50 protein-coding genes, 1 other RNA gene and 3 pseudogenes (2 of these 54 cut by a window edge) are annotated in these 57,671 nt (G+C 56.9%); 32 read left to right on the top strand and 22 right to left on the bottom strand.

Going from position 1 to position 57,671, the window contains the following annotated elements; translation table 11 throughout:
• Positions 1 to 6: the final stretch of a YhbY family RNA-binding protein gene (locus tag ACIPY9_RS14490; RefSeq protein ID WP_400702248.1), read on the top strand. The gene continues 303 nt to the left of window position 1, outside the view; only the last 6 of its 309 coding nucleotides appear in the window; the start codon falls outside the window, past its left edge; the stop codon is at positions 4 to 6.
• 23 nt (positions 7 to 29) lie between these two features.
• On the opposite strand, the gene ACIPY9_RS14495 is transcribed toward ACIPY9_RS14490, so the two are convergent.
• The 8 genes from ACIPY9_RS14495 to grpE form a co-directional block, all read right to left on the bottom strand.
• A complete protein-coding gene (locus ACIPY9_RS14495) occupies positions 30 to 446 on the bottom strand; it encodes an MFS transporter (RefSeq protein WP_400702251.1) in 417 nt (138 codons plus the stop codon).
• Between the two features lie 4 nt (positions 447 to 450).
• A complete protein-coding gene (gene greA / locus ACIPY9_RS14500; protein WP_400702254.1) occupies positions 451 to 927 on the bottom strand; it encodes a transcription elongation factor GreA in 477 nt (158 codons plus the stop codon).
• On the bottom strand, positions 924 to 4,145 hold the full coding sequence (gene carB / locus ACIPY9_RS14505) for a carbamoyl-phosphate synthase large subunit (protein WP_400702257.1): 3,222 nt from the start codon (positions 4,143 to 4,145) through the stop codon (positions 924 to 926). The genes greA and carB overlap by 4 nt, the downstream gene beginning before the upstream one ends.
• 136 nt (positions 4,146 to 4,281) lie before the next feature.
• On the bottom strand, positions 4,282 to 5,418 hold the full coding sequence (gene carA / locus ACIPY9_RS14510; protein ID WP_400702260.1) for a glutamine-hydrolyzing carbamoyl-phosphate synthase small subunit: 1,137 nt from the start codon (positions 5,416 to 5,418) through the stop codon (positions 4,282 to 4,284).
• A gap of 273 nt (positions 5,419 to 5,691) precedes the next feature.
• A complete protein-coding gene (gene dapB / locus ACIPY9_RS14515; RefSeq protein ID WP_400702263.1) occupies positions 5,692 to 6,495 on the bottom strand; it encodes a 4-hydroxy-tetrahydrodipicolinate reductase in 804 nt (267 codons plus the stop codon).
• 21 nt (positions 6,496 to 6,516) lie between these two features.
• A complete protein-coding gene (gene dnaJ, locus ACIPY9_RS14520; protein ID WP_400702266.1) occupies positions 6,517 to 7,650 on the bottom strand; it encodes a molecular chaperone DnaJ in 1,134 nt (377 codons plus the stop codon).
• A 322-nt stretch (positions 7,651 to 7,972) separates the two neighbouring features.
• Positions 7,973 to 9,889: a molecular chaperone DnaK gene (dnaK, locus tag ACIPY9_RS14525; protein ID WP_400702269.1), complete on the bottom strand. Its 1,917-nt coding sequence runs from the start codon at positions 9,887 to 9,889 to the stop codon at positions 7,973 to 7,975.
• A 102-nt stretch (positions 9,890 to 9,991) separates the two neighbouring features.
• Positions 9,992 to 10,555: a nucleotide exchange factor GrpE gene (gene grpE, locus ACIPY9_RS14530; RefSeq protein ID WP_400702272.1), complete on the bottom strand. Its 564-nt coding sequence runs from the start codon at positions 10,553 to 10,555 to the stop codon at positions 9,992 to 9,994.
• A gap of 249 nt (positions 10,556 to 10,804) precedes the next feature.
• Here grpE and recN point away from each other — a divergent pair, with 249 nt between their 5' ends.
• Positions 10,805 to 12,478: a DNA repair protein RecN gene (recN, locus tag ACIPY9_RS14535; protein ID WP_400702275.1), complete on the top strand. Its 1,674-nt coding sequence runs from the start codon at positions 10,805 to 10,807 to the stop codon at positions 12,476 to 12,478.
• 51 nt (positions 12,479 to 12,529) lie between these two features.
• On the opposite strand, the gene fur is transcribed toward recN, so the two are convergent.
• A complete protein-coding gene (gene fur / locus ACIPY9_RS14540; RefSeq protein WP_025258484.1) occupies positions 12,530 to 12,937 on the bottom strand; it encodes a ferric iron uptake transcriptional regulator in 408 nt (135 codons plus the stop codon).
• Between the two features lie 98 nt (positions 12,938 to 13,035).
• Between fur and ACIPY9_RS14545 the strand changes: the two genes are divergently transcribed.
• Complete coding sequence (locus ACIPY9_RS14545) at positions 13,036 to 13,557, top strand: outer membrane protein assembly factor BamE (RefSeq protein ID WP_400702278.1); 522 nt, start codon at positions 13,036 to 13,038, stop codon at positions 13,555 to 13,557.
• 62 nt (positions 13,558 to 13,619) lie between these two features.
• Here ACIPY9_RS14545 and ACIPY9_RS14550 read toward each other — a convergent pair whose 3' ends face one another.
• Positions 13,620 to 13,934: an RnfH family protein gene (locus ACIPY9_RS14550; RefSeq protein WP_400702281.1), complete on the bottom strand. Its 315-nt coding sequence runs from the start codon at positions 13,932 to 13,934 to the stop codon at positions 13,620 to 13,622.
• The gene (locus ACIPY9_RS14555) at positions 13,927 to 14,361 is read right to left on the bottom strand and encodes a type II toxin-antitoxin system RatA family toxin (protein ID WP_400702284.1); all 435 of its coding nucleotides are present in this window, start codon (positions 14,359 to 14,361) and stop codon (positions 13,927 to 13,929) included. Before ACIPY9_RS14555 ends, ACIPY9_RS14550 begins: the two co-directional genes overlap by 8 nt.
• A 170-nt stretch (positions 14,362 to 14,531) precedes the next feature.
• Here ACIPY9_RS14555 and smpB point away from each other — a divergent pair, with 170 nt between their 5' ends.
• Positions 14,532 to 15,014, top strand: coding sequence for an SsrA-binding protein SmpB (gene smpB, locus ACIPY9_RS14560; RefSeq protein WP_400702287.1), 483 nt, complete (start codon positions 14,532 to 14,534; stop codon positions 15,012 to 15,014).
• Positions 15,015 to 15,080: 66 nt separating this feature from the next.
• Here smpB and ACIPY9_RS14565 read toward each other — a convergent pair whose 3' ends face one another.
• Positions 15,081 to 15,848 (bottom strand): FCD domain-containing protein, encoded by a 768-nt coding sequence (locus ACIPY9_RS14565; protein WP_400702290.1) that lies wholly within the window; start codon positions 15,846 to 15,848, stop codon positions 15,081 to 15,083.
• 396 nt (positions 15,849 to 16,244) lie between these two features.
• On the opposite strand from ACIPY9_RS14565, the gene ACIPY9_RS14570 reads away from it, so the two are divergent.
• From ACIPY9_RS14570 to ACIPY9_RS14635, 14 genes and pseudogenes are all read left to right on the top strand, one after another.
• Complete coding sequence (locus tag ACIPY9_RS14570; RefSeq protein WP_400702293.1) at positions 16,245 to 17,936, top strand: lactate permease LctP family transporter; 1,692 nt, start codon at positions 16,245 to 16,247, stop codon at positions 17,934 to 17,936.
• A 107-nt stretch (positions 17,937 to 18,043) separates the two neighbouring features.
• Entirely contained in the window at positions 18,044 to 18,868 is an 825-nt protein-coding gene (locus tag ACIPY9_RS14575; RefSeq protein ID WP_400702296.1) for a (Fe-S)-binding protein, read from the top strand.
• Positions 18,865 to 20,322: a LutB/LldF family L-lactate oxidation iron-sulfur protein gene (locus ACIPY9_RS14580; protein ID WP_400702299.1), complete on the top strand. Its 1,458-nt coding sequence runs from the start codon at positions 18,865 to 18,867 to the stop codon at positions 20,320 to 20,322. Before ACIPY9_RS14575 ends, ACIPY9_RS14580 begins: the two co-directional genes overlap by 4 nt.
• Complete coding sequence (locus ACIPY9_RS14585; protein ID WP_400702302.1) at positions 20,322 to 20,993, top strand: lactate utilization protein C; 672 nt, start codon at positions 20,322 to 20,324, stop codon at positions 20,991 to 20,993. The genes ACIPY9_RS14580 and ACIPY9_RS14585 overlap by 1 nt, the downstream gene beginning before the upstream one ends.
• Entirely contained in the window at positions 20,990 to 23,806 is a 2,817-nt protein-coding gene (locus tag ACIPY9_RS14590) for an FAD-binding and (Fe-S)-binding domain-containing protein (protein ID WP_400702305.1), read from the top strand. The genes ACIPY9_RS14585 and ACIPY9_RS14590 overlap by 4 nt, the downstream gene beginning before the upstream one ends.
• Before the next feature lie 265 nt (positions 23,807 to 24,071).
• Positions 24,072 to 24,359, top strand: a complete 288-nt coding sequence (locus ACIPY9_RS14595; RefSeq protein WP_400702308.1) for a hypothetical protein — start codon at positions 24,072 to 24,074, stop codon at positions 24,357 to 24,359.
• 113 nt (positions 24,360 to 24,472) lie between these two features.
• Positions 24,473 to 24,864: a transfer-messenger RNA gene (gene ssrA, locus ACIPY9_RS14600) on the top strand.
• A 170-nt stretch (positions 24,865 to 25,034) separates the two neighbouring features.
• Positions 25,035 to 26,309: pseudogene (locus ACIPY9_RS14605) on the top strand (integrase domain-containing protein).
• A gap of 958 nt (positions 26,310 to 27,267) precedes the next feature.
• Positions 27,268 to 28,248: an integrase domain-containing protein gene (locus tag ACIPY9_RS14610; RefSeq protein WP_400702311.1), complete on the top strand. Its 981-nt coding sequence runs from the start codon at positions 27,268 to 27,270 to the stop codon at positions 28,246 to 28,248.
• Positions 28,245 to 28,517, top strand: coding sequence for a hypothetical protein (locus tag ACIPY9_RS14615; RefSeq protein WP_400702314.1), 273 nt, complete (start codon positions 28,245 to 28,247; stop codon positions 28,515 to 28,517). Before ACIPY9_RS14610 ends, ACIPY9_RS14615 begins: the two co-directional genes overlap by 4 nt.
• A 447-nt stretch (positions 28,518 to 28,964) precedes the next feature.
• Positions 28,965 to 30,179: an ImmA/IrrE family metallo-endopeptidase gene (locus ACIPY9_RS14620; protein WP_400702317.1), complete on the top strand. Its 1,215-nt coding sequence runs from the start codon at positions 28,965 to 28,967 to the stop codon at positions 30,177 to 30,179.
• Position 30,180: 1 nt separating this feature from the next.
• Positions 30,181 to 31,317 (top strand): beta family protein, encoded by a 1,137-nt coding sequence (locus ACIPY9_RS14625; RefSeq protein ID WP_400702320.1) that lies wholly within the window; start codon positions 30,181 to 30,183, stop codon positions 31,315 to 31,317.
• A gap of 239 nt (positions 31,318 to 31,556) precedes the next feature.
• Positions 31,557 to 32,390, top strand: a complete 834-nt coding sequence (locus ACIPY9_RS14630) for a hypothetical protein (protein WP_400702323.1) — start codon at positions 31,557 to 31,559, stop codon at positions 32,388 to 32,390.
• A gap of 130 nt (positions 32,391 to 32,520) precedes the next feature.
• Positions 32,521 to 32,772 carry a hypothetical protein gene (locus ACIPY9_RS14635; RefSeq protein WP_400702326.1) on the top strand — a complete coding sequence of 84 codons (252 nt, stop codon included), beginning with the start codon at positions 32,521 to 32,523 and terminating at the stop codon, positions 32,770 to 32,772.
• Positions 32,773 to 32,827: 55 nt separating this feature from the next.
• Here ACIPY9_RS14635 and ACIPY9_RS14640 read toward each other — a convergent pair whose 3' ends face one another.
• A complete protein-coding gene (locus ACIPY9_RS14640; protein ID WP_400702329.1) occupies positions 32,828 to 34,084 on the bottom strand; it encodes a hypothetical protein in 1,257 nt (418 codons plus the stop codon).
• 555 nt (positions 34,085 to 34,639) lie between these two features.
• Between ACIPY9_RS14640 and ACIPY9_RS14645 the strand changes: the two genes are divergently transcribed.
• The 3 genes from ACIPY9_RS14645 to ACIPY9_RS14655 all read left to right on the top strand — a co-directional run bounded on the left by ACIPY9_RS14645 (position 34,640) and on the right by ACIPY9_RS14655 (position 38,698).
• Positions 34,640 to 35,023, top strand: a complete 384-nt coding sequence (locus ACIPY9_RS14645) for a nucleotide pyrophosphohydrolase (protein ID WP_400702332.1) — start codon at positions 34,640 to 34,642, stop codon at positions 35,021 to 35,023.
• A gap of 24 nt (positions 35,024 to 35,047) precedes the next feature.
• Positions 35,048 to 36,916 (top strand): DUF2075 domain-containing protein, encoded by a 1,869-nt coding sequence (locus tag ACIPY9_RS14650; RefSeq protein WP_257118489.1) that lies wholly within the window; start codon positions 35,048 to 35,050, stop codon positions 36,914 to 36,916.
• Between the two features lie 420 nt (positions 36,917 to 37,336).
• A complete protein-coding gene (locus ACIPY9_RS14655; RefSeq protein ID WP_400702336.1) occupies positions 37,337 to 38,698 on the top strand; it encodes a Fic family protein in 1,362 nt (453 codons plus the stop codon).
• Positions 38,699 to 38,747: 49 nt separating this feature from the next.
• Here the strand turns inward: ACIPY9_RS14655 and ACIPY9_RS14660 are convergent.
• The 6 genes and pseudogenes from ACIPY9_RS14660 to ACIPY9_RS14685 all read right to left on the bottom strand — a co-directional run.
• Positions 38,748 to 38,858 (bottom strand): annotated as a pseudogene (locus tag ACIPY9_RS14660) (DUF1016 domain-containing protein); the annotation flags it as partial.
• A 212-nt stretch (positions 38,859 to 39,070) separates the two neighbouring features.
• Positions 39,071 to 39,283, bottom strand: a complete 213-nt coding sequence (locus ACIPY9_RS14665; protein ID WP_400702339.1) for a DUF6124 family protein — start codon at positions 39,281 to 39,283, stop codon at positions 39,071 to 39,073.
• Positions 39,284 to 40,116: 833 nt separating this feature from the next.
• Entirely contained in the window at positions 40,117 to 42,534 is a 2,418-nt protein-coding gene (locus ACIPY9_RS14670; protein WP_400702342.1) for a TonB-dependent siderophore receptor, read from the bottom strand.
• 74 nt (positions 42,535 to 42,608) lie between these two features.
• Entirely contained in the window at positions 42,609 to 43,547 is a 939-nt protein-coding gene (locus tag ACIPY9_RS14675; protein ID WP_400702345.1) for a FecR domain-containing protein, read from the bottom strand.
• Positions 43,547 to 44,053: a sigma-70 family RNA polymerase sigma factor gene (locus ACIPY9_RS14680; protein WP_400702348.1), complete on the bottom strand. Its 507-nt coding sequence runs from the start codon at positions 44,051 to 44,053 to the stop codon at positions 43,547 to 43,549. Before ACIPY9_RS14680 ends, ACIPY9_RS14675 begins: the two co-directional genes overlap by 1 nt.
• 316 nt (positions 44,054 to 44,369) lie before the next feature.
• A complete protein-coding gene (locus ACIPY9_RS14685) occupies positions 44,370 to 44,729 on the bottom strand; it encodes an I78 family peptidase inhibitor (RefSeq protein ID WP_400702351.1) in 360 nt (119 codons plus the stop codon).
• A gap of 321 nt (positions 44,730 to 45,050) precedes the next feature.
• On the opposite strand from ACIPY9_RS14685, the gene ACIPY9_RS14690 reads away from it, so the two are divergent.
• From ACIPY9_RS14690 to ACIPY9_RS14715, 6 genes are all read left to right on the top strand, one after another.
• A complete protein-coding gene (locus tag ACIPY9_RS14690) occupies positions 45,051 to 45,662 on the top strand; it encodes a hypothetical protein (protein WP_400702354.1) in 612 nt (203 codons plus the stop codon).
• Between the two features lie 242 nt (positions 45,663 to 45,904).
• Positions 45,905 to 46,366: a hypothetical protein gene (locus tag ACIPY9_RS14695; protein WP_400702357.1), complete on the top strand. Its 462-nt coding sequence runs from the start codon at positions 45,905 to 45,907 to the stop codon at positions 46,364 to 46,366.
• 201 nt (positions 46,367 to 46,567) lie between these two features.
• Positions 46,568 to 47,620: a diguanylate cyclase gene (locus tag ACIPY9_RS14700; RefSeq protein ID WP_400702360.1), complete on the top strand. Its 1,053-nt coding sequence runs from the start codon at positions 46,568 to 46,570 to the stop codon at positions 47,618 to 47,620.
• Positions 47,621 to 47,739: 119 nt separating this feature from the next.
• Positions 47,740 to 48,246 (top strand): GAF domain-containing protein, encoded by a 507-nt coding sequence (locus ACIPY9_RS14705; protein WP_400702363.1) that lies wholly within the window; start codon positions 47,740 to 47,742, stop codon positions 48,244 to 48,246.
• A gap of 109 nt (positions 48,247 to 48,355) precedes the next feature.
• The gene (locus ACIPY9_RS14710) at positions 48,356 to 48,991 is read left to right on the top strand and encodes a hypothetical protein (protein WP_400702366.1); all 636 of its coding nucleotides are present in this window, start codon (positions 48,356 to 48,358) and stop codon (positions 48,989 to 48,991) included.
• Positions 48,992 to 49,053: 62 nt separating this feature from the next.
• Positions 49,054 to 49,596 carry an RBBP9/YdeN family alpha/beta hydrolase gene (locus ACIPY9_RS14715; RefSeq protein ID WP_400702369.1) on the top strand — a complete coding sequence of 181 codons (543 nt, stop codon included), beginning with the start codon at positions 49,054 to 49,056 and terminating at the stop codon, positions 49,594 to 49,596.
• Positions 49,597 to 49,780: 184 nt separating this feature from the next.
• On the opposite strand, the pseudogene ACIPY9_RS14720 reads toward ACIPY9_RS14715, so the two are convergent.
• Positions 49,781 to 49,942: pseudogene (locus tag ACIPY9_RS14720) on the bottom strand (general stress protein); the annotation flags it as partial.
• A gap of 202 nt (positions 49,943 to 50,144) precedes the next feature.
• Complete coding sequence (locus ACIPY9_RS14725) at positions 50,145 to 51,836, bottom strand: methyl-accepting chemotaxis protein (protein WP_400702372.1); 1,692 nt, start codon at positions 51,834 to 51,836, stop codon at positions 50,145 to 50,147.
• 301 nt (positions 51,837 to 52,137) lie between these two features.
• On the opposite strand from ACIPY9_RS14725, the gene ACIPY9_RS14730 reads away from it, so the two are divergent.
• The 3 genes from ACIPY9_RS14730 (at position 52,138) to ACIPY9_RS14740 (ending at position 55,212) form a co-directional block, all read left to right on the top strand.
• Complete coding sequence (locus ACIPY9_RS14730) at positions 52,138 to 53,967, top strand: putative bifunctional diguanylate cyclase/phosphodiesterase (RefSeq protein WP_400702375.1); 1,830 nt, start codon at positions 52,138 to 52,140, stop codon at positions 53,965 to 53,967.
• Between the two features lie 91 nt (positions 53,968 to 54,058).
• On the top strand, positions 54,059 to 54,844 hold the full coding sequence (locus ACIPY9_RS14735) for a sulfite exporter TauE/SafE family protein (protein ID WP_400702378.1): 786 nt from the start codon (positions 54,059 to 54,061) through the stop codon (positions 54,842 to 54,844).
• 170 nt (positions 54,845 to 55,014) lie between these two features.
• Positions 55,015 to 55,212, top strand: a complete 198-nt coding sequence (locus ACIPY9_RS14740; RefSeq protein ID WP_400702381.1) for a hypothetical protein — start codon at positions 55,015 to 55,017, stop codon at positions 55,210 to 55,212.
• A gap of 260 nt (positions 55,213 to 55,472) precedes the next feature.
• Here ACIPY9_RS14740 and ACIPY9_RS14745 read toward each other — a convergent pair whose 3' ends face one another.
• The gene (locus ACIPY9_RS14745; RefSeq protein WP_400702384.1) at positions 55,473 to 55,682 is read right to left on the bottom strand and encodes a hypothetical protein; all 210 of its coding nucleotides are present in this window, start codon (positions 55,680 to 55,682) and stop codon (positions 55,473 to 55,475) included.
• A gap of 199 nt (positions 55,683 to 55,881) precedes the next feature.
• Here ACIPY9_RS14745 and ACIPY9_RS14750 point away from each other — a divergent pair, with 199 nt between their 5' ends.
• The gene (locus ACIPY9_RS14750; RefSeq protein ID WP_400702387.1) at positions 55,882 to 57,006 is read left to right on the top strand and encodes a DUF3182 family protein; all 1,125 of its coding nucleotides are present in this window, start codon (positions 55,882 to 55,884) and stop codon (positions 57,004 to 57,006) included.
• Positions 56,990 to 57,671, top strand: partial view of an alpha/beta hydrolase family protein gene (locus ACIPY9_RS14755; RefSeq protein WP_400702390.1) — the 5' portion only. The gene runs 89 nt beyond the window's last position; the window shows 682 of its 771 coding nt (coding positions 1-682); it begins with the start codon at positions 56,990 to 56,992; its stop codon lies off the right edge, out of view. The genes ACIPY9_RS14750 and ACIPY9_RS14755 overlap by 17 nt, the downstream gene beginning before the upstream one ends.

Consider the following 57,671-nt stretch of genomic DNA (forward strand, 5'->3'; position numbering starts at 1 on the left):
AGCTGATAAAACAGACATCCAGGGCGCCTTCAGCGCGCCCTGCGACCTCTTCCCGGCACCGGCTGCAAGACCAGCAACAAGCCGCTCAACGCCAATACCAGATAACTCAACAACTGCCAGTGCAACGCCTCGGCAAACCAGTGCCGCAGCACATAGTAGACCGCCGACGACAGCAATGCGGTTGAAAGCAGTTGGCCGCGCAGGTCCAGCCAGAGGCTCGACACTCGCTCGGCCCTGACCAGCACAACCAGTTGAAGCACCGCGCAGGCTGCCGCAAACCCCACCAGCAAGGCACTGGCACGATTGGCGAACTGATCGATGAACAATGGCGCCAGGCCTGTCTGATCAAGCACAGCCAATGTCGCCAGATGAAGCAGGACCAGGCCGCCCACCCATAAGGTCTGAGCCAGCTGCCAGATAATTGCGCCCGCTGGAAGCGGGCGCAAGGTATCAAACGTGGCGGACTTCAATGATCTCGTACTCGATGAGGCCACTTGGCGTTTTCACCGCCACCACATCGCCCTCTTCCTTGGCAATCAAGGCACGAGCGATAGGTGAGCCGACCGAAATCTTGCCCAGCTTGATGTCTGCCTCATCTTCACCAACGATCTGGTAGCTCACCGTTTCGTCAGTTTCAACGTTGGCGATCTGAACGGTCGTACCGAAAATCACCTTCCCGGTATGAGGAATGGTGGTGACGTCGATGATGACCGCATTCTGCATGCGGCCTTCGATATCACGGATACGCGCCTCGACCATGCCTTGCTGCTCACGAGCGGCGTGATATTCGGCGTTTTCCTTCAGGTCACCCAGCTCACGCGCAGTACCGATGTCCTGGCTGAGCTTCGGACGGACGACCTTGGTCAGATGCGTCAGTTCTTCCTCCAGGGCGCGAGCGCCCTGGACTGTCATTGGGTATTTGATCATCCCTTCAACCCTGCATGTAGATCCTGCAAGCGGCGTACGGTTTTTTCAGGACCGAACTTGAGCGCTTCACAGATCGCTTCGCCCGCAGCAATAGTAGTGGTGCAGTAAATCTTGTGCTGCAAGGCGTTACGACGAATGGAGTAAGAATCCGCGATCGACTGACGACCTTCGGTCGTGTTGATGATCAGAGTGACTTCGTCGTTCTTGATCATGTCGACCACGTGCGGACGCCCCTCGGTCACCTTGTTGACGCGACGGACCTTCAGACCGGCCGCCTCGATCAGTTTCGCGGTGCCTGCGGTGGCAACGATCTCGAAACCAAGGTTGATCAGGTCGCGAGCGACACCGGCCACCAGTGGCTTGTCGTCATTGCGCACGCTGATGAACGCCGTGCCGCCTGTCGGCAGGATCTCGCTAGCACCCATCTGGGCCTTGGCAAACGCCTCACCGAAGGTATCGCCCACGCCCATGACTTCACCGGTGGACTTCATTTCCGGGCCGAGGATCGGGTCAACACCCGGGAACTTGGCGAACGGGAAGACCGCTTCTTTCACGCTGTAGAAGTTCGGGATGATTTCCTTGGTGAAACCCAGCTCTTTCAGGGTTTTGCCAGCCATGACGCGGGCCGCGATCATGGCCAGGGAAACACCGATGCACTTGGACACGAACGGAACGGTACGCGATGCACGCGGGTTCACTTCGATGACGTAGATGTCTTCGCCCTGCAGTGCCAGCTGAACGTTCATCAGACCGACAACGCCCAGTTCCAGCGCCATCTTCTTGACCTGCTCGCGCATCTCGTCCTGGATGTGCGCCGGCAGCGAGTACGGAGGCAGGGAGCACGCGGAGTCACCGGAGTGAACGCCCGCCTGTTCGATGTGCTGCATGATCGCGCCGATCACGACATCAGTACCGTCACAGACAGCATCGACGTCCATTTCGATTGCGCAGTTCAGGAAGTGGTCCAGCAGCACAGGGCTGTCATTGGAGACTTGAACCGCTTCACGCAGGTAGCGCTTGAGTTCTTCTTCCTGATAGACGATTTCCATCGCACGGCCACCCAGTACGTAGGATGGGCGCACAACCAGCGGGTAACCGATCTTGGCGGCAGCACGAATCGCTTCGTCTTCGCTGCGCACGGTAGCGTTTGGCGGCTGACGCAGGTTCAGGCGCTCGACCATCTGCTGGAAGCGCTCACGGTCTTCTGCACGGTCGATGGCATCAGGGCTGGTACCGATGATCGGCACGCCAGCGGCTTCAAGGGCACGAGCCAGCTTCAGAGGAGTCTGGCCGCCGTACTGGACGATCACGCCTTTAGGCTTCTCGACGCGCACGATTTCCAGCACGTCTTCCAGTGTCACTGGCTCGAAGTACAGGCGATCAGAGGTGTCGTAGTCCGTGGAAACGGTTTCCGGGTTGCAGTTGACCATGATGGTCTCGTACCCGTCATCGCGCAGCGCCAGGGCCGCATGCACGCAGCAGTAGTCGAACTCGATACCCTGACCGATACGGTTAGGACCGCCACCCAGGATCATGATCTTGTCGCGGGTCGAAGGCTGGGCCTCGCACTCTTCTTCGTACGTGGAGTACAGGTAAGCAGTGTCGGTGGCGAACTCGGCCGCGCAGGTGTCGACGCGCTTGTAGACCGGGAACACTTCCAGCTTCTGACGGTGGGTACGCAGATTCTTCTCGGTAACGCCCAACAGCTTGGCCAGACGCGCATCGGAAAAGCCCTTGCGCTTGAGGCGGAACATCAGGTCACGGTCGATGGCCGACAGACCCAGTGTCTTGACCTTCTCTTCTTCCTTGATCAGGTCTTCGATCTGAACCAGGAACCAAGGGTCGATCATGTTCATGTCGAAGATTTCTTCGACTGTCATGCCCGCACGGAACGCATCGGCGACGTACCAGATACGCTCGGCACCCGGAACGGTCAGCTCGCGCTTGAGGGTGCTCATGCTTTCCGGATGGCTCAGGTCCAGTTTCGGATCAAGACCGCAAACGCCGACTTCCAGGCCACGCAGCGCTTTCTGCAGGGACTCCTGGAAGGTACGGCCGATAGCCATGACTTCACCGACCGACTTCATTTGAGTGGTCAGGCGAGCATCGGCCTTGGAGAACTTCTCGAAAGCGAAACGAGGCAGTTTGGTAACCACGTAGTCGATGGACGGCTCGAAGGACGCTGGAGTCTTGCCGCCAGTGATGTCGTTCTGCAGCTCATCAAGGGTGTAACCCACAGCCAGCTTGGCAGCGACCTTGGCGATCGGGAAGCCGGTGGCCTTGGAAGCCAGTGCCGAGGAACGCGAAACACGCGGGTTCATCTCGATCACGACCATGCGGCCAGTGTTCGGGCAAATACCGAACTGGACGTTGGAACCGCCCGTTTCGACGCCGATCTCGCGCAATACCGCCAGGGAGGCGTTACGCAGGATCTGGTATTCCTTGTCCGTCAGGGTCTGTGCCGGAGCAACGGTGATCGAGTCACCGGTGTGCACGCCCATCGGGTCAAAGTTTTCGATGGAGCAGACGATGATGCAGTTGTCCTTCTTGTCGCGGACAACTTCCATTTCATATTCTTTCCAGCCGATCAGCGATTCGTCGATCAGCAGTTCCTTGGTCGGAGAAAGGTCCAGACCACGGACGCAGATTTCCTCGAACTCTTCACGGTTGTAGGCAATACCGCCACCGGTGCCGCCCATGGTGAAGGACGGACGGATGATGCAAGGGAAGCCCAGCTTCTCCAGGACGGCATTGGCCTCTTCCATGGAGTGAGCGATGCCGGAACGTGGGCATTCCAGGCCAATGGCCTTCATGGCCTTGTCGAAACGCGAACGGTCTTCGGCCTTGTCGATGGTGTCAGCGTTGGCACCGATCATTTCAACGCCGAACTTCTCCAGAACGCCTTCACGCTCCAGGTCCAGGGCGCAGTTCAGTGCAGTCTGGCCGCCCATGGTAGGCAGTACCGCGTCCGGACGCTCCTTTTCGATGATCTTGGCAACGGTCTGCCATTTGATCGGCTCGATGTAGGTGGCGTCGGCCATGGCCGGGTCGGTCATGATGGTGGCCGGGTTGGAGTTCACCAGGATGACGCGGTAACCCTCTTCGCGCAGCGCCTTGCAGGCCTGAGCGCCGGAGTAGTCGAATTCACAGGCCTGACCGATCACGATGGGGCCGGCGCCGAGAATCAGGATGCTTTTAATATCTGTACGTTTTGGCATGGGTTGTCACTCAAATCCGTAGGTCAGTCGGCAAGCCGTCTTGAACATTTCTTTGAGGTGACCGGGGTGGCAACAACCGGACTCGCTGTCCGGGGCCACACCGGGCACCTGCTTACTACATTCTCAAGGCAGCCGGTCAGCGACGCTTGGCCATGGCTTCGATAAAGCGGTCAAACAGAGGGGCCACGTCGTTCGGGCCCGGGCTGGCTTCAGGGTGGCCCTGGAAGCTGAACGCGCTCTTGTCGGTGCGTTCGATACCTTGCAGGGTGCCGTCGAACAGCGACTTGTGAATGGCGCGGACGTTGCCCGGCAGCGTCGCTTCATCAACCGCAAAACCGTGGTTCTGGCTGGTGATCATCACGACACCGGTATCCAGATCCTGGACCGGGTGGTTGGCACCGTGGTGGCCGTGGCCCATTTTCACGGTCTTGGCACCGGAAGCCAGGGCCAGCAACTGGTGCCCCAGGCAGATACCGAAAACCGGAATCTCGGTTTCCAGCACTTCCTTGATAGCCTTGATGGCGTAGTCGCATGGCTCGGGATCGCCAGGGCCGTTGGACAGGAAGACACCATCCGGGTTGTAGGCAAGCACATCGCTGACAGGTGTTTGCGCCGGAACGACGGTCACGCGGCAACCGCGCTCGACCAACATGCGCAGGATGTTCACCTTGACGCCGTAATCGTAGGCAACCACATGGTAAGGCAGCTCGGTAGCCGCGATTTCAGGGTGGCTGTCGGTTTTCAGGCTCCAGACACTGGAACGCCACTCGTAGCTTTCCTTGGTGCTGACCACTTTGGCCAGGTCCATGCCCTTGAGGCCCGGGAAGCCGCGAGCCGCTGCGATTGCAGCCTCTTCGGAAATGTTGTCGCCGGCCATGATGCAGCCGTTCTGCGCGCCTTTCTCACGCAGGATGCGGGTCAGGCGGCGGGTATCGATGCCAGCGATGGCAACGACGTTGTTGGCTTTCAGGTACTCGTCCAGTGGCTGCTTGTTACGCCAGTTGCTCGATACCAGAGGCAGGTCACGGATAACCAGGCCGGCCGACCATACGCGATTCGACTCGGCGTCTTCAGGTGTAGTACCTGTGTTGCCGATGTGCGGGTAGGTCAATGTCACGATTTGCTGGGCATAGGAAGGATCGGTAAGGATTTCCTGATAGCCGGTCATTGCGGTGTTGAACACCACCTCTCCAACGGTCTGACCGTCGGCTCCAATGGCTTCGCCGCGAAAAATGCTGCCATCAGCAAGGGCGAGTATGGCTGGCTTAGTCAAGAAGACCTCCCGTAAATAAAGCCTGAAAGGGCGTTCGCAGGTTGCAAAAAAGCGGAATGACGTAGATACGTCACCCCGCTTTCTTATCGAATCATCTGCGCGCTTTTAGTGGACACACTAAAGCTGTAGCTTACAGAAAAGGCTCATTTGGGTCTACCACCAATGAGCCTGAAAGACTGAGGAATGCGACAGAAGCTGTTTTTGACGCCTTTGCAAAAAGGGCGACACCCATGAATACACGGAGCATCGCCCTTTGATGCGCGTCTCAAACGATCAACGCAGCTCCAGCACGTCCTGCATGTCGTAGAGCCCTGGCGCCTTGCCATCGAGCCACATGGCAGCACGTACGGCTCCCTTGGCAAAGGTCATGCGGCTCGAGGCCTTGTGCGTGATTTCCACTCGCTCGCCATCGGCAGCGAACAGCACCGTGTGATCACCCACGACATCCCCGGCCCTGATGGTGGCAAAACCGATCGTCTCACGCTCACGCGCACCGGTCTGACCTTCACGACCATAGACCGCAACCTTCTCCAGATCACGCCCCAGCGCATTGGCAACCACTTCACCCATGCGCAGCGCCGTTCCGGAAGGTGCATCGACCTTGTGACGGTGATGAGCCTCGGTGATTTCGATATCGACATCGTCACCCAGCACGCGAGCCGCCGTATCCAGCAGCTTCAGGCAGAGGTTTACCCCTACGCTGAAGTTGGCGGCGAAAACGATCGGGATATCCCTTGCCGCGTCAGCCAGCTGCTGCTTCTCTTCAGCACTGAAACCTGTCGTCCCGATAATCATGGCTTTGCCAGCCTTGCGGCAGAACGCCAGGTTCTTGAGCGTTACCGAAGGGTGCGTAAAGTCGATCAGCACATCGAACTCATCGGCAACCCGTGCAACATCACCCGACAAGGGCACACCGATGCGCCCCAGCGCAGCCAGCTCACCGGCATCGGCGCCCACCAGCGTGCTATCGGGACGGTCGATGGCAGCCGTCAGCCCGGCACCCGGCGCCGACAGAACCGCCTCGATCAAGGTTTTACCCATGCGCCCGGCGGCGCCTACCACAGCAATACGTCGCATACCTAACTCCCGCTGTTGTGCTTACAGATCACCGAAGAAACGCTTCACACCCTCGAACCAGCCGCTGGCCTTGGGAGAGTGGGATTCGTCGCCTTCGAGCGAGGTACGGAACTCTTCAAGCAGCTCGCGCTGACGCTTGCCGAGATTGACCGGCGTTTCGACCGCTACGCGACACATCAGGTCGCCCGCGCCACCGCCACGTACCGGCGCAACACCCTTGCCGCGCAGACGGAACTGCTTGCCGGTCTGGGTGCCTTCAGGGATCTTCAACTTGACCCGACCATCCAGCGTCGGCACTTCAAGCTCGCCACCCAGGGCCGCATCAGTGAAGCTGATCGGCACTTCGCAATACAGGTGCTTGCCGTCGCGCTGGAAAATGGCGTGTTCACGCACATTGATCACAACGTACAGATCGCCGGTCGGCCCACCTTGAGTACCCGCCTCACCTTCGCCGGAAAGACGAATGCGATCACCGGTATCAACCCCTGGCGGCACTTTGACAGACAGCGTCTTGAACTCTTCGACACGCCCTTCGCCATGGCACGACTCGCAAGGATCGGAAATGATCTTGCCGTTGCCATGACAACGCGGACAGGTCTGCTGCACAGAGAAGAAGCCCTGCTGCATGCGCACCTGACCAATACCGCCACAGGTAGGACAGGTGACCGGCGAAGAGCCCTTCTTCGCGCCACTGCCATCGCAAGGCTTGCAATTGACCAGCGTAGGTACGCGAATGCTCACGGTCGTACCGCGAACAGCTTCTTCAAGATTCAGTTCAAGGGTGTAACGCAGGTCGCTGCCACGCTGGGCACCGCCACGACCGCCGCCACCGCGACCGCCGCCGAAGAAATCGCTGAACACATCCCCGAAAATATCGGAGAAGTTCGCGCCACCGGCACCGCCGCCGAAACCACCGCCACCCATGCTCGGGTCTACGCCGGCATGACCATACTGATCATAGGCCGCACGCTTGCTGGCATCGGACAGGACTTCATAAGCTTCGTTGGCCTCTTTGAACAGCTCTTCCGAGGCCTTGTCGTCAGGGTTGCGATCCGGGTGATGCTTCATCGCAAGACGGCGATAAGCCTTCTTCAGCTCAGCCTCGCTGGCACCCCGCTCCACCCCCAACACTTCGTAATAATCACGCTTTGCCATAATTCTTCCGCACTCTTGAGGACGTTCGGCAAAACCCTCCTGAGTCTTGCCAAACTCGTTGAGCCCCATACAGGCCCGGACCCAACTCACGTCATTTCAACGATCCTGGTCTTCGTCAACAGTCAGATGCCTGACCGAGAAAGCGGCAGAACAAGTCGCTACGCAGGAGCATTGCGACCTTGCCACATGGCGTGCGGGCATCACCCGCACGCTGAAATTTTGCCTGTTCCAGACACGCCAACGCGGGAGCAAGCTCCCGCGCGGCGACATCCTACCAGTCACCGCTCGGAACGGGTCAACTGGCTTTCAAGCAAGCCTGCGCTTACTTGTGGTCTTTCACTTCTTCGAACTCAGCGTCGACAACGTCGTCAGCCTTGGCCTTTTCTTCAGCAGGCTTGGCAGCTGCTTCAGGGTTTTCGGCCTGCTCAGCGTACATTTTCTGAGCGATTGGCGCGGAAACCTTGGACAGTTCCTCAACCTTGGCGTCGATGGCAGCCTTGTCGTCGCCCTTGACGGCCGCTTCCAGAGCAACCAGCGCAGCTTCAACAGCGGTTTTCTCTTCCGCAGTGACTTTATCGCCAGCGTCGGTGAGCATCTTGCGAGTCGAGTGAACCAGCGCGTCGCCCTGGTTGCGAGCCGAAGCCAGCTCCTCGAACTTGCGGTCTTCTTCGCTGTTGGCTTCAGCGTCGCGGATCATCTGCTGGATTTCTTCGTCCGACAGACCCGAGTTGGCCTTGATCACGATCGACTGCTGCTTGCCGGTCGCCTTGTCTTTCGCGCCGACGTGCAGAATGCCGTTGGCGTCGATGTCGAAGGTAACTTCGATCTGTGGAACACCACGTGGAGCCGGTGGAATCTCGGCCAGATCGAACTTGCCCAGGGACTTGTTCTGACCGGCTTGCTTACGCTCACCTTGCAGGACATGGATGGTCACAGCGCTCTGGTTATCATCGGCTGTCGAGAAAACCTGCGATTTCTTGGTAGGAATCGTGGTGTTCTTCTCGATCAGGGCAGTCATCACGCCACCCATGGTTTCGATACCCAGGGTCAGCGGGCTGACGTCCAGCAGCAGAACGTCTTTAACGTCACCGGCCAGTACCGCGCCTTGAATGGCAGCACCCATTGCAACGGCTTCGTCCGGGTTGACGTCCTTGCGAGCTTCCTTGCCGAAGAACTCGGTCACCAGCTTCTGGACCAGCGGCATACGAGTCTGACCTCCGACCAGAATCACGTCGTTGATCGAACCGATGTCGATACCGGCATCTTTCAGAGCAGTGCGGCAAGGCTCGATGGTGCGCTGAACCAGGTCTTCAACCAGCGATTCCAGCTTGGAGCGCGAGATTTTCACGTTCAAGTGCTTTGGACCGGTCGCGTCTGCCGTGATGTACGGCAGGTTGACGTCGGTCTGCATGCTGGAAGACAGCTCGATCTTGGCTTTTTCGGCAGCTTCTTTCAGACGCTGCATCGCCAGCGGGTCACCCTTGAGGTTCATGCCGCTTTCTTTCTTGAATTCGTCGACGAGGTAGTCGATCAGGCGAATGTCGAAGTCCTCACCACCCAGGAAGGTGTCGCCGTTGGTTGCCAGCACTTCGAACTGGTGCTCGCCATCCACTTCAGCGATTTCGATGACCGACACGTCGAAAGTACCGCCACCCAGGTCATAAACGATGACAGTGTGGTCGCCCTTCGCCTTGTCCATACCGTAAGCCAGAGCGGCTGCGGTAGGTTCGTTGATGATACGTTTTACATCCAGCCCCGCGATGCGACCGGCATCCTTGGTAGCCTGACGCTGGCTGTCGTTGAAGTAGGCCGGAACGGTGATGACCGCTTCGGTGACCGCTTCGCCGAGGTAGTCTTCGGCGGTCTTCTTCATCTTCTTCAGGATTTCGGCAGAAATCTGAGGAGGCGCCATTTTCTGGCCATTGACTTCAACCCATGCGTCGCCGTTGTCAGCCTTGGCGATCTTGTACGGGACCATCTGGATGTCTTTCTGGACGACTTCTTCCTCGAAGCGACGACCGATCAGACGCTTTACTGCGTACAGGGTGTTGTGCGGGTTGGTCACAGCCTGGCGCTTGGCAGACTGACCGACCAGGATTTCGCCGTCGTTGGCGTAAGCAATGATCGAAGGGGTGGTACGAGCGCCTTCGGCGTTCTCGATAACCTTGACGTTGCCGTTTTCCAGAATAGAGACGCAGGAGTTGGTAGTCCCCAGGTCAATACCGATAATCTTGCCCATCTTTGACTCTCCCGAAACTTTGATTTGGTTGCCGCAACTGCGTTTACAAATTGCGGTAGCTCTTAAACGCTTGGCCTATAAATGGGGGCCAGACAGCTGATTTCAAGCCTGCTCATCAATTGATGGCGAAACAGGCGACGGTGCCTTGCTGACCACGACCATGGCCGGGCGCAGCAGGCGACCGTTAAGCTGATAACCCTTCTGGAACACTTTCAGAACGCTGTTCGGCTCGACATCGGCGCTTTCCTGCATGGCCATTGCCTGATGATGCTCGGCATTGAATGGCTGGCCATGTGGGTCGATGGCTTCAAGCTGATAGCGCTTGAGGGTGTCGTTGAACATTTTCAGTGTCAGCTCGATGCCTTCGCGCATCGGACGGATGCTTTCGTCATCCGGGCTGGACAGGTCCAGGCCACGCTCGAGGCTGTCGACGATAGGCAGCAGATCGCCTGCAAACTTCTCAAGCGCAAACTTGTGAGCCTTTTCCACATCCTGTTCTGCACGACGACGTACGTTCTGCAGATCTGCAGCGACTCGCAGGGACTGGTCTTGCGCCGCAGCCAGTTGCTCCTCGAGCACTTGCACACGAGTTGCCAGATCATCACCCGAAGCGGTTTCGCCTGCCGGGTCCTGGGTCTGCGCATCCAGATTCTGTTCGTCAGCCATAGTGTTCTCCTCTCAAAAACGTCCGCGAACCCATCTCGCGCTTCTGCCCCCCTATATGGGAACGGATTTTCAGGCTTCAAGGGCCAGGTACGAGGTATCTGCGTATTGGCTGAAAAAATTTCTACAGCATCGATTACCGCAAGAACTAAAAAACCTCGCCAACCGATCAAATCGAGCTAAGTTCAAGCATTGTCAGCACTGAACAAAACACTGTATAAATAACCAGACAAATCGCTTGGGAGCCACTCCATGCTGGTGCACCTTTCCGTACATAACTACGCCATCGTTGAACACCTCGATCTGGAGCTGGATCGGGGCATGAGCGTAATCACTGGCGAAACCGGTGCCGGCAAGTCGATCATGCTGGACGCCCTGGGCCTGACACTCGGGGACCGCGCCGACAGCGGCGTCGTCCGTCCGGGAGCCGAAAAGGCCGACATCCTGGCCACCTTCGATCTGTCGGATATTCCCGAAGCGCAGAGCTGGCTGAAGGAACGCGACCTGGACAACGACGGCCCCTGCATATTGCGTCGGGTCATCACGGCCGAAGGGCGCTCCCGCGCCTACATCAATGGCACACCCTGCCCGCAAGGCGACCTGAAAGCCCTTGGCGAACTCCTGATCGATATTCACAGCCAGCATGAACATCAGTCGCTGCTGAAAACCGACACCCATCGCCGCCTGCTGGACGAATACGCCGGCGCGACAGACCTGGCCCGTCAGGTCCAGTTGGCCGCCCAGCGCTGGCGCCAGACCCGCCAGGAGCTTGAACGGCTTTCCAACTCCGGCGACGAACAGCGCGCCCGGCATCAACTGCTCAGCTATCAGCTTGAAGAGCTTGAAAGTCTGAGCCTGGGTGAAAACGAGCTGGAACAGCTGGAACAGGAACACAAGCACCTGACCAACGCGGAAAGCCTGCTGAGCATCTGCCGTCAGGTCGTGGAGCAATGCAGCGAGAGCGATTCGGGCAATGTCCTGAACGCCCTGACCGCCAGCCTGAACCGGCTGGGCAGCATCAATAACTCGCCTACCGCCCTGAGCGAAGCCACCGACCTGCTGTCCAGCGCACAGATCCAGATCGAAGAAGCCGTGGGCGAGCTCAACCGTTTCCTGGACCATTTCGACGCAGACCCCGCAAGACTTCAGCAGATCGAGGAGCGCCTGGACACCATCTACACTCTGGCTCGCAAGCACCGCATCCAGCCAACGGAAGTCATCAGCCTCCAACAGAAACTGCTGGATGAAATCGAAACGCTCAACGCCAACGACGAGTCCATCGAGCGCCTTGAATGTGAACTGGCCTCCTTCGCCCGCCACTATCAGGAAAAGGCCAGGGAACTGAGCGACCTGCGTCAGCGCGCATCAGGCGAGCTGGCTCACGCCGTCGAACAGGAAATCCAGCGCCTGGGCATGCCGGGCGGGCGTTTTACCATCGAGCTGAAACCGAATTCAGGCAACGACCTGCTGCCCCACGGCCTTGAACAGGTCGAACTGCTGGTCAGCGCCAACCCCGGGCAACCGCTCAAGGCTCTGGCCAAGGTCGCGTCGGGCGGCGAGCTGTCACGCATCAGCCTGGCCATCCAGGTCATCACCGCACAAACATCGCGAGTGCCGACCCTGGTATTCGACGAAGTGGATGTGGGGATCGGCGGCCCGACAGCAGAAATTGTCGGCCAGTTGTTACGTCGCCTGGGGGAGCGCGGGCAAGTCATGACCGTCACCCACCTTCCGCAAGTTGCAGCACAGGGCCATCAACATCTGTTCGTCCACAAGGTACGAGGCCAGGATGCAACCCGCACCGCCGTCTCAAAACTGAACAAGAATGAACGTATAGAAGAAGTGGCGCGCATGCTTGGCGGTATAGACCTGACCAAAGAGTCTCTGGCTCACGCGAAGAAAATGGTCGTGACCGCCAAAAACTGACCCGCCAAAAAGCACAAAGGCGACCCTGAGGTCGCCTTTGTCGTCGCAGGCTTACGCCTTTTTGTTACGCACGTAGAGCACAAGATTGTGATCTACCAGATCGTAACCGTGTCTCTCGACGATCGCTTTTTGAAGCTTCTCGATTTCCTCATCGAAGAACTCGATCACTTCGCCGGACTCCACATTGACCATATGGTCATGGTGGCCGCCATCGGCCAGTTCAAACACAGCATGACCGCCGTCGAAATTGTGGCGAACCACCAATCCAGCGGCTTCAAACTGAGTCAGAACACGGTAGACCGTGGCCAGGCCGACATCTTCGCTGGCCTCCATCAGAGCCTTGTAGACATCCTCGGCACTCATGTGGCGCTGCTCGGCAGAATCGAGCATTTGAAGGATTTTGACCCGCGGTAAGGTCACCTTGAGTCCTGCTTTACGTAGTTCGCTATTTTCAACCATGGTCAGCTTTCTCGCAGACGCTGCTTCGCAGCTTCTCTTAATGCAGGTATGATCCGGGTTTACGTTGTCCCAGCCAAGATAGTGGAAGTCGCCCACCGATGCAAAACACCAAGCTCTTGCTAACCAGTTTCACCCTTGTGGGACTGCTCGCACTCGCCGGTTGTTCATTCCCCGGGGTTTACAAAATCGACATCCAACAGGGAAATGTCGTCACGCAGGACATGATAGACCAGTTACGCCCCGGAATGACCCGGCGGCAAGTACGGTTTATCATGGGTAACCCCCTGCTGACCGATACATTTCATACCGATCGCTGGGACTACCTGTACAGTCTGCAGCCCGGAGGCGGTGAACGCCAGCAGGAACGCATCAGCCTTATATTCAATGGCAATGACCAGCTCGTCAGCCTGTCCGGTGACTTCATGCCCGGCGTAAGCCGCGACGAAGCCATTCTGGGTAACAGCAGTAACAAGGTGGTTCCGGCTGACAATCAGCCACAGCAAGCGCCAGAAGCGCCTGCCAAGCCTGGTTCGCTGCTCGATCAGATTCAAAAGGATGTCGACAGCGTCGAAACCGTTCCAGTACCGGTACAAGAACCTCTGGAAACGTCGCCGCAGTAATGTGCGCCACCCAACAAAAAGCCCGGCTCGCCGGGCTTTTTGCTATCTGCCAATCGGCGCGGTCAGCGCCCGTCATTCCTGTTCAAGCGTGCCTTGGCAGCTCGCAGACGCCGCACTTCCATGGGGTCGGCAAGCAGCGGACGATAGATCTCGATACGATCCCCGGCCTCAAGCACCCGCACTGACGGATCCTTCACCGCCTTGCCAAAGATCCCCACCGGGCATTGCTGCAGGTCCAGTTCCGGAAAATGATTCTGAATCCCCGAGGCGGCAAGCGCCTGTTGCACGGACGAGCCTGTCGGCACATCAATGGCAAGCAACAGCTGTCGATCAGCGGCGGCATACACCACCTCGACCCGGATCAAGACGTCAGACATGCAGCTCTTTGGCCCGCTGACAAAAGGCATCCACCAGCGTATTGGCGGCCTGATTGAACAGCGGCCCCAGGGTCGCACGCACAATCGAACCCGCATAATCGAAGGTCAGGTCCAGGCTGATCTTGCAGGCCTTTTCACCCAGCGGCTTGAATGTCCAGACGCCATGCAACTGATTGAAAGGCCCTTCCACCAGGTCCATCACGATGGACTCTCCGGGAACAAGGACATTGCGCGTTACAAATTTCTGGCTCAGGCCGCCTTTGGCCACCTCAAGGCTTGCCCGCATGTGCGTTTCGCTTTCCTCAAGCACCACCGCCGAAGAGCACCAGGGCAGGAACTCGGAATAACGGGCCACATCATTGACCAGGTCGTACAGAAACCGGGCCGGATACGGCAAGAGCGCCGAGCGCTGTATTTGCGTAGTCATGTGAGCGTCATTTCCAAAGCTGAGCGGCAAACATCACTGGAATGCCGAGCGGCGCCACAGAGCGCCTCAAAAGGAATATCGAGCGTGCATTGTCCGGGATTCAATCATCGTGCTCAAGCACACGCTTTCCCGTAGCCGACATTGAAGCAACTCCCTATAATGCGCCCCCTATGGCTAAGCTCAAGAAACATCCCACAGGGACCATCGCGCAAAATAAAAAGGCGCGTCACGATTACTTCATCGAACACAAGTTCGAGGCCGGTCTGGTCCTGGCCGGTTGGGAAGTAAAAAGCCTGCGTGCCAACAAGGTACAGCTGGTCGACAGTTATGTGCTGCTCAAGGATGGCGAAGCCTGGCTGATGGGCAGCCATATCACGCCGCTCAAGACCGCCAGCACGCACGTCATCGCTGACCCGACACGCACCCGCAAACTGCTGCTGAACCAGCGTGAGCTTGAAAGGCTCAACTCGTCCGTCCAGCAGAAAGGCTATACCTGCGTGGCCCTCTCCCTTTACTGGAAGCAGCACTTGATCAAGTGTGAAATCGCTCTGGGCAAAGGCAAGAAGGAATACGACAAGCGCCATACCGAGCGTGAGCGCGACTCCGATCGCGAGCTGCAACGTGCCGTGCGCTGCAAGGGCAAGGACGATTAAGCCCCCCCGTGGGAGCGAATTCATTCGCGAAGACCATTTTCGCGAATGAATTCGCTCCTACACGGTTCACATCTTGTTCCGACGCTCTGCCCTCGCCGTACGCTGAACCTCTTGCCGCACCTCTTCCAGCACCTCCTGCACATACAACAGGTGACGGCTGGAAATCTCGCGCGCATCCTCGCCACGCCCTTCGATGATCGCCCTATACAGATCACGGTGCTGCTTGATGAGCATGTCGCGGGTTTCGGTCCGCTGCTTGTACATCCCGCCGATATTGATCACCACATTGCGCTTGAGCAGGTCGAACAGGCCACGAATGGTATGCAGCAGAACGGTGTTGTGACTGGCCTCGGCAATCGCCAGATGGAAGCTGGCATCCGCCGCGCCCTCTTCGGCCCGACTCACTTCATCGGTACGCGCATAGCAATCCTGCAACGCATCGAACGCCACGCGCAGCCGCTCACGGTCCACATCCGTCGCCCGAATGGCCGCGTAATAGGCGCAGGAGCCTTCCAGGGTGCGACGAAACTCCAGCAGATCCCGCTGGGCATCGGGGTTACTTTCCAGAAGATGCAGCAAGGGATCACTGAAGGTCGAGCCCAGGTTCTCGACCACATAATTACCACCCCCCTGGCGGCTGACCAGTAACCCCTTGGCGGTCAGCTTCTGAATCGCTTCACGCAAGGAAGGGCGCGAAACGCCAAATTTTTCGGCCAACGCACGCTCGGCGGGTAAACGCCCGCCCGACTTGAGGGTGCCCTCCAGAATCATGCGTTCCAGCTGCTCGACAATATCGTCAGACAAACGGCGCTGACGCACCTGATCAAACCCCATAACCCCTCACTCCACATCCCCCGACTCGTTACCGGGAACGCACATTCTGGCCGATTGCCGCCTTTCAGGCACCTGCCAGATACAGCCGATGCACGCCTGATTTCCGAAGCGCCAGACGAAAGTCTTAGCGGGACAAATTGACACATCAGCTGTAAGGCTTCTAACCTAGCGACCAGACATTGTAAATTGGTATTACCAATTATCCAATGCCAGCGTTTGATGGCTGACCTCCATCGCGCTGCAAGACCTTTCGATCAGGAAGGCTTGAGCTGGTGAACTGTGCGATCCGTTCATCCACATCGACCAGGCGCTCACCCACCGTGATGCCGAACCGAAGCCATGCACGCAAGACACAGCACACCGGGCCTTACCAAAAACAATTAGGGGCCACCTACAATGCAGACCTGGCAACAACTCTATACACCTCTGGGCAGCCTGGGCCTTTCCGCCGCCGCTGCGCTCATCCCCATCGTTTTCTTCTTTCTGGCGCTGGCCGTGTTCCGGCTCAAAGGCCATATCGCAGGAAGCATCACACTGGCACTGTCGATTCTGGTCGCGATTTTCGCGTTCCAGATGCCTACAGACATGGCCCTGGCCGCTGCGGGTTACGGGTTCGCCTATGGCTTGTGGCCGATTGCCTGGATCATCGTCGCGGCGGTCTTTCTCTACAAACTGACCGTCAAGAGCGGCCAGTTCGAGATCATCCGCAGTTCGGTCATGTCGATTACCGACGACCAACGCCTGCAAGTGCTGCTGATCGGCTTCTGTTTCGGTGCGTTCCTGGAAGGTGCTGCCGGCTTCGGCGCACCCGTGGCGATTACCGCCGCTCTTCTGGTCGGGCTGGGGCTCAATCCGCTGTACGCAGCCGGTCTGTGTCTGATCGCCAACACCGCACCGGTTGCCTTTGGTGCGCTGGGCATTCCGATCATCGTGGCCGGTCAGGTTTCAGGGATCGAAGCCTTCAAGATCGGCGCCATGGCGGGCCGCCAGTTGCCGCTGCTGTCGGTGTTCGTGCCTTTCTGGCTGATGTTCATGATGGACGGCGTACGCGGCGTCAAAGAGACATGGCCTGCCGCCCTGGTGGCTGGCTTCAGCTTTGCGGTCACCCAATACTTCACGTCCAACTTCATTGGCCCTGAACTGCCGGACATCACCTCGGCACTGGTCAGCATCGTCTCACTGACGCTGTTCCTGAAAGTCTGGCAACCGCAACGCGCTTCGGACACGATCGTCGCCAGCGGCGGTTCGGCAGCGATCATGGGTGGCCCTGGCGGCTTCGGGCAGCCGCGCACCAGCGTGAAGTCGCCTTACAGCCTGGGCCAGATCATCAAGGCCTGGTCGCCGTTCCTGATCCTGACCGCCATGGTCACGGTCTGGACGCTCAAGCCGTTCAAGGCGCTGTTCGCCGCAGGCGGTCCTCTTCAAGCCTGGACCCTCAACATCGCCGTCCCGTACCTGGATCAACTGGTGATCAAGGGCGCACCGATTGTGGCCAAAGCCACCGCCATGCCAGCGGTCTACAAGTTCGACCTGATTGCCGCCTCGGGCACTGCGATTCTGTTCTCGGCCATCCTGGCCATGATCGTGTTGCGAATCAGCCTCAAGATTGGTCTGACCACTTTTAAAGAAACGCTGATCGAGCTGCGCTGGGCCATCGTCTCCATCGGCATGGTGCTGGCCTTCGCCTTCGTCATGAACTACTCGGGCATGTCTTCGACACTGGCCCTGGTTCTGGCCGGTACGGGTGCGGCGTTCCCGTTCTTCTCGCCGTTCCTTGGCTGGCTGGGCGTGTTCCTGACCGGCTCCGACACCTCGGCGAACGCGCTGTTCGGCTCCCTGCAAGCCACCACGGCTCACCAGATCGGCGTCAGCGATGTGTTGATGGTCGCCGCCAACTCCAGCGGCGGCGTGACCGGCAAGATGATCTCGCCGCAATCCATCGCCGTGGCCTGTGCCGCGACCGGGCTGGTCGGCAAGGAGTCGGACCTGTTCCGTTTCACCCTCAAGCACAGCCTGTTTTTCGCCACCATCGTGGGTTGCATCACCTACGCCCAGGCGTACTGGTTCACCGGCATGCTGGTTCATTAATCACTGACGACCTGCAGTCCTGACGCCGGTCCGACCACCCGGCGTCAGCCATTCATAACCCGATCGGCCACCGAACGGATAACCGGGTCCACCCGGAGAAACACCTGATGAGCGAGCTTTTCTACAACGCCTCACCCAATGCCACCCGTGTCGCGCCGCCCCGGCATGCGCCACGGCAATACCCCACTGAAAAGCCGAAACAGGTTTACCTGTTCGGCACTTGCGTGGTGGACCTGTTCTTTCCCGAAGCGGGTATGGACGCGATTCACCTGCTGGAACGTGAAGGCATTCAGGTTCATTACCCTCAGGAACAGAGCTGCTGCGGGCAACCGGCCTACACCAGTGGCTACACCGAACAGGCCCGTGAGGTCGCTCGCGCCCAACTGGCGCTGTTCGCTGGCGATTACCCCGTGATCGTGCCGTCCGGTTCCTGTGCCGGGATGTTTCGCGAGCACTATCCCGATCTGTTCAAGGACGAGCCGCATACCCTTGAACAGGTTCGCGCCCTGGCCGCTCGCACCTATGAGCTGACCGAATTCCTGCTGTTCGTCTGCAAGGCCCGGCTGAACGACCAGGGCCAGCCGATCAAGATTGCCCTGCACACCTCCTGCTCGGCACGACGCGAAATGAACACCCACCTGCATGCCCGCGAGCTGCTGTCGCAACTGGGCAACGTGGAACGTGTCGATCATGACCATGAAAGCGAATGCTGCGGCTTCGGGGGGACATTCAGCGTGCGCATGCCGGATATTTCCGGAGCGATGGTCGCCGACAAGACCCGCGCTCTGAAGGAATCCGGCGCGGACCAGATCCTCACCGCCGATTGCGGCTGCCTGATGAACATCAACGGCTCGCTGGAAAAACAGCAAGCGTCGATTCGCGGCCTGCATCTGGCCAGCTTTCTGTGGCAGCGGACCGGAGGTCAGCCATGAACACGCACAGCCGCATCCCAGCCGTCGAAATCGAGACAGACTTCCGCACACGCGCCCACCAAGCCCTTGGCGACCCGCAACTGCGCGGCAATTTCAGGCGCGCCATGGACTCGCTGATGACCAAGCGCGCCGCCGCCTTCAGTAACCCCGAAGAACGAGAAGACCTGCGCGAACTAGGGAATATCATCCGCGCCCGGGCCTTGTCCAAACTGCCGGACCTGTTGGAGCAACTAGAACGCAACCTGATCCGTAACGGCGTCAAGGTGCATTGGGCCGAAACCGTCGAGCAAGCCAATGACATCGTGCTGTCCATCGTCAACGCCCACGAAGCCCGGCAGGTGATCAAAGGCAAGTCGATGGTCAGCGAAGAAATGGAGATGAACGATTTTCTGGGCGAGCGCGGCGTCGAGTGCCTGGAAGCGGACATGGGCGAATACATCGTGCAGATGGACCACGAAAAGCCGTCGCACATCATCATGCCCGCCATTCACAAGAATGCCCGTCAGGTCGGCACACTGTTCCATGAAAAACTGGGGGTGGAATACACCACCGACGTCGATCAGTTGATCCAGATCGGCCGCCGCGTGTTGCGGCAGAAATTCTTTGAAGCAGATATCGGTGTCTCCGGCGTCAACTTCGCCATTGCTGAAACCGGCACCCTGTTGCTGGTGGAAAACGAAGGCAACGGGCGCATGGTCACCAGCGTGCCTCCTGTACATATCGCCGTGACCGGTATCGAGAAAGTCGTCGAAAACCTGCGCGACACCATACCGCTATTGTCGCTGTTGACCCGCTCGGCGTTGGGCATTCCGATCACCACCTACGTCAACATGATCTCCGGGCCGCGCAAGGCCCATGAGCTGGACGGCCCGCAGGAAGTCCATCTGGTGCTGCTGGATAACGGCCGTTCCCAGGCCTTTGCCGACAGCGAACTGCGCCAGACCCTGAACTGCATCCGCTGTGGTGCCTGCATGAACCATTGCCCGGTCTACACCCGCGTCGGTGGCCACACCTACGGCGAGGTCTACCCCGGCCCCATCGGCAAGATCATCACCCCGCACATGGCGGGCCTGTCCAAAGTGCCGGATCACCCCAGCGCCTCCTCGCTGTGCGGTGCCTGCGGCGAAGTCTGCCCGGTCAAGATCCCGATCCCGGCCTTGCTGCGCCGCCTGCGCGAAGAAAACGTCAAAGCCCCGGACGCCCCCAGCAGAGTCATGCGCGATCAGGGTCGCAAGTATTCGCGCAAGGAGCGCCTGATCTGGAACACCTGGGCCAGACTCAATACCTCGCCCGCTCTTTATAAGGCCTTCGCGTTCATGGCCACCCGCCTGCGCAACCTGACGCCCGGCAATGTCGGCCCCTGGACCCAAAACCATAGCGCCCCGAAACCCGCTGCCCGTTCTCTGCATGAAATGGCCCGCGAACACCTGAACAAGCAGCCCGGAGAACTCTGATGAGCGCCAAGCAAAATATCCTCGCCAAGCTTCGACAGAGCCTCACAGGGACAACGCCGATTGCTGACAACTTCAATGAAGCGCTGGTGACAGAACCATGGACCTATGCCCCACAAGACAAGGTCGCTCAACTGCGCAAACTGATGGAAGCCGTACACACCGAAATCCACCTGTGCACGGAGTCGAACTGGCCGCAAAAACTGGGCGAGCTGGTCCGCGCTCGCCAACTGCCCAGCCTGCTGATCGCGCCCGGTACGGAGCATGGTCAGCGGGTCAGCACGCATTGGGCCGCACACCCTGAACTGCCCTTGCTGAAAACCTATGACCGCCCCATTGAACAGTGGAAAAAAGAACTGTTCGACGACACCCCGGCCAGCTTCACCTCTACCGTCGGCGCAATTGCCGCGACGGGCAGCCTGATCATTTGGCCCACCCGTGAAGAACCGCGCCTGATGAGTCTTGTCCCGCCCGTGCATTTCGCCCTGCTCAAGGCCAGCGAGATCTACAACAACCTCTGCGAAGCCCAGAAGAAACAGGACTGGGCAGGCGGCATGCCGACCAACGCCTTGCTGGTGTCTGGCCCGTCGAAGACCGCCGACATCGAGCAAGTGCTGGCCTATGGCGCCCACGGCCCCAAAGATCTGGTGGTCCTGATCGTGGAGGACGCATGAGCCTGCCCGACGCCTTTCTGCACGAAGCCCGCCGCCTGATCCCTGAACAACGGCGCTTCGACGACCCGCTTTCCACACTGGCCTTTGGCACCGACGCCAGTTTCTATCGGCTGATCCCCAAGCTGGTGATCCGCGTCGAATCCGAAGACGAAGTGGTAGCCCTGCTCAAACTGGCCCAGGCTGAAAAAGTCCCGGTGACCTTTCGTGCCGCGGGCACCAGCCTGTCCGGCCAGGCCATCAGCGACTCGGTCTTGCTGGTACTGGGCGATCACTGGAGCGCTCGCGAGATCCGCGAACAAGGTGCGCAGATTCGCCTGCAACCCGGCGTGATCGGCGCACAGGCCAATGCCTGGCTGGCACCGTTCGGCCGCAAGATCGGCCCGGACCCGGCCTCGATCAACGCCTGCAAGATCGGCGGCATCGTCGCCAACAACGCCAGCGGCATGTGCTGCGGCACCGCACAAAACACCTATCACACCCTGGCTGGCATTCGTCTGGTACTGGCCGACGGCACTCGCCTGGACACCGAAGACCCGGCCAGCGTAGAAGCCTTTCGCAACAGCCATGCCGACCTGCTGGAACAGCTCGCCCAGCTGGGCCGCAGTACCCGCGCCAACACCGAACTGGCCGCCCGGATTCGCCACAAATACCGTCTGAAAAATACCACCGGCCTGTCACTCAACGCCCTGGTGGACTTCGACAAACCGCTGGATATCCTCAGTCACCTGCTGGTCGGTTCCGAAGGCACGCTGGGCTTTATCAGCGCCGTGACCTACAACACCGTGCCCGACCATCCGCACAAGGCTTCGGCGCTGATCGTCTTCCCGGACGTGGAAACCTGCTGCAACGCCGTCACCGTGCTCAAGAGCCAGCCGGTCGCCGCCGTCGAACTGCTGGACCGGCGCAGCATGCGTTCGGTGCAGGACAAGCCCGGCATGCCCGCCTTTGTCCGTGAACTCTCGGCCAACGCCTGCGCCCTGCTGATCGAAGCCCGGGCCGCGTCCAGTGCCTTGCTGCATGAACAACTGGCACAGATCATGGCGTCACTGGCGTCTTTCCCGGTCGAGAAGCAGGTGGACTTCACCGAAGACCCAGTGGAAAACGCCCGGCTCTGGGCCATCCGCAAAGACACCTTTCCTGCTGTCGGGGCCGTGCGCCAGACCGGCACCACGGTCATCATCGAAGACGTCACCTTTCCGGTCGAACAACTGGCCATCGGCGTGCGTCGCCTGATCGAACTGTTCGACAAACACCGTTACGACGAAGCCATCCTGTTCGGCCATGCGCTTGAGGGCAATCTGCACTTCGTCTTCACCCAGGGTTTCAACAGCCCGGCAGAAGTCATCCGCTATCAGGCGTTCATGGACGACGTGGCGGAGCTGGTGGCCGTGGAGTTTGGCGGCTCGCTGAAGGCCGAACACGGCACCGGGCGCAACATGGCGCCGTTCGTTGAGAAGGAATGGGGCAGCGACGCCTACCAACTGATGTGGCAACTCAAACGCCTGCTCGACCCCAACGGCATTCTCAACCCGGACGTGGTGCTCAGCCACGATCCGCAGATCCACTTGAAGCACCTCAAACCGCTGCCCGCCGCCGACGAGATCGTCGACAAATGCATCGAATGCGGTTTCTGTGAGCCGGTCTGCCCGTCCAAGGGGCTGACCCTCAGCCCACGGCAACGCATCGTTATCTGGCGCGACATTCAGGCGAAAAAACGCGCTGGAGACGACACACAAAAACTGGAGCACGATTACCACTACCAAGGCATCGACACTTGCGCCGCGACAGGCCTGTGCGCCCAACGCTGCCCGGTGGGCATCAACACCGGCGAGTTGGTCAAGAAGCTGCGCCATCAACAAGCCACTCATGGCAAAACGGCCAACTGGCTAGCGCACCATTTCAAGACCGCCCTGCAAGGCGCACGTTTCACCCTGCATGCCGCCAACGGCGCACGGATGCTGCTCGGTGCGCCGCGACTGACGAAACTGTCGGCCAGCCTGAGCAAGGTGTCCGCCGGACGCATCCCGCAGTGGACACCGGCCATGCCACAGCCGGAGCAGACCATTCGCATCACACCGCCCATAGAGGATCAACGCCCGAGAGTCGTCTACCTCGCGGCCTGCGTCTCCCGCGTGATGGGGCCTGCCGCCACTGACCGCGAACAAAGCTCGCTGATGGACAAGACACGCCACCTGCTGGAAAAGGCCGGCTATCAAGTGGTGTTCCCCTACAACACGGACAGCCTGTGTTGCGGCCAACCCTTTGCGTCAAAAGGCTACAACCAACAGGCCGACGAGAAACGCCAGGAACTGCTGGCCGCTCTGACCAAAGCCAGCCGCGGCGGGCTCGACCCGATCTACTGCGACACCAGCCCCTGCACCTTGCGTCTGGTCCAGGACCTGAAAGACACCCGTCTGGACCTCTACGACCCGGTGCGTTTCATCCGCACTCACCTGCTGGACAAACTCACCTTCACCCCGCAACAGGAACCCATCGCCGTCCACGTCACCTGCAGCACCCAACACCTGGGCGAAAGCCAGGCCCTGATCGAACTGGCGCGCCTGTGCAGCGTCAACGTCGTCATCCCGGAAGGCATTCACTGCTGCGGATTCGCCGGCGACAAAGGCTTCACCACCCCCGAACTCAACGCCCACTCGCTGCGCACCCTCAAGGACGCGGTGCAACACTGCAACGAAGGCATCTCCACCAGCCGCACCTGCGAAATCGGCCTGTCACACCACGGCGGCATCGACTACCACGGCCTCGTCTACCTAGTAGACCGAGTTACCCAGGCAAAAACCTCACGCCCGTAGGAGCGGATTCATCCGCGAAGAATGTACCGACCTCCTCCCGAACAAATCCGGTCCAACACTCCCCCGTAGGACCGGATTCATCCGGGAAAACACACGCTCTACCAACACAAACCCTGTGAATACCCCCAACCACCCACGCCACCCACCTGAAAATAAATAGAACCCCTGCCCCCACCCACAGTCCACCCTTGTAAGCCCCACTTAACCGGGCCAATCCAAACCATGGGCACACACCGCCCAAGCGACCGGCAACAAGGAGAGACACATGAAGCGCACCGCACTCACTGGCTTACTCCTCAGCTCTGCACTGCTGGCATCCCCCGTATTCGCCGCCGACGACCTGTGCGGCAGCAACCTGCAAACCATCAAGGACGCCCAGGTGTCCACCAACGTCAACCTGAGCCCCGACCTGAAACAGGAACTGGCCAAAACCGAAGCCGAAGCCAGAGCCGCCCAGGACAAAGGCGACAAGAAAACCTGCGTGGAAATCACCACCCAGGCCATCACCCAACTGAAAAACATCGGCTCCGGCAGCGAAGGCGGCAACCGATAGACCCCACCCGATCAGGCCGGCCAGAGCGCCCGCCTGATCGGCAAAGCAAGACGCGGGTCGACGCGCCGCCTCAATTGGCGTAGACTCCCGCCACTGACTGTGAAAGCAGTCTCGGGGCCGATTAGGATTCGACGCCGGTGATGAAACTTTAGGTGCATGCCGACTTGGTAACAGAAGTCGTAAATCCACTGTTGCAACTTTCTATAGTTGCCAATGACGAAAACTACGAGGGCTACGCTCTCGCTGCGTAAGCGGCGCGACTAGCTCTTCTGGTAGCTTCGGCTCCAGCAATCATCAGGGGATGCCTGTAAACCCGAAATGATTGTCATACAGAACAGGATCGTCGCTTAGGACGTTGTGGCCGACGCGACTAAAACTTACGCAACTCGCCCAAAGCACCCTGCCCGTCGGGTCGCTGAGGGTTAACTTAATAGACACGGCTAAGCATGTAGGACCGACAGCGGAGTACTGGCGGACGGGGGTTCAAATCCCCCCGGCTCCACCAAATCAGACAAATGAAGACGCCTTAGGGCGTCTTTTTTTGTGTCTGAGATCCAGTAAATACGCGGCGTCCAGCGCTTTTTCGGTTATCCGGGAGGTTTTGAGTTTCAGCGATTCGGGTGTTGCAAACGGTATTCCAGAACATCCGGTGCTAATCTTTGGAATACCGAATCAGTGCCTGAGGACAATCTCAGGCCTACTCAAAACCTCCGCCTCTCCGATCGACAGCTCAAGGGAGTCAAACCCGCGTCCAAGGATTATGTCCTCACTGACGGTGACGGTTTGCAGCTCCGCGTACGCAGCAACGGCTCGTTGCTGTGGAATTTCAACTACCGCGAACCGGTGACCAAAAAGCGCATCAACATCGGCTTTGGGACCTATCCCGAACTGTCACTGGCGAATGCACGAAAGATGGCAGTCGATGCACGCGAGCTGCTCGCCCAAGGCATCGATCCGAAGGTGCAGCGCAATACGTTGAATGAAGCCAAACGCGCAGAAACCGAACACACCTTCGAGAACGTGGCCACCGCCTGGTTCGAGCTCAAGAAGGACTCGGTTACCCCGGCCTACGCCGAGGACATCTGGCGGTCGCTCACGCTGCACGTGTTCCCCGATTTGAAGACGACACCACTCACCAAAATCACCGCGCCGATGGTGATCGGATTGCTTCGTCCAATCGAAGCGAAAGGCAGCCTGGAGACGGTCAAGCGTCTTAGCCAGCGGCTAAACGAGATCATGACCTACGGCGTAAACTCCGGCCTGATCTTCGCCAACCCGCTCAGCGGCATCAGGGCAGTATTCAAGAAGCCCAAAAAAGAAAACATGGCCGCGCTCCCGCCCGAAGAGCTCCCCGAACTCATGATGGAGATCGCGAACGCCAGCATCAAACGCACGACCCGCTGCCTGATCGAATGGCAGTTGCACACGATGACTCGCCCCGCCGAGGCGGCGACTACTCGCTGGGCAGACATCGACTTTGAAAGACGTGTCTGGACCATCCCAGCAGAGCGGATGAAGAAGCGCCGCCCACACAGCATCCCGTTGAGTGACCACGCCGTCGCACTGTTGGAGTCATTGAGGACCCACAGCGGCCATCGCGAATACGTCTTCCCAGCAGACAGAAATCCACGCACCCACGCCAATAGCCAAACCGCCAACATGGCGTTGAAACGCATGGGCTTCCAGGACCGTTTGGTGAGCCATGGCATGCGTTCGATGGCCAGCACCATCTTGAATGAGCATGGGTGGGATCCGGAGCTCATCGAGGTGGCCCTGGCGCACGTCGACAAGGATGAGGTGCGGAGCGCCTACAACCGAGCCGACTACATCTAGCGCCGTCGCCCGATGATGGCCTGGTGGAGTGAGTACATTCAGAAGGCCGCCACCGGCAGCCTGCTCGCCTCAGCGTACGGCCAAGCCAGAGACAAGAACGTGGTGCCGATACGCTAGCTCTGTACGGCGCAAGAACGGCAGCAGCAACAACTGAACGTTCAAGATTCGGGGCAAGCAACCTCGCTTATCCGCTTCTCAGCACGGGTCCTTCCAAACAGGGCTGCAAAGCCGCCCTGTTTGGAAGGACCTCACTTTGAAGAGCTAAAAGCGAACACGTTGTCCAGGATTTACCACGGAATTCCACCGGTGGATAACCGCTCTTAAAGTCCACAGTGGCGCTGAATTTCGACCCTTGACCGGGTTTATCCACAGGCGTAGAACTGGCCGTGCAAACGCTGTCGATGACAGCAACCCAGGTGGCCCGAACCTTGAAGGTCACGCCGCTCTTGCGGTGGTTCTCCCCCCAAATGGCGATTCGCATCCGGCAGCTCGCCCGGTCACCTCCCCGGTGATGGATGCCTACTTCAGATCATGGCCCTCGTGCGCCAGATGACACTTCCTACTTCGCTGCCCTGCAGCAACCTATCCGCTTGGCCGAATCTTGCGCCAACCTGCGCCCGTCTCTTTCTTCTGGAAAGAGACGGGCGCTTCTAGCACTGCTGCAGCCCTCATCGCACTTGGCTTTGCGGCTACTCCACCCGTGACAATCGGCGTGACAAACGCCGATGTCCCCAGCAACAGCGATGTAGATGATGGTGCCGCAGACCACGGAATGGACTGCACCTGACTGACAGTCAGGCATGCCCCGGTCATCGCATCGCTGTGTTCACCCGACTCAGGATCTCCTGGCGCTGGTCTCGTCAGCCAATACTGCCTCCACCCGCCCACCAGTAACGGTGCTCAGGAGGCCAGATCATGAGATGCCCTTGCTCCCGGTCGTAAGGAGCCGCCAGTCCCGCGTTAGTGGACAACCCTCACAGGTCGCAGGGGCCTTGATCCCTGATAACACTCAACATTCTTGGTGGGATGACGTGGGGAAAAGCTTCAACGTTTTGGCTTCGAGAGGAGTTTGATCATGGCACTCGTAGGTAGACGCGATGGGCGTAATTTTGGCTATGGCCGGCAGTTGAGTTACGCAGGACCGCAGGCGTTGCGCGGCCTCTTTGGGGGCGGGCATTACGGCACGGTTAAGGCGCACAGTGATCGATGGCAGGCGTTTGTGCGGTGGTGTCGCTCGGAGGATGGACCGGGGGTTAACGATGCGCGACAGATTGATCGGCAGACCTTGCTGGACTACGCGACGCATCTGCGCGAGCAAGTTGAACAAGGTGAGCTGGCCATCGCCACAGCACAAAACCGGTTGTCCAGCGTGAACCGGACCATCGCCGCGCTTCGCGGTGATCAGTATGTGAAAGTGTCGAGTCTGAGCAAGGCACTGGGAATGCGGCGCATCAGTGTTCGTCACTCTGTCCCGCAGGGCCAAGACCGCGAACAGGTTAAGCGAATCGTAAACGCCCTCTGCGAAAATCAGTACCCGCGCGCCGCCGCCATTGCACTGTTAGCACGAGCAACCGGCATGCGCCTACGCGAGGTCATTTTGGCCGACCTCCCGCGTCTAAAGCGTGAAGCCGAACAACTCGGCAAGATCAATATCCAGGACGGCACTAAAGGTGGCCGCGGCGGTGCTACCGCGCCTCGTTGGATCACGGTGGATGACCACATTCGCGAAGCGCTCAGGTACGCCGAACAGATATCTCCCGACGGTAGCCGTAACCTGCTTGCACCGCACGAAAGCTGCCTCGATTTCCAACAGAGAATCGTTCGCCCCGCACGGGAGATCCTCCATAAGCACAACCTCAAAGGCTTCCACGAATTGCGGGCGGCCTATGCGTGCGAACGCTACGAGCAAATCACCCAACATCTCGCGCCCATTAATGGTGGTAGCTGCTACCAAATCGACCGGCATCTCGACCAGCGGGCCCGAGACCTAATCAGCTTTGAACTCGGGCACGGCCGTATCGACGTGGTATCTGCTTATATTGGTGGCCGAGCATGAGGAAGCCATTCGATATGGAGCTGTTCCTTGCAGGCAGCCTGACCGGGTCGCATGCCACGCGCCAACGCCACCTTCGCCAAGCGAAGGCCATTCAAGCGGCGATTTCTAATCGCTGGCACAGCGACAACCCATGGACTTGGCAGAGAAAGCATCTCGTATGGGTTCTAAATCGCCACTTGGACCAGCACGCTGCATCGACGCGCTATTACTATCTGCTGACCATGCGCTTGCTCGTTCTTCGCCTAGGAAAATTCTGGCAGCTCCTCTAGACCGGTGAGTCTCGGGAATGACGAGCGCACGCTAGGCATTCGGCGCCAACACCCCTGGCTCCTTACCCGCGCCCATACCCCCAAAAAGCTTGCCATGAAGATTTTCCCAAATCGGGAGGATTGACAGCTTAGAAGAAACGCCAGATACTTCTCCCAAATTGGGAAGAAAAATACGACGTATGCGACTCATTGGATGTGAAAAGCTAGCTAGCGCCAAGAGCATTGGCTTGGACCTACAGAGATGGGTCCTTAGCTGGACCGCTGAGGTGAAGAATGCGCATTGGAAGCAGCCCAGCGACGTGTGCGACCAGTTCCCCAATGTGCGCCATGAAGGCGATAGCTTGTTTCTATTTCCAATCAGCCAGTGTGGTTTAGCAGTTCAGGTTCTCATTGCTTTCCCACAAGGCATTGCTCTAATCCAAGATTTAAAATCTAGCGAAGACTCAAATGAACATTAAGGTTATCCGGACAGAAGACCAATACCGAGCATACCTTGAAGAAGTTCAAGTGCTGATGGCTAAAGCTCCAGCGCTCTATACCGACGACAGCGAGCGCTTAGAAGTTCTTACCGTTCTTCTAGAGTCGTACGAAAATGAGAAATTCCCCGTCGAGCCACCTGATCCAATCGACGCGATTCTGTTTCGGATGCAGGAAAAAGGTCTTAAACAGGCAGATTTAGTACCTTATTTTGGCACCAGCAGCCGAGTTTCCGAAATACTCAACAGAAAAAGACCTCTCACTGTCCAAATGATTCGAGCGATATCTATTGGCCTCGGAATTTCAGCCGACACGCTCATAGGTCTTTCTAGCCCCGACGTAGAGCAGCCCAAGTCGGATATAGACTGGGGAAAATTTCCAATTAAGGAAATGACTAAACGCGGCTGGCTACAGGCACTGTCCGGGCAAGCTAAAACTTCAGTCGAAGATATAGTTAGAAATTTCATCTTCGACTCCGGTTTGCAATTTGGAGCAGCCTCGTTTAGACGAACACTTTCAGGAGAAGCGACGTCTCCGACAACGCAGTATGCGCTATATGCTTGGCTTGCCAGAATTATACAAAGAGCAAGAGAAAAGAAAGACAGACTGGGAAGTTTTGAGCAAGATAAATTGTCAAGCCACTTCCTCAAAGAACTGGCACAGTTGAGTTGGTCGGAAAAGGGCCCGCTGCTCGCTATTGAGTTCCTTGAAAAACGTGGCATCGCAGTCATAATTGAGCCCCACTTAAAAGGAACGCTACTTGACGGTGCCGCACTAAAAGACATTGATGGAACACCAATAGTTGCACTTACGCTTAGATTTGACAGGATCGACAACTTCTGGTTTACGCTACTCCATGAAGTAGCTCATTTATGGAAACATGTAGGAAAGGAAGAAGCGTTTTTAGATAATCTCAGCACAGACTCCGAGGATAGGCGTGAAGCTGAGGCCAATAGACTAGCAAGAGAAGCGTTTATACCCAGGCTCGTATGGAAGAGATGCGACGCTCATATAGCCCCTAGTAAAGAAAGTATCGAAGAGCTTGCTAGAGAGCTGAAGATTCACCCAGCAATAATCGTCGGAAGGATCAGACGAGAGCTAGACAACTACAGCTTATTTGCCGACCTGGTTGGCCAAGATGAAGTAAGAAGTCTACTAACCCCCATAGATAGCTGCGAGGCTTGAGATGATCCCAACGTACGTTCCGCTTCTAAAGGCACTAAAGAGCGAGTTTCTAGCTGTCGCAGAGATGGCAAGAGATGATGCGCGAAAAACACTTCCTCTTTTTGAGATTTCCCGAATAGGGAAAAATATTCTTGAGGCGAAGCGATTTGAAGGCTGCACAGAAATCAAAACAGCGTACTTGAACGAGGTCATGTCAGGAATCGCTAGTGTTTGGGCCGGTAGGATTGCCATGGTAGACGCTTATCATTGGGCAGCAGATGCCACAATCGAGAATGGCGAACATATTATTCCTTATATTTATTCGACGCTTAACACCCTTGGAGTTAAGGTTGCTCCCGTGATTGGATATGACCGCTGGGAAGACGAGTCCTATAGCTTAGCACTCCGGTCATTTGACGTCCCTCATGATAGCAACTATTGCTTGAGACTAGACAGTACGGCCATCGAGGACTCGGCCGAGCCCGATTTCTTCCAAGAAAATATCGAGACTATTCTCGATGATCTTCGCTTGGACGCTGGCCGCTGTTCCGTATTGATCGACTTCGGGGATGTCACAAACACTTCTGTCGAAGTCTTGACCGCCAAGGCCACCGATATCGTAGACCAACTCAAGAGCTTTGGTTTCAAATATTTTATAACGTCTGGGTGCTCGCTTCCAAAAACGATCGATGCAGCCGTCAAAAAAGTTGACTCTGTTGGCTTCGTCCTGCGGCGTGAAATGCAGCTCTGGCAAACCCTCAGACAAAGTGCTCCAGCGACTCCAGTAATTTATGGAGATTATGGCGTACGGGGCCCAAATACTAATGAGGGCGTAAGAAGCAAGCATACTAATGGAAAGATTCGCTACACAATCGACAAGCAGTTCTTCGTAGTCCGCGGACACTCCATGAGCCTTCCAGGTAAAGGAGAACAAATGTATACGCTTGCCGAAACTTTGGTAAATTCATCCCACTACATGGGGGAGCCGTTTAGCTGGGGTGATAAGCGTGTCGCTGACTGTAGTCGGAAGAAGATTAAAGGGGGTGCCCCACAATGGATAACTATCGACACCAGCCACCACTTAGCATATGTGGTGTCTGAAGTAGAAGAATTCGAGCGTAGCGCGGTTATGGCAGCCACTAAACGGGCACTCAATTAGTGATCAGCTGCTATGTGAGCATAGCCCCTTGATAAAAAAGGGGCATTCCATACGGGTGCCCCCTTCAAACACGCTACAAACAACCTCTACCCAGAGCAGGCCTGCCGGCGCTTAACTCAGAAAGGCAAGATGAGCTTGGCCCGCCGCAACCGTTCCGCCCGCTACTTCAGGAACGGTCCACGTACAGGTCAAGCAAGCAAGTCGTGATGCCGCACGAAGCTAGAATTCAAAGGACAACCATGAAACTCAAAAAACTGTTAACGCTAGATTTCATCCAAGAATTTGAGTCGTTGTTAGAAACAAACTTTGAGAAAAAGCTCTTCGTCGCCAGTTTAAGAAACTACGCGGCTCATGGAAATCCCTTAAGATTTCACAACTTTGCTTTTTCGATGCGCGAGCTTGTACTGCATGTCATCCAGCGAAAAGCCCCGCCGCAAAAAGTCAAAAATGCTGCTTGGTACGTTCGCGAGAGCGACAATCATGAAGTCACTCGCCGCCAACAACTCAAATACTGCGCTCAATCGAATTTATCGGACGCATACCTTGGAAAGGAGGTAATTGATCACCTAAACGAGTGCATAAAAGAGTTTTTGAGCGAGTTTCACTTCTTCAATAAATACACCCACATTACAGAAAAATACTTCGATGTATCTTCAGAAAAATTCTTTTTGGGTGTAAGGGACATAATACGCATGTCGCGAGATTCTTTAAATGGACTTCAAGATCTTGAGAGGCTCGTTATCGAGTGCCTAGAGAAGAAAGTCAACAATGCAGTAGTCTCAACGGCAGTCAGCGCAATACCTGAGAGCTTATCCCAACTTGCTAATCACGTGCACATCGAGTACACACAAGTGGAAGAGATTGCGTGTTTAGGGATTGATGATGAGTTTATTCATATAGAGGCCAGCGGCGAGGTTCATGTAACTCAGGAGTACGGTCCCAAACATGACCTCTGCGAGATAAACGAAAGCTATCCATTCATTTTATGTATGAAATCACGTGTAAGCGATCCGGAAAAATTCGTCATCCTTTCCGAGGAATTGGATGTAGACACCTCCTCTTGGTATGAATGAAATCTGCCACACTCACTCCAGCTTCTTGGAGCTCTACCTTAGGGGGTTACGAGAGTGAGAGCCCCCTATTGATAAGACCGATGAACAAACGTAAACTTTCTACCTAAAAAATCAACGAAAGGATGAAGCAATGAAAGAAACTTACTACGTTCGTACCCAGTACGATGGTAAGGATTACAGATCTGTACAAGAAATATACTATTACGACGAAGACGGTGAGGAGCAAGTAGACTGGAACATCACTAACATCTGCTTGAACATTAGCACTTGCGCAGACCAAGGTAGCGATACTTGGAGCTATATAAAATACAAAGTAAAGGAACACCTCGACAGCAATGGCATTCCTTACGATGACGTTGAGTGCGGCCTTGATTTTGAATAAACTTAGCAAATCCAAGAGGAGGTAGCTCGTATTTAGCGTCCTTTGCCAGTAGCAGCTAGTAAAAACTTTCTTTATAGGGATAGCGCTGCGCAAACATCTGTAATAATAGCTCCCACCTTTCCGACTCATTACTTGCCAGCCGTCTAATTTGATCTGGCTTAAATCTCCCCAAAACCATTTGCAGCTCCATGACTGTGAACTCGTGTACAACACCACTCATTTTAATTGAGCCCACTATAGACTCCAGGTTAAAACCACCAACCTTGAGACCTAAAAGGATACTCTTTACCGGTTCCCGCTCCATCGAGAACTCTGCGCCCTCTGGTACATCCACATACTCTCGGAATTTCAATGTCTCTGACGGTATCTCTCGCTTATCAGCCATCTGTCCAACTTGGAAGATATTGTAAAACTCGTTAATTGCCGATGCGCTTTTTTTATCAATTTTATAGTTTCGCAGCGAGTAAGAGGAAAAGCGTGTAGATGTCGCTGGAGGATGCATAACCACTGATGGCATGTGAATCTGAAGTAAGCACTCAATGATATCCGGACGACCTGAAAAAACCGGGAGTGCTAATACTTTTTTTCCAATCATTTTCAGCTTATCTTGAATTATATCTCTCGCATGGTCCGTGGTCATCGCCATAGTCAATCCATTATGTGAAAAACCTAATTTGGTGACATCAGCTGCAATAATTCCGTATGTACGCCGCCCCTCATACTTTTTTGGCATTCGACAAGTTATTTGCTCCTTAGCCTTCATTAAATTGTCCTTAAGATTTCTAATTCCTGCTATCCTTTTGCATTCGACAAAAAACGAGTGCTTATCAGTTATGGCAATAATGTCAGTCTCGGTACTGAGGTCAACAATGCATCCAGATTGACAAAAATAGCTTGCCATTCTTAGTTCAAACTGAGTGTCTCTAGACTCGGTATTTTTATCCAGCGCGGCAAAATCGCTACCGCTAACTATTTTTTCAACCTTTGCTTCAATACCTTTCGGAGCATGTTTTTCTAGTCCTCGGAGAATCCACATGAGCTCATGAGCCTCCCTCAGCAAATAAAGCTGCCAGTCAATGGAGCTTTGAAATCTACTATCATTCACATTTTTAAATATCTTCTTCTCATCAATTGTTTTCCCGTGTGCCAAATCCTCAAAATACTGTGCGTATCGCGAAATCCTTGTGTTGTGGGTCTTAACACCAAGTCTCTCAGCAAACTCTTCAAATTTGCGTAAATCGCCCGCATGGTCTTTAAAGCTTATTGCTGGCAACGTATTGCTAGGCAGCTTATACGAACGTTCCTCTTCCATTTTCCCTCTCCTCCTTTCAGTAATATTTTACCGTACTGAGTTTCTCTATCTCGGTGGCCTCAACCTCCAGAGCTACTTCAGCATTAATGCACATCGATGTTCCTGGAAAATCGGAGCATAGCGGACGATATGCCTCATTTTTCAAACGTACCAGCAGATCCGTTGGTTAAGTGCCTGCTTTGGATTCGCCTGTCGTCACGGCAGCTTTGTCGGATTCCTGCCAGTTTTCTATGGTGGGGATGCTCGACAAAATTCGACATCAGGAGGTTTACCAACAAACGAACAGGGTGAAGAAAAGGATGCCGGTCGGTGGGCATGACGGTCGCCGTGGCCAACTGAGCTACGCCCGCCGACGGGCACTGGAAGACCTGTTTGTAGCCGGCCCACTTCGCCACGCTCAAAGGATATAGCGAGCGCTGGCAAGCAATTCGGCCTGCAGACAGTGAGTGAGAGAAAAAACACAAAAAAGCCTACGCAAACAGCGAAAACTCTTACAATCCAAGGCCGGATTTCTTACACATTTTTTGCCCCCACTGATACCCAAGAGATAGCCCCGTGAGTGACTCAGACAGCTCATCCGCGCCACTGGTTGACGTAGTGAAGCTTGCCGCATCCCTTCAGCGTTTCGCAGATGATCGCGACTGGCAGCAGTTCCACTCCCCCAAAAATCTCATCCTGGTTCTCACTGGCGAGGTAGGAGAGCTGTGCGAGATTTTCCAATGGATGAGCGATGCCGATTCGCTCTCCGCCGCAACAAATCCCGAAATCGGCCAAGCCGTCGAGGACGAATTGGCGGACGTACTGATGTACCTGGTTCGCCTGAGCAGCGTACTCGGCATTGACCTCAACGAAGCGGTGACACGGAAGCTTGCCTCGAACGGCCAGAAATATCCCGTGGATAAAGCCAGAAGCAACAGCAAAAAGTACGACCGACTCTGACCAACCCGAATCTAAGGACAACCCGTGATCGTTTACGCTGCGACCAAACAGCAATTTCTTAAAGACAACGATAACGATGACATTGAGGAGGTGATCCTCAGGCATTACAAGGAAGCTACCGGCAAGAACGTTGGCACATCGGAAATCAGGTCGTGGCAAGGATCCCTAACGTACATGGCCAAGGTCCTTAGAGATGAGGGCCTGCCGAGCGACGCAGGCCTGGCCATCGAATTGCACATTCCGCAGTCGTCGAAGCGAATCGATTTTCTACTCACCGGTCGCGATGAAAACCAGGCAAAAAAAGCCGTATTGATCGAATTGAAACAATGGAGCAAGGCCAACGCTACAACCAAGGATGCCATCGTCAAAACGGCCATGGGTGGCGGCCTCGTTGAAACCATTCACCCGTCCTATCAGGTATGGTCATACGCAGCGCTGCTGGAAGGCTTCAACGAGGCCGTGTATGACAAAAGCATCGAGATCCGTCCGTGTGCCTACCTCCATAACTACGTCAGCGACGGCGTCATAGATTCAGCTCACTACGAGCCCCACATCAGCAAGGCTCCGCTGTTTCTGAAAGGCCCGGAAGAGCTCAGTAAACTCAGAAGCTTTCTGAAAAAGCATATAAGTCATGGCGACAACAAAGAGGTTCTTTACGAGCTGTCCGAAGGAAAAATTCGCCCGTCCAAGGCGCTAGCCGAAGCCCTCGGTGGGTTGATGAAAGGCAAACCCGAGTTCGTATTGATTGACGATCAGAAAGCAATTTTTGAGTCGGCGCTGGCGGCGGCAAGCGAGGCCTCTGACCAAGCCCCCAAGGTGATGATCATTGAAGGTGGACCGGGCACCGGGAAGACCGTTCTGGCTATCAATCTGCTGGTGAGGCTCACCGAATTGAAGCTGATGAGCAAATACGTCTCCAAGAACGCAGCCCCGCGCAAGGTCTACGAGAGCAAACTGGTTGGCACCATCAAGCGCAGCCATTTCTCGAATTTCTTTTCAGGCTCCGGGGCATTCATCGACACCGAGCCCAACACATTCGATGCGCTTATCGTGGACGAAGCTCACCGGCTAAATGAGAAAAGCGGGCTTTATGGAAACCTTGGGGAAAACCAGATCAAGGAGCTGATTGATTCAGCGAAATGCTCAATTTTCTTCATTGATGAAGACCAGCGTGTAACCTTGAGCGATATCGGCAGCAAGCAGGCGATTCGCGCCTTTGCGAAAGCCAAGGGTGCTGTGGTTGAAGAACACGTGCTTTCTTCGCAGTTTCGCTGCAGTGGTTCTGACGGTTACCTGGCATGGCTGGATGACACGCTAGGCATTCGCTCGACGGCAAATCCGACGCTTGAGACTCAAGAGTACGAGTTTAAGGTGTTCGACTCACCTCAGGCGATGCATGAAGCAATCAACGAGAAAAACCACGGAAACAAAGCTCGTGTGGTCGCGGGCTATTGCTGGCCTTGGCTGAGCAAGAAAGACTCCACCACTGCTGATATCGTCATTGGTGACTACAAACGCCAATGGAACCTGGATCAGGATGGCAGCCTATGGATCATCGCGGAGAACTCCATTGAGCAGGTTGGCTGTATTCATACCTGCCAAGGTTTGGAAGTCGACTACATCGGGGTGATCATCGGGCCAGACCTAATCGTACGTGACGGCAAGGTAGTGACATCCCCGGACGAGCGCGACAAGCACGATAAATCGATTCGCGGCTGGAAAAAAATGATGAAAGAGCAACCTACCCTGGCGAAAAAAGAAACAGACCTGATCATCAAAAATACATACCGAACTCTGATGACACGTGGGATGAAGGGTTGCTACCTGTACTGCACCGACAAAGAGACTGCGCAGTACTTCGAGAGTCGGCTTAGCCAACACAGCAATCATTGACGGTATCGTTTGCTAGGAATCCCTGTACCTGCGAGTGGGGACATCGTACGCGCAGGGGCAACAATCAACAGCGCGACCATTTGCTTGATAGACTCGATCCCGATTCGTTTTTTGGGCGGAGCTCAAAAAGCACCGTCCATCGGAATCCAGACCACGCAGCGTTCCAACTGGTATTCCAGGCAAGTTGTCCAATAATTTATTAATCAGAAAAAACAGATAGATACCGACTTGTTTCAAATTACCCCGGCCCACCAAATCAGACAAGTGAAGACACCTTAGAGAGTCTTTTTTTGTGGTGGATTTGGTCACTACACAACTCAGCGCCATGAAAACCACGCCACATACCCACTCAAAAATGGCGCAGTTCTAAAAACTGCGCCACAATTGCGCCAACAGCAGCTAAACGGCGCCAACTCAGCAATGTCTCTCACTACTGAAATACTCAGCAGCATCCAGGCAGCAGAAAACGGGTTGACGTTGAATGAGCTGCTGGCAAGGCACCCTGGCATTGCTCGAAGAACAGCGCAGAGGCTGATTGCAAAGCTGATCGAGGGCAGCCAGATCTCCGCGCACGGCGAGGCTAGAGCACGACGTTATTTCGCAGCAGTTGCCCAGGCGGAAATCAGTCCACTGGCAACTAGCAGCGATAGCTTCCCGTCCTTTATCCCACTGTCGGCAGACAGCCGGGACATACTCACCTATATCAATCGACCAATAGAAGCACGCAAGCCCGTAGGCTATCAGCGTGATTTTCTGGACGCTTATCACCCGAACAAAACCAGCTATTTGTCCGAAGCCTTACGGCGCCAATTGCACCGAATGGGAAAAACGACAGATGCCGTTGAGCCAGCAGGCACATACAGTCGCGCAGTTCTAAATCGCCTGCTGATTGATTTATCGTGGGCATCGAGCAATCTGGAAGGGAACACTTACTCACGGCTCGACACGCGACAGCTCATTGAGCATGGCCAAGCTGCACGGGGCAAGGCGGCTATCGAAACACAAATGATCCTGAACCATAAAACGGCCATTGAGCTGTTGGTCGAGAACATCGAAAGTGCTGAGTTCAACCGCTACACATTGATGAACCTGCACAGCGCCCTGGCTGAAAACCTGCTTCCAAACCCCGCAGATGAAGGCCGTATTCGTCAGCACGCCGTCGACATTGGCCAAAGCACTTATCGCCCTTTATCAAAACCACAACAGATAGAGGGTGCGCTGGACGTTCTGCTCGACAAGGCAAATCAGATTACTGATCCGTTCGAGCAGTCCTTTTTCATGATGGTCCACCTGCCCTATTTGCAGCCCTTTGCCGACATCAACAAACGCACCTCTCGACTGGCGGCGAATCTGCCCTTGTTTCGCGCCAACCTGTGCCCACTGACATTTCTGGATGTACCCAAGCAGGCTTACAGCAGCGCCACACTAGGCGTCTACGAAATGACCAGAGTAGAGCTACTTCGCGACCTGTATCTCTGGGCTTACGAGCGCTCGACGCAGGAGTATCTGGCAATCAAACAAGACCTGGCAGAACCTGATCCCCTGCGCCTGACTTGGCGGAATTTCATCAAAGCGACCATTCGCGAGGTCGTCAGCCATCCAGAGCTTGATCCACTGACCTGTATTCAGAACGCGGTAAAAACGCATGTTGCAGAGGATGAGCAGCCAGAAGTTCAAGCCCTGATCGTTGAAGAGCTCCGCCGACTACACGAGGGTGTTCTGGCACGCTATGGATTACGACCATCAGAACTCGCGCTCTGGAAATCGCGCCATGGAAACTGACGGCCTTTCTGAGGCCTCGAACAGCACAGCGTTGAAGGCGCTCCAGCTTGCGCTCTTCTGAATGTTTGCTCTGGCTAAAGATGATCAGGTTATAGGTCCAGGACAATTGTCGCGGCAGTGGCGCGACTTTCTCCTCGGCACGGTAGGTGCCATCGAACTGACAGCATGTCACAGACCGGACAACTGATTTGCACTCCGGTCCTGATAGATCAGCCTCCAAACGCTACATCGAGAAAAAGGACGGCTGTAGGACCGGATTTATCCGGGAAGGCGCTATGTTTAACATCACAAATTCAGTGAATGTACCGGCCTCTTCCCGGATAAGCGGAACGCCGCCCGATCCGGTCCTACATACCTCCCATAATCAGTGCTTCAACGCGGCTCTACCTGAGCCAAGGACCTCTCCAGCTCCATTTTGGCCATGCCAATCAAATGCACCACCGAAAACGCCAGGTCGCGTTTCGGGCCGTTGAGGCAGTCGCCGGTTTCGTAGGCAGTGGCCGCTGCGCAGCGCAGCAGGTCGCTGACGTGGAGCAGGGATTCTTCGAGGGTTTGTCGGGGTAAATCAGGGGTTACTGTTGTCATTTGGAGATATCCGATAAGGCCACCAGATACTCACTGCTAAATGAACCTAAGGTGGCGGCTTTAGTACGGGTTAGCAGACCGGCTATCTCCAAACCGGCGCACTCGAAAGTGCCCCACACAAAGCCGCCATATTGGATGGCAGAACTTGCACATTTGAAGATATACGGGCTGCTAAACCCGATCGCTGATATTCAGCGACGGACGCAGCCTAGAGCCCGAATTTACCCTGCGCAAGGCCTCGGGATTTTCTCGGAAACTTCATGCAGAGGAAAGAGAAATGGGTGTCGGACTTTGCCGTGAGATGTGGGATTTTCGTTAGCGCACGTAACATTTGCATCGGATTTGAACAGCACACTGACTGTGCCTCAACCAGTAGAAGACAGCCCAAAGCGATCATGAAAGGTCATTTGTAGAGCACCAAAACTTACACCCGAGAAAACCGCGCCACATCCCAGAGCAAAAGTGGCGCAGTTCTGAAAACTGCGCCACTTTTGAGGATGAGAAGCCAGAAGTTCAAGCCCTGATCCTTGAAGACCTCCACCGACTCCACGAAGGTGTTCTGGCTCGCTACGGATTACGACTCTGGAAATCGCGCCATGGAAACTGACGGCCTTTCTGAAGCCTTGAACAGCACAGCGTTGACGGCGCTCCAGGTCGCGCTCTTCTGGATGTTTGCTCTAGCCTGCTACTGTAGGGCCGGATTTATCCGGGAAAGAGTTATGTCTAACATCACAAATGCAGTGAATGTACAGGCCTCTTCCCGGATAAATCCGGTCCTACATGCCTCCCACAATCAATATTTCAACGTGGCTTTGCTCTGCCAATCAGGTCCATCAAAACTCCAGTTGCGCCGAAAACGCCACCGTCCGTGGATCACCCAAATAGCTGGTGTTAAGCCAGTATTTCTTATCCGTCAGGTTGCTCACGTTCATGCGCAAGGTCAGTTTGTTGTCGCCCATCGGCAGGCGGTAGCGAGCGCCGGCGTCGAAGGTGGTGAAGGACGGGAGGGTGTAGTTGTTGGCTTCGTCGGCGTATTGCTCGCCGGTGTAGAAGGCGCCGCCCGTCAAGGCGAAGCCTGGTACGGAGGTCATGTCGTATTCGGCATAGACCTTGGCCATCTGTTTGGCCACGTTGATGGGGGCGTTGCCGTTGTTGGCTGCCGTCGCGCCCTTCTTCACTTCCGGGTCGAGCAAGGTGAAGCCGCTGACCAGTGTCAGTTGCGGGGTGACTTTGCCGGTGACGCTGAACTCCAGGCCGTTGTTTTCTTGGCGGCCGTCCTGCACGTAGAGGCGCGCCGAGTTGGTGTAGGCATTGGGTTTGTCGATGTTGAACAAGGCTAGCGTCACCAGTGTTTCGCCGATAGTGGCTTTGGCACCGATTTCGTATTGCTCGCTGATCTGCGGGGCCAGGGCGGTGCCAGCGTTTGTCGCTCGCGAGGGGGCTACGCCGCCGCTTTGCAAACCTTCGATGTAGGTGGCGTAGGTGGTCAGCCAGGGCACGGGTTTGTAGATCAACGACAGGCTGGGTGAGGTTGTGCTCTTGTCATAGTTGGTTTTGAGCGGTGTGGCCGCATAGACGAAGTCGTTGTTGTAAGCGCTGATGCTGGTGTGGGTTGCGCCGAGGATCGTCGACCACTGTTCGTTGAAGGTGATGATGTCACCGATCAGGAGGTTGCGGGTTTCGGTGGTGCTGGAGATGTGCTGGTCGCCGTGGCCAATGGAATAACCCGGCTTGCTGACTTGCGGTTGCTCATCGAGCGACACAGCGGTGCCGGTCACCGAGCTGTATTGCTGACTCGGGATGTGGTCCTCGTACATCAGGCTGCGGGCGCTGTTGCCCTGGAAGCCCATCGTCATCTTGTGACTCAGCGGCCCCGTCTCGAACTGCGAGTCGAGGAACAGGTAACCCGAGTATTCCTGGGTCTCAAGCGGGGCAAACGCATAGAGCGGTTGTGTATACCGACCCGGCGCGTCGATTTGCGGGCCGGTGTAAGTGTATTCCTGAGTGTATTGCTGGGCAGCAAAGGCGGCACGAAGACTGAAGGTGTCGTTCAGACGCCATTTGGCCCGCACGCCCGCCTTGTCGGTTTCGTTGTCGGCGAAGGCCCATTTCTGGCTGTAGAGCTTGTCGGTGTCCAGTGAGGAGGCGCTTGGGCGGTAGGCCTGATTGGCGAAGTACCAATAGCTGGTCAACCCGCGGGTCTGGCTTTCCTTGTGAGAGGCCTCGAACTGCACCAGCAGGTCGTCGCTGACGTTCCAGTCCAGCGCCAGGCTGACCATCTGCCGACGGCGTTTTTGCAGGTCGATGGCGGTTTCGCCATCCTGGGTCAGCACGTTGAGCCGATATGCGAACTTGCCTTCGCTGTCGATCGGGCCGCCGAAGTCGCCGTGCAGGTAGTAATTCTGGCCACCGGCATTGCCGAGTGTGACGCTGTTGTAGCGCTGGTAGGTCGGCCGCTTGAGCACGTAGTTGGCCAGGCCGCCGGGAGACGCCGGGCCATACAGGAAGCCGGTGAGGCCCGTGATCACTTCCAGTTGTTCGGTGTCTTCGATGAAGTTACCGGCATCGGCCTGCGTGCTGAAGCGCAGGCCGTCGTTGGCGATGTTCAGGCTGGCGGAGCTGCCGAAACCGCGAATGGTCACCGCGCTGGCATAACCGGCGCTTTTCGGGGAGTAAAGCTGGGCGAAGGGGTTGCGCTTGAACACGTCGTCGGTGGAGGTGGCCTGGATGTTCTTGAGCAGCGCCTGGGAGGTCACGCTCATGGAGAAAGGCGTGTCCTGCAACTTCATGCCGCCCAGCGCACCGACATTGCTGATGTTCTCGCTCACATAACCGGCGGCTTCAGAGCCTTCGGCATTGTTGCGGTTGGCATTGATATCGACATTTTGCAGCGTCACCGTGTCGCCGGATGCAGGGACGACTTTCACCAGCCCATAAATCCGGTCACCCAGTTGAATCGCCTCAAGCCCGGAGCCCGCCAGCAATGCAGCCAGGCCTTGCTCCACGCTGTAATCACCGTCCAGCCCCCGTGAGTTCAACCCTTGCGCCAGTTCCGGGGCGAATTGCACGGTGATGTTTGCCTGGGCGCTGAAGCCAGCCAGCGCCTGGGTCAGGCTCGTGGCCTGGATGGTGTAATGATGGGTCGCTCCGTCGGCCTGGGCATGCAGCGGCTGAACGGCCAGAGCAAGGGTCAGCAATGACATTGCGAGCGTGTTGCGCGTGGCCGGGCGCGCGATACCGGAATGGGTCATGGAGCGAAATGTCCTTTGGTGATTACAGATTCACTACCAAAGACGGACGCCGCAAAAAAACGGGCCAAAAAAAATCACGCCTTGCTCACCGTCACCCAATAACGGGTTCGATAGCTCACCGTCACCGGAAGCGTGGTCGGCAGCGCGGCGAGGATGGCGTCGCTGTTATCGAGCTGAAAACCGCCGCTGATACGCAACGCCGAGGCGCTTTCATCGCAATGCAGCCGACCTGGACGATAACGGCCCAGCTCCTGAAGAAAGTCCCGGAGCGGCAGGTTCTCGGCCACCAGTTGGCCTTGTGTCCAGCGCGTCGCCAGCTCGTTGGCCGGGCGTAAAGGCCCGAAGGCATCCGCGCTGAAATAGCGTTGCTCGCCGGCCTCAATAACCTGTGGCGCGGCGTGCGCGGGCGTGGCCTGCACGCGGCCCTGAAGCACCGCCAACTGGGTGATGCCATCGAGCTGGCGCACACTGAAGCGCGTGCCCAAAGGCTCCATGACGCCTTGTTCGCTGGCCACTCGCAAAGGACGCCGAGCGGCGTCGGTGCCGGTATTGATCAATATTTCCCCGCGCACCAGACGGATAAACCGCTGATTCGCATCGAAACGTACGTCGATGGCGCTGTCGGTGTTCAGGTCGACCACACTACCGTCCGCCAGCGTCAGTTGCCGCCGCTCACCGACGGAGGTCCGGTAATCGGCCATCCAGCCCTGCCCTGCACCAAAGCGGTAGCTCAGGTAGCCCGCGGGTAGCACGGCTGCCAACGCCAGCATCCTTTTCATGGCCTGACGCCGTTCGCGATTGAGGGTGCCCATGGCCATGCTCGGCGGCAGGCCACCCAGCTGTTGTTGCACATGCTGCACGCGCTGCCAGGCGCGCTCATGTTCAGGGTCACTGTTGCGCCAGCGTGCGCAGGCTTGCTGTTGCGCTGCGCTGACGGGCTGGTCATGCATGAGCACCAGCCAATGGGCGGCCTGACGTGCGACTTCACGACTGATCGGGGGATGTGCGGACATTAAAACGTTACGTCGGACAGGATGCAGGCTTCAAAGGCCGTCGCCATGTGGCGCTTGACCGTCCGCTCGCCAATGCCCAACTGCCGGGCAATCTGCACATAGGTCAGACCATCGATCTGGGCCAGCAGAAAGACCGAACGTACGACAGGCTTCAGGCGATCAAGCAGCGCGTCCAGCTGGAACAGCGTTTCACGCATCTGCCATTGCTCTTCCGGTGAAAGGGCAAAGGCTTCAGGAATTGTGGCGAGCATGTCGAGGTAGGCCCGCTCCAGCGACTGGCGACGGAAGTAATCACACACCAGGCGTTGACCCACCGTCGCCAGATAGGCGCGTGGACGGTCCAGAGCCAGGCTTTCGCCGGTTCTGCGCTGGGAAGAGAGAATGCGGAGGAAGGTGTCCTGAGCCAGATCAGCCGCCTGGCTATTGCAGCCCAATCGACGGTAAAGCCAGCCCGTCAGCCAACTGTTGTGCTCGGCATAGAGACGCCCGATACGATCCTCACCCACGACTCGCCTCCCGAAAGAAGCGGCGATAATAATTGATAATGATTCTCACATCAATGCAGCAGACCGTGCGTCTCGTCGCCTGTGTGAATCCGGTTGGGTCGGCGAAAACGCCATGAAATGGTTGTCGCGGGCAAGCGAATAAAACGCCGCATCATGTTATGCAGGAGCGAATTTATTCGCGAGAGGCCCGTGAAGCTGAAGAAAATCCGTCGTCTTCAATGACGGCTCGCGAATAAATTCGCTCCTACCGATGGCTCCATATTTATTACGCAGCGCTTGTGCCAAAACCTGAGTGAACGCCCATAGGCGTAGCGTCTTACTGACAATAAATATCCTCGATGCGGTTCTGCCCATTCACTTCGATATTCAGCCGCAACGGACTGTACGTCAGGTCTCTAGGCCTTGCGCTTGACGTGATGCGGGAGCCGCGGGCACGGGCGAGCCGTTCGATCTCTCTTTGGTTTTCCGGGGTCAGTTGCTCACCGAGCAGGGAAGAGGCTCGGGCGGCGTAGCAACCGCCCATAACCATCTTCCCGTGATAGGCTTTGCCAGACGTTTGGCCACGATCGATCTGCGGCTCACTGGCCATGGAATGCCCGCCCGACAGGCTCAGAAGCAGACAAACGACTGTCGAGGTAAATACATTCGAGAACGTGAAAGGACTGATTTTTTCCATGAGGACGACACTCCAAAAGTGGCTTTGAGACATTGCATTCAGTGTTCGGTTCACTGCTGCTACAGCCCCAATAGCAAGACGCCTCTCTTTCCCTTGAACGACATTCCGAGAAAAACCCAGCAGCTTGCGCCCACCCAATAGGGTTACTCATCTGCTGCCGTCGCTGCCTGTTCAGCAAGGGTGGTGACCCTGCGCATGGCTAACGCCCAGCCACCGGTCTTACAGAAAGAACTTCAACAAAAAACCACGTGGCCGATACATCAACACTCCCCAGGCAAACGCCCTGATGGATACCTGCAAAATCTGAACAGGAAGTGAATGATGTACAAACCGTTATTGCTCCTCTTGGCAGCCATGGTGCTCGGTGGCTGCTCTACCCCCTTCAACACGATTGAGCGTGCCGACGAGTCCAGGCCGCTGAACAAGGACAAGGCCGCCATTGTGGGTTTTGTCTCCGAGGGTTTTCTTACGCAGCCTCACGGCTTGCATGTGATGCTGCGATATCAGGACCCAAACAAGGAGGCGATCCAGACGCTCATCTCGCTTGAAACCATGGCTCGCCCCAACGAAGTAGAGGGCAGTAAAAATATCGTGGGCAATACGTTTGTTTTTGAGGTCCCACCAGGCACTTATGAAGTTTCACACTGGTTCTACTTCTATTACCGAGCCATGAGTGTCGATCTGCCCAAGCCCTTGTTGTTCACCGTCAAGGCAGGCGAGGTCGCGTATATCGGAGGCTTCCATGGAAACTCGCTGACCATGTGCCTTTCCAACCGCAACAATTACACCAAGGATGTCGCCAGCATCAGAAAGGCGCACCCGTTCCTTGGGGATATCACCATCACGAACCTGTCTGAAAACCTTCAATTCCCCGGCTGGCCGACCAATACGTCGGAAGATGTTTTCGGCAAAGGGTTGTGCAAGCTCCTGTAGCACTTCTCTGCACCTTGCAGGTCGCCCATGACAAACCCCGGCGGCCTGCTAGGGTTTGTACGAAAAGTCGCCGAGCGGCGATCAGGCAAGGCGAAAGCAGGCGAGGAAGCGGAGTTTACGGGGTGTAAATGAGCATTCCGAGCCTGCTTTCAACGCAGCATGATCGTCGCGCAGGCACTTTTCGTACAAACCCTAGCCTCTCTCCTGCCCAATGACAGGGCCATCCCCACACGGAGTCCGCCATGCAGTATCACGCCGTTGCAGCATCGCTTGTCTTGTTCGGATTGTTCAGCAGCACCGCTCACGCCTTTGAAAGCAGTGAAGTGTCACAAGAGAAACTGAAGGCCTATGGCGCAACGCTTGCGGCTTCGGCAGGAAGCTCTCAGTGGCAACAGATGTGGAAGCGCAGCAGGGACATGGGCATGTTCAATTATCAAAACCCGACGCACTTCACGGTGCCCAACAATCTGTTGCCCGATATGGTGAACCGGACCCTGGGCGCCGCCCAAAGCGTCCAGCCGACAGGAACGACACAAGCTGTGTATCGCTTTGATTTCGGCAGGCCTGTGGGCGTCGAAAAGAATCAGCCTCTCACGGCCATTTGCCTGACCGTCGACTGGCGCGCCCTGCCTGCGGAAACGGCCACCGACGACACCTCTCGCATGGGCAGCGTCAACCTGGTCATTACCCGTCCCTGCTCCTGATTCATACAGGCCGCTCACCCAATGGCTGGGCCGGGCGGCCATGCTTCCTGCGCCCTCGCCCCCATTCCAGAGGGCTTTCTATCAAAACATTCCCAATGTGGACACTAAAGAGAAATAGGCAGTGCCAAAGGGCGAATGTTAAAGTGCCACGATGATGAATGATCCGGTGAAGCCGGGTCAGCTGGAATTGAGGTCAGCGCTTTGGATAATTTTTTAAATGGGCGCGCATTCGCAAGAAGGACCTATAAACCCAGAGTGGTCGGCACTGCGCTGTGTGGTCTGATCATTGCCAAGAGCATCAATCTGGAAACCCCCAACTTCCTCATCATCACCCTGCTGGCGTTCAATTCGCTGATATGGGCGCATGTTGCCTATCGCCTGTCGTGGCACGCAAAGGATCCCTATAAGGCCGAACGCAGAAACTACCTCATCGATTCGTTTCTATGCGGCGCCTGGATTGTCTATATGGACCTCAACCCCATGACGTCCGCCACCATCTTCTCCATGGTCATGATGAACAATGTCACGGCCGGGGGCCGCAAGCTGTTCCTGAAGGGGCTGGCCTTGCAGGTTCTGGGCTTCGCTCTGTTCGCCCTGGTATTCGGCATCCAGTTCAAGCTGAGCGAATTGAACGACATATGGATTTGCCTGCCGTTGCTGCTGATCTATCCCTTCTTCATTGGCATCACCTGCTACAGACTCGCCTCCGAATTGCAGCAAAGTAAAAGGAAACTGGATGCCCTCAGTCGCCAGGACAGCCTGACGGGATTGCTGAATCGTCGCTCCTGGAACGAGTTGGTGACCTCACATCTGGCCAAGGCTCCCTTGATCGAGAAGTCTGCGCTGGTCGTGCTGGATATCGATAACTTCAAGGACATCAATGACAATTACGGACACCAGGCCGGCGATGAAGCCCTGAGTTCACTGAGCCAGATCCTGCAGGATCATCTTCCGTCCTCGGATCATGTTTGCCGTTATGGTGGCGATGAGTTCTGCGTGTTATTGACCGATACAACGGTGCAGGATGCCCATGACCGCATGGAGGCCATAAGAGCCGCCTTCAAGCTCGCGACCGCTCAGTATCATCCGGAGAGCCCCATTACGCTGAGTATCGGGATATGCATCTGGACGCCTGAAACCCGGGATATCCATACCTGGATGGCCGAGGCTGACAGACGACTCTATCTGGCCAAGCGCAAGGGGCGCGATTGCGTCGTCAGTGACGAACGCTTCCCCGAGCTGTCAGAGGCCTGATGCCGTGGAGGTCTTGCGCCAGGGCAAGACGCTGATAAGCCATGAAGCCTTTAATCGGATGTGGCAGGATCAAGCGGTTCAGACAACCGCGAACGAATGACCCGGCTTAATGGGAGAGCATGATTTTGGACAGTACGTTGACGGCTGAGGAACTGGCCGTAATCAGTGAAATTGAAGCGACCTCCAGCCTGTTGAAGCTGGTGATGCGCCTGACAGGTTTGAGGTTTGCGGCCATCGCCAAGGTGACCGAAAGCAAATGGACCGCCTGTGCGGTGTGCGACGAAATCCAGTTCGGCGTCGAGCCTGGCGATGAACTCAAGATCGAGACCACCATCTGCAACGAAATTCGCACCAGTCATCAAGCCGTGCTGATTGACGAGGTGGCCAAAGACCCTGTGTATGCCAACCACCCCGTACCGAAGCTGTATGGTTTCCAGAGCTATTTTTCCCTGCCGATCATTTTCCCCAATGGCGTGTTCTTTGGGACCCTGTGCGGGCTCGATCCGCTCCCGGCCAAACTCGGCAACCCGGAAACCGTCGATACACTGAAGGTTTTCTGCACCCTGCTGGGCAGCACGCTCTATGCCCATGAACGGCTGATGGAGGCAGAGCACAGCCCGGTGTGAAAGGGGTGTAATCCCACTGCCGCACGTGATTTCGCATCCACATTGTTTATGGGCTGTCTGGCCCCCCTTGTCGCGGGCATGCCCCTCCCACAGGACTGAAATGGCCTCCATGGAAAGGATTTTTCTGAAAAGCGCCGACCCCGACATCGAGCAATTGCTGGGTGCCTGGCTGGATGCGGTCAAGCGCTATGTGAAGCTACTGCGTGACGATAATTGCTGGTGGCACAATGAGCGCGCCAATGTCAGCACGCTGGCCGGTGCAGCGTGGTCGCTACCTGACTGGGTCGCGCTTGAGGAATACCCCACGCGCAAGTACCGCCCCGATACGTCCTACATCGATAAACCCGACATCGATGGCCGTGGGCGTTGCGATCTTTACATCAGCAGCCCGAAGGAAGATTTTGCTTTCGAGGCCAAGCATGCCTGGCAACTCATCGGAGGTCCCGATGTCGTAAAGAGCGCGATGGACGCGGCCAGGAAAGATGCCCTGGCACTCAGAGGCGAAGCCGATCGTCATTTTGCCGCGACCTTTATCGTCCCGTTCCTGCCGAAAGAGCGCTTGCATGATGATCTGCATGAGCAATTGTCCCAATGGCTGCACAGCCAGAAGAGCATCACCGGCGATACGCCCGCCAACATCGCTTATGCCTACCTGTTTCCCGGAATGGGCAAGGCGTCCTGTTGTAATAATGTCTACCACTACCCCGGTGTGATGCTGGTTCTGGAGCAAGTACCAGCAAACTGAGCAATACGCTTGTCATCCGTGAAAGATTCACGAAATCAGCAGCATTAAAAGGGAGCTACACCATGGACAGGTCAGTGCTGATCGTGCCCGGTATCAACAACTCGGATGCCCTTCACTGGCAGACGCTATGGCAGGCGAAGCACCCTCACTGGCAACGGCTCAATGCCAGAGACTGGGATCAGGTGGAGTGCGAGGACTGGGTCGAAACCATTGAACAGCATGTCCAGACACTGGGGCCCGATACCCTGATCGTCGCCCACAGCCTCGGTTGCCTGGCTGTGGCCCATTGGGCCGCACGCAGCGATCACGCCGCCCATATCCGCGGAGCCTTGCTGGTTGCGGTGCCTGATCCGGCCTCGCTGTCCTTTCCGGTGTCGGCGGCTTCAGGTTTCCGGCACACGCCTGCCCAGCGTTTCGGTTTTCCCTGCACGGTTGTCAGCAGCTCCAACGACCCTTATGCCACGGCCGACTATACGCAGCACTGGGCCAGCACTCGCGGGGCAGAATGGGTCGATATCGGGGCCAAGGGGCATGTGAGTTCAGCCAATGGGCTGGGGGGCTGGCTTGAGGGGTATCAATTGCTTGAGCGGCTGGCCAGACACTGAAGACCGACGCCCGTACCCTGCGGTACGGGCATTCAGGCTCACATGACGTGGAGCCTACTGCAAACAAGAGACGACTGGACGCTTGCCCGGTCTACCGGAATCAGCTGTTGCTGTCTTTTTGAGTACGCTGATCTTCTGTCGATGCGCTTTCGGAGTCCTCCTCTTCAGCGTCGTGGGTGGCACTGCCACCGGAAGCCTGACCGCCTTTCTTGCCTGCCTCGGATGCCCTTTCGGGATCGTTGGCAAAGTTACCGCCAGAGGCCTGGCCGCCTTTCTTGCCCGCTTCGGATGCCCGTTCAGGGTCATTGGCGAAATTACCGGGATTGTTATCCCCAGTGTTAGCCATTTCCATATCCTCCAGATTGTGCGAACCGCATGAGTGCGTGTCGCATCACGTAAGAGGAAGGCCATAAACAGTCGATCCATGAAAATCCGTTCGGGACGACGAATGGGTACATGGAGCACGAAGGTGTCAGGCGCATGGAACACAACACCGGTAACCGTCCCGACGGCCATACCGTTCAGGACAGTTACCGTGCTCTTGAGCCTTACACCCGGAACTGCTTGGTAATACGGCTCAGGTTCGTGGCCAGGTTAGACAGCTCTGCCGTGGCGATGGTCGTCTGATTCGCGCCTTCGGAGGTTTGCGCAGACAGGTCACGAATGCTGACCAGGCTTCGGTCCACTTCCCTGGCGACCTGTGCCTGTTCTTCAGCGGCAGTGGCGATCAGCAGGTTGCGCTCGTTGATCTGGCTGATGGATTCGGTGATGGCCAGCAAGGCTTTGCCGGCACCGTTGGCCAGTTCCAGCGTGTTATGGGCCTGCACGCTGGTCTGCTCCATGGCCGTCACGGCCTGATGGGTACCGGTCTGGATCGTACTGACCATTTGCTCGATTTCCTGAGTCGATTGCTGGGTACGATGTGCCAGCGCCCGCACTTCGTCAGCCACCACGGCAAAGCCGCGCCCGGCCTCGCCTGCCCGGGCCGCTTCGATGGCAGCGTTGAGCGCCAGCAGGTTGGTTTGTTCTGCGATGGCACGAATGACGTCCAGCACCTTGCTGATGTCGGTAGCCATGGTCGCCAGGCCTCGCACTTCAGCCGACGTATCGCCCACCTTGGACACCATCAGATTGATGGCCGCCACGGTTTCATCCACCTGGGCGCGACCGTCCATTGCCGCCTGGCTGGACTCTGCCGCCGAGGTTGAAGCCGACGCGGCATTGCTGGCCACTTCATCCACTGCCGCACTCATTTCGTTGACGGCGGTCGCCGCCATTTCGATTTCATGGCTCTGGCGCTGAGTGGTCTTGGAAGCGTCTTCGGTCACGGCATGCATTTCTTCCGAAGTCGACGCCAGCTGGGAGGCCGAGTCGAGAATGGTGGCCAATGCCTGACGCAGATTGGTCTGCATCACGGCCAGCGAAGCGACCAGCCGGGCCGCTTCATCGGTCCCGCTCTGCTTGATGTCCTGGGTCAGATCATTGGCCGCGATACGCTGGGCAATCGACAACGCATCGCCGATCGGTGCGGTCAGGCTGCGGGTGTACAGCCAGGCCAGCAGCACGGTACTGCTGGCGCCCACGACGATGAACAGAATCACCAGCGAAATCGTGCTTGTGTAGGCCGCTTCGGCGCTCTCACCGGCCCGCTGGGCTTTCATGTCGTTCACGCTGATCAGCTTTTTCAGGGCTGTATCCGTGATATCCGCAGCGCTCTTCATCTCGGCATTGGAGATTGCGACCGCCTTTTCGAGATTGCCTGCTGCCACCTCAGCCAGGTACAGATCCTGTGCGGCGTTGTAGTTGGTCATGGCCTGTTTGAGATCATTGAAAACCTGCTGGCCTTCAGGCGTGACAATCAGTTTGCCCAGGTCTTCCGAATACCCGGTAATCGCCGCACGTGACTGCTGAATGTCACTGGCCGCCTTGGTCCTGCGATCCTGCGGTTCGATAGGGTTACGCATGCGCGCATTGTTACCCCGGATGCTGACGAACTCGCGGTCCATCAGGCCCAGCAATTTGACGCTGGGCAGCACGTTGGTTTCGACATACTTCTCGGCGGTATTGAGTGTGTCGGCCTGATGCATGAACAGACCTCCCTGAAGCAGCAACATCAAACAGAAGAAGCCAAAGCACAGGACCGAGCGCGGGGCGAGATTCAGGCGTCGCATCATCACGGTGACACTCCATGGAAGGGTTGTTTTCACCTGATCGGCGCACATGACACATTCTTGAAACATCTGGAGAGGCCTTCACTGCCCGAGCCGAAGGCTTAAACCCCGGAAAATCAGCCGTATACCCCCATGCACCACCTGTAACAAACAGAAGGGCTAAAACGGTTTTCCGATGAACGGTGACTGGAAACGAAGCCAGGGCCGCCGATGCAGAAAGGAAGAAAATCCATGGACAGCATCCTGTCGACGCATTTGGCATTTCTCGAAATAAAACGTGCCAGAGACTGATCGAATCAGCACTCCAGTTGTCTGTTACAGTGCCCCGCATAATGGCAATTAGTCATCACCCTGTTGATTCGAGAGTTCTATGAGTACCCGTGCCCCTGTTCCGCTGAACGAAACGCAGCGCTTATTGCGCATGGCTGAACTGTGCGTACTCGAAAACACGGTGGATGATGTCTTTGAAGAAATCGTGGCCATGGCGGCCGAATTCTTCCAGGTACCGATTGCCTTGATCTCCATCGTGGACGAGAACCGTCAGTGGTTCCGTGCCCGCATCGGCCTGCAATCGCAGGAAACCCCGCGTGATGTCTCCTTCTGCGCCTATACGATCCTCACGGATGCGCCGCTGGAAATCCCCGATGCCACGCTCGACGAGCGTTTCAGGGATAACCCGCTCGTTACCGGAGCGCCCGGCATTCGTTACTATGCCGGTGCCCCGCTGCTCACCGAGGATGGCCTGGCGCTGGGCAGCCTCTGTGTCATCGACACCCGGCCTCGCCCGCCCATGAGCGAGCGAGAGGCGTCGATGCTCACGCGCTTTGCCTCGCTGGTCATGAAGCGTGTCGTCGATCTGCGCCAGAGCAGCTTCGTCGATCAGGTCACCGGGCTCTACAACCGCCTGCGTCTCGAGGAAGACATCCGCCTGACGCTGAAAGCCGGCAAAGAGGCGCGTCTGGTGGCCGCCGACATGATCACGCCCGAGTTCCTCAACGACATCGTCAAGGCGCTGGGCTACAGCTTTGCTCAGGACCTCATCGTCGCGATGAAAAACCGTCTGCAAGCCATGCTGCCGTCTTCCTGCCCGCTCTATAAAGTCAGCCCGACACGTTTCGGCTTTTTGTTGCCGACGGGCCATGCCGCCGATGAATCGGTCTATCAGGCGATCATCGAGGACTTCGAGTCACCTGTGATGTGTCACGGCATTCCGGTGCAAATGCAGGTCGGCCTCGGGATTGTCCTGTTGCGCAACGAGGGCAAGGCCGCCGAGCCGGACTGGATGCGCCTGGTGGTCAGCGCCGCAGACGATGCACGGGCTCGTCACATAGGCTGGGCAATGTATGAACCGCACATGGATGCCGCCCAGCAACGCGCCTTCATGCTGCTCGGCTCGCTGACCCATGCCGTGCATGCCCACGATCAGTTGAGGCTGGTCTACCAGCCACGCATCGACCTGGCGAGCGGCACCTGCTCGTCGGTCGAGGCGCTGTTGCGCTGGAACCACCCGACACTGGGGTCGATAGGCCCGGCCGAGTTCATCCCGCTGGCCGAGAAGACAGCGCTCATGCGCCCCCTGAGTCTGTGGGTCTTGCAGACCGCCATGGAGCAGGCCGCCCATTGGCAGCGTGAAGGATTCAATATCCGGGTCGCCATCAATGTCACGCCCGACGACATGACCGGGCCGGACTTCACCGACCGGGTGATCGCCCTGCTCAAGCAGCATGACATTGCCCCTTCGCACTTCGAGCTTGAATTCACCGAAAGCGCCCTGATGCAGAACCCGGTCGAAGTCCGCAAGCAACTGGAGCGCTTGCGAGGGCTGGGGATGCCGATTGCAATCGATGACTTCGGCACCGGTTACAGCAACTGGAACTACCTGCGGCAGTTGCCGGCTACCACGGTCAAGCTCGATCAATCGCTGATCCGCAACCTGACGGTGGAAGAAGCCGATCAGCGTCTGGTGAAAGCCCTGATCGATCTGGCCAAGAAGCTGGACTATTGCGTCGTGGCCGAAGGTATCGAAACCGAGGCCATCCGCAAGCTGGTCAGGCAGTGGGGTTGCGATGAGGGTCAGGGGTATCTGATCTCAAGGCCCATGGAGGCAGACGACCTGCTGGACTGGCTGTCCCCCGATCACCCTGTGAAACGCCTGGAAGATGAAAGGCTTGCCACCCAGGCACAAGGCAATCGGTTATAACCTTAGAACTCTTATTCATAACCATTCAGAACATAAGTGGTTATGCTGCCCGCCACTTTTTACCTGATACGTTTGTTTTACAGGGTTCGATATGGATGGCGGCGGTCTGGGGTTTGTAGTTGCTGGGTTGGTGGTAGGTTTCATCGTTGGCATGACCGGTGTCGGGGGCGGTTCCTTGATGACACCCATTCTGCTGTGGTTCGGTATCAACCCCGCAACAGCCGTGGGGACCGACCTGCTCTACGCGGCGATCACCAAGTCCGGTGGTGTGCTGGTCCATAAAAGAAACGACAACATCGACTGGAAGATCACCGGCTGGCTCACGCTGGGCAGCGTACCGGCGGTGTTGCTGACGCTGTGGTTCCTGAGCACACTGGACTCCGCACCCGATGCCCTGAATGCCATCATCAAGCAAGCACTGGGCGTTGTCCTGCTGCTGACGGCTCTGGCCGTCCTGTTCAAGAAAAGGCTCCTGGCGTTCGCCCATCGCCGTGGCGAAGGCCATTCGTTCTTCAGCGGGTCGAGCCTCAACATCCTCACGGTCGTGACCGGCCTGATTCTCGGCACCATGGTGGCCCTGACCTCCATTGGTGCCGGTGCGCTGGGCACCGTGGCGCTGTTCATTCTTTACCCGTTGTTGCAGACACGGCGTCTGGTGGGCACGGAAATCGCCCACGCCGTTCCGCTCACGCTGGTCGCGGGTCTGGGGCATGCCAGCATGGGCAACATGAACTGGGAATTGCTGGGCTGGCTGTTGATGGGTTCGTTACCCGGCATTTACCTGGGCAGCCACATGGCCGGGCGCATTTCCGATGAATTGTTGCGTCCTTTCCTGGCCATCATGCTGGCAATGATCGGCTTCAAACTGACGTTCTGATCGAGGCTGACAATCGCGTCCGTTGATCCCCGTCAACGGATATGAACACGCTCATCGGGATTGCAAAGTTGTTGTAGCCCAATCGGAATTTTCGGCGCAGGATTTCGGGCGTCAACTTTCCGTGCCGGTGACTCGGCATCTGTTCACCTTACACAATGGAGATGCCTGCAATGCTTATCCGAATTGAAGAAGGTACTTACGGGGCCGACTGGATCGTGAAACTGAACGATTACCCGGTGACTTGCCGGAACTGGCAAGAGGCCAAGGCGTTTGCCGAACGCATGAAGTCGCGGATCGATGCCCCTCATCACTTGCCGTCCGTCACCAGACGAGTGGCAGCGGAGCGAACCCGCGCACAGACGCTATAAATCGCTTCCCAGCACTCCCGGAGGCGGTATCAGCAGACAGACAAGCCGCGCACGTCGCGGCTTTCACGTCTCTGGAGGGTGTTTTCAGAACGTCAGACCGCTTCTCGTTTCGTCAACATTCATTTCACATCCTCTTCACTTTTGGCTGTGTACATTTAAATCACTCCTTTGATGAATCCCATTTGGCTCGCCGTGTTGCGAGCCATTTTTTTGCCCGCAGAAAAGTGGTCCCTCACCGCCTCTGTGTCATCCCGGTCGTCTTACTCGCCCTGACTGGCAAACACCGCCTCCTGGGCCACGGAATGCTTGCCTGAGGTGCCACTCACCAACACGCCTTCATTCAGTTGCGCCAGGCGGTCATTACCGGTGCCGCTGACAATCGTACTGCTCCAGTTCGCTGCCACCGTCGCCATCCAGGCAAACAGAAAGAGAGCAACGGCTTGTAACGCCCACTTTGCAATGATCGACATGAGCTTTCTCCGTATAGGGTTCACGATGGCGAGGATATAAACACCTCACTATTGCAAAAGAATTGCAGAAGAATCCGTTTTGGCCATTCGTGTCACTCATCCCGCCCCGGGAACTCCTGCCAGTCGTCGCGCTTCATAACCCATGAACAAGCAGCAATTGATCAAGGCACTGAAACAAGCGTCGTAAAAGGAGCCTCCCATGACCGGGTCAGGAACAGGCACGACCAAGGCAGCAGTTGTTCTGTTACCCACACACAAGAAACTCGCCCCTCATGAAGTCGCCGTTCATCAGGTGCTGGCGCAGAAAATAGCCCAACTGCTCGGAGCGGAGTTTGCCGGGCTGTACGACCGCACGGTGCATAAAGGCTCAGGCCTTTATTTCGTGCCGTCCGACACCCTGATCGCCAGAGACCGGCACGATCATCTAAACATTCGCTCGATTCATGACCTGTTTGGCGGCGTGATCAGCGAGCCGTTCATGGCGACCAAGGCCATTTCTCATCCGTTGCCTGACGACGCAACCGCCAGACCGCCGGGCTGGTCCGATGAGTTTCACCGGCAAGCCGCCAGAGCCGTCCTTGGCGGATTTACGGTGTTCAACCTGGCCGATGCCGCCAGGGCCGGAAAGCACCTGCTGGCAAACGGCCCGGTACGCATGAAACCGGTCCTGGCCACAGCGGGCCGGGGCCAGATCGTGGCCCGTTCCGAGCAGGAACTGACACAGGCCATCGCCAGACAGAACGAACAGGAGGTGAGCCACTGGGGGCTGGTCGTGGAGGAAAACCTGCAGGATGTCGTCACCTACAGCGTGGGACAGGTGCAGGTCGCCGGCATGATCGCCAGTTATCACGGCACCCAGAGCCTCACCACCGACAACCGGGGCGACACCGTCTACGGCGGCTCCCGTCTGTGGATCGTACGCGGCGATTATGACGTGCTGCTTCAGCGGGCCCTGGACGATCCCGTGCGTCAGGCGGTGCAGCAGGCCATGGCCTACGACAAGGCCGCGTCCACATGCTTTCCGGGGTTCATCGCCTCACGGCGCAACTACGACATCGCCCGGGGCACCAATGCCCGAGGCCAGGTGTGCTCCGGCGTGCTGGAACAGTCCTGGCGTATCGGCGGTGCCAGCCCGGCAGAAGTCGAGGCACTGACAGCCTTTCACCAAGACCCTGGCCTGCAGCGTATCCAGATCTCGACCCACGAGGTCTATGGCCAGAACTGCCTTCCTCCCGACGCCCATGTCCTCTATGAAGGCGACGACGCTGAAGTGGGTGTCATCAGTAAATACCTGCAGGTTGAACCTTATGAGTGTACGCAGTGAATGCATCGAAATTGAGGTTGAAGACCAATCCATTTCCGGCACGATCCTGACACCGGGGGCCAGAATCCCCGGCATTCTGTTTGTCCACGGCTGGGGCGGCAGCCAGCAGCGCGATCTGGCCCGGGCCAAGAACATTACCGGGCTGGGTTGCGTGTGCCTGACCTTCGACCTGCGCGGGCATGAGCGCACCCACGAAATGCGCGCCACCGTCTCACGGGAGCAGAGCCTGAAGGACCTGCTGGCAGCCTACGACCGACTGGTCAGCCATCCGGCGGTGGATGGCGATGCGATTGCCGTCATCGGCAGCAGTTACGGGGGGTATCTGGCGACCATTCTCAGCGCCATGCGCCCCGTCAAATGGCTCGCGCTGCGAGTCCCGGCCCTGTATTGGGATGCCGACTGGGAGATGCCCAAACAGGAACTGGATCGCGATAAGCTGGCGCACTACCGGCGTTCGGCGGTAACGGCGGCGGACAACCGCGCTCTGGCCGCCTGCAAAGAGTTCAAGGGGGATGTGCTGCTGATTGAATCAGAGCAGGACGATTACGTGCCTCACGCCACGCTGATGAGCTATCGCGGAGCCTTCGAGCTGGCACATTCGCTGACCTATCGCCTGGTCGACGGCGCCGACCATGCACTGAGCAGTGATGTCAGCCAGAGCATTT

Source organism: Pseudomonas sp. NPDC089734, from assembly GCF_044748865.1.
Classification (GTDB): Bacteria; Pseudomonadota; Gammaproteobacteria; order Pseudomonadales; family Pseudomonadaceae; genus Aquipseudomonas.

What these genes read in the sequence shown, in the direction of transcription:
- greA (WP_400702254.1), bottom strand. Translation starts at nt 927, where the DNA reads ATGATCAAATACCCAATGACAGTCCAGGGCGCTCGCGCCCTGGAGGAA.
- carB (WP_400702257.1), bottom strand. Translation starts at nt 4,145, where the DNA reads ATGCCAAAACGTACAGATATTAAAAGCATCCTGATTCTCGGCGCCGGC.
- dapB (WP_400702263.1), bottom strand. Translation starts at nt 6,495, where the DNA reads ATGCGACGTATTGCTGTGGTAGGCGCCGCCGGGCGCATGGGTAAAACC.
- dnaJ (WP_400702266.1), bottom strand. Translation starts at nt 7,650, where the DNA reads ATGGCAAAGCGTGATTATTACGAAGTGTTGGGGGTGGAGCGGGGTGCC.
- dnaK (WP_400702269.1), bottom strand. Translation starts at nt 9,889, where the DNA reads ATGGGCAAGATTATCGGTATTGACCTGGGGACTACCAACTCCTGCGTC.
- grpE (WP_400702272.1), bottom strand. Translation starts at nt 10,555, where the DNA reads ATGGCTGACGAACAGAATCTGGATGCGCAGACCCAGGACCCGGCAGGC.
- recN (WP_400702275.1), top strand. Translation starts at nt 10,805, where the DNA reads ATGCTGGTGCACCTTTCCGTACATAACTACGCCATCGTTGAACACCTC.
- fur (WP_025258484.1), bottom strand. Translation starts at nt 12,937, where the DNA reads ATGGTTGAAAATAGCGAACTACGTAAAGCAGGACTCAAGGTGACCTTA.
- ACIPY9_RS14545 (WP_400702278.1), top strand. Translation starts at nt 13,036, where the DNA reads ATGCAAAACACCAAGCTCTTGCTAACCAGTTTCACCCTTGTGGGACTG.
- ACIPY9_RS14550 (WP_400702281.1), bottom strand. Translation starts at nt 13,934, where the DNA reads ATGTCTGACGTCTTGATCCGGGTCGAGGTGGTGTATGCCGCCGCTGAT.
- ACIPY9_RS14555 (WP_400702284.1), bottom strand. Translation starts at nt 14,361, where the DNA reads ATGACTACGCAAATACAGCGCTCGGCGCTCTTGCCGTATCCGGCCCGG.
- smpB (WP_400702287.1), top strand. Translation starts at nt 14,532, where the DNA reads ATGGCTAAGCTCAAGAAACATCCCACAGGGACCATCGCGCAAAATAAA.
- ACIPY9_RS14565 (WP_400702290.1), bottom strand. Translation starts at nt 15,848, where the DNA reads ATGGGGTTTGATCAGGTGCGTCAGCGCCGTTTGTCTGACGATATTGTC.
- ACIPY9_RS14570 (WP_400702293.1), top strand. Translation starts at nt 16,245, where the DNA reads ATGCAGACCTGGCAACAACTCTATACACCTCTGGGCAGCCTGGGCCTT.
- ACIPY9_RS14575 (WP_400702296.1), top strand. Translation starts at nt 18,044, where the DNA reads ATGAGCGAGCTTTTCTACAACGCCTCACCCAATGCCACCCGTGTCGCG.
- ACIPY9_RS14580 (WP_400702299.1), top strand. Translation starts at nt 18,865, where the DNA reads ATGAACACGCACAGCCGCATCCCAGCCGTCGAAATCGAGACAGACTTC.
- ACIPY9_RS14585 (WP_400702302.1), top strand. Translation starts at nt 20,322, where the DNA reads ATGAGCGCCAAGCAAAATATCCTCGCCAAGCTTCGACAGAGCCTCACA.
- ACIPY9_RS14590 (WP_400702305.1), top strand. Translation starts at nt 20,990, where the DNA reads ATGAGCCTGCCCGACGCCTTTCTGCACGAAGCCCGCCGCCTGATCCCT.
- ACIPY9_RS14595 (WP_400702308.1), top strand. Translation starts at nt 24,072, where the DNA reads ATGAAGCGCACCGCACTCACTGGCTTACTCCTCAGCTCTGCACTGCTG.
- ACIPY9_RS14610 (WP_400702311.1), top strand. Translation starts at nt 27,268, where the DNA reads ATGGCACTCGTAGGTAGACGCGATGGGCGTAATTTTGGCTATGGCCGG.
- ACIPY9_RS14615 (WP_400702314.1), top strand. Translation starts at nt 28,245, where the DNA reads ATGAGGAAGCCATTCGATATGGAGCTGTTCCTTGCAGGCAGCCTGACC.
- ACIPY9_RS14620 (WP_400702317.1), top strand. Translation starts at nt 28,965, where the DNA reads ATGAACATTAAGGTTATCCGGACAGAAGACCAATACCGAGCATACCTT.
- ACIPY9_RS14625 (WP_400702320.1), top strand. Translation starts at nt 30,181, where the DNA reads ATGATCCCAACGTACGTTCCGCTTCTAAAGGCACTAAAGAGCGAGTTT.
- ACIPY9_RS14630 (WP_400702323.1), top strand. Translation starts at nt 31,557, where the DNA reads ATGAAACTCAAAAAACTGTTAACGCTAGATTTCATCCAAGAATTTGAG.
- ACIPY9_RS14635 (WP_400702326.1), top strand. Translation starts at nt 32,521, where the DNA reads ATGAAAGAAACTTACTACGTTCGTACCCAGTACGATGGTAAGGATTAC.
- ACIPY9_RS14640 (WP_400702329.1), bottom strand. Translation starts at nt 34,084, where the DNA reads ATGGAAGAGGAACGTTCGTATAAGCTGCCTAGCAATACGTTGCCAGCA.
- ACIPY9_RS14655 (WP_400702336.1), top strand. Translation starts at nt 37,337, where the DNA reads ATGTCTCTCACTACTGAAATACTCAGCAGCATCCAGGCAGCAGAAAAC.
- ACIPY9_RS14665 (WP_400702339.1), bottom strand. Translation starts at nt 39,283, where the DNA reads ATGACAACAGTAACCCCTGATTTACCCCGACAAACCCTCGAAGAATCC.
- ACIPY9_RS14670 (WP_400702342.1), bottom strand. Translation starts at nt 42,534, where the DNA reads ATGACCCATTCCGGTATCGCGCGCCCGGCCACGCGCAACACGCTCGCA.
- ACIPY9_RS14675 (WP_400702345.1), bottom strand. Translation starts at nt 43,547, where the DNA reads ATGTCCGCACATCCCCCGATCAGTCGTGAAGTCGCACGTCAGGCCGCC.
- ACIPY9_RS14685 (WP_400702351.1), bottom strand. Translation starts at nt 44,729, where the DNA reads ATGGAAAAAATCAGTCCTTTCACGTTCTCGAATGTATTTACCTCGACA.
- ACIPY9_RS14690 (WP_400702354.1), top strand. Translation starts at nt 45,051, where the DNA reads ATGTACAAACCGTTATTGCTCCTCTTGGCAGCCATGGTGCTCGGTGGC.
- ACIPY9_RS14695 (WP_400702357.1), top strand. Translation starts at nt 45,905, where the DNA reads ATGCAGTATCACGCCGTTGCAGCATCGCTTGTCTTGTTCGGATTGTTC.
- ACIPY9_RS14705 (WP_400702363.1), top strand. Translation starts at nt 47,740, where the DNA reads ATGATTTTGGACAGTACGTTGACGGCTGAGGAACTGGCCGTAATCAGT.
- ACIPY9_RS14710 (WP_400702366.1), top strand. Translation starts at nt 48,356, where the DNA reads ATGGAAAGGATTTTTCTGAAAAGCGCCGACCCCGACATCGAGCAATTG.
- ACIPY9_RS14715 (WP_400702369.1), top strand. Translation starts at nt 49,054, where the DNA reads ATGGACAGGTCAGTGCTGATCGTGCCCGGTATCAACAACTCGGATGCC.
- ACIPY9_RS14725 (WP_400702372.1), bottom strand. Translation starts at nt 51,836, where the DNA reads ATGTTTCAAGAATGTGTCATGTGCGCCGATCAGGTGAAAACAACCCTT.
- ACIPY9_RS14730 (WP_400702375.1), top strand. Translation starts at nt 52,138, where the DNA reads ATGAGTACCCGTGCCCCTGTTCCGCTGAACGAAACGCAGCGCTTATTG.
- ACIPY9_RS14735 (WP_400702378.1), top strand. Translation starts at nt 54,059, where the DNA reads ATGGATGGCGGCGGTCTGGGGTTTGTAGTTGCTGGGTTGGTGGTAGGT.
- ACIPY9_RS14740 (WP_400702381.1), top strand. Translation starts at nt 55,015, where the DNA reads ATGCTTATCCGAATTGAAGAAGGTACTTACGGGGCCGACTGGATCGTG.
- ACIPY9_RS14745 (WP_400702384.1), bottom strand. Translation starts at nt 55,682, where the DNA reads ATGTCGATCATTGCAAAGTGGGCGTTACAAGCCGTTGCTCTCTTTCTG.
- ACIPY9_RS14750 (WP_400702387.1), top strand. Translation starts at nt 55,882, where the DNA reads ATGACCGGGTCAGGAACAGGCACGACCAAGGCAGCAGTTGTTCTGTTA.